The organism is Serratia sp. szju, assembly GCF_044594185.1.
GTDB lineage: Bacteria > Pseudomonadota > Gammaproteobacteria > Enterobacterales > Enterobacteriaceae > Serratia > Serratia bockelmannii.
The window spans coordinates 4,677,322-4,734,992 of the sequence record NZ_CP172576.1 but is presented as its reverse complement, the minus strand read 5'-3'; the positions used below and the strand labels follow the sequence as shown (position 1 = coordinate 4,734,992).

The following is a 57,671-nucleotide window of genomic DNA, read 5'->3' as shown; positions in this document are numbered from 1 at the left end:
GGTGGCCGGACAGGATGTGGCGACGCTGAGCGACGATGCGCTGGCGCAGCTGCGGCGCGAACATTTTGGCTTTATTTTCCAGCGTTATCATCTGCTGCCGCACCTGAGTGCGGCGCATAACGTCGAGGTGCCGGCGGTGTACGCGGGGCTGGGCAAAGCGGCGCGGCGCGAACGGGCGGAGGCGCTGTTGCGGCGCCTGGGGCTGGGGGAGCGCGTTAACTACCGGCCGAGCCAGCTTTCCGGCGGCCAGCAGCAGCGCGTCAGTATCGCCCGCGCGTTGATGAACGGCGGGCAGGTGATCCTGGCGGATGAACCGACCGGCGCGCTCGACAGCCACTCCGGCGAAGAGGTGATGGCGATCCTCAAACAGCTGTGCGCCCAGGGCCACACGGTGATCCTGGTGACCCACGATCCAGCGGTGGCGCGCCAGGCTGAACGGATCATCGAGATCCGCGACGGCGAAATCATTGCCGACTCGCGTCCGGCGCCGCCGGAGGATACCCAGGCCAAGCCGCTGGCGCTGGCCGCCGCGGCGCCTTCCTGGCGGCAGATGGGCGGCCGCTTTCGCGAAGCGCTGGTGATGGCCTGGCGTGCGATGGCGGCCAACAAGATGCGCACCGCGCTGACCATGCTCGGCATCATTATCGGCATCGCCTCGGTGGTATCGATCCTGGTGATCGGCGACGCCGCCAAGCAGATGGTGCTGGCGGACATCAAATCGATCGGCACCAACACCGTCGACATTTACCCCGGCAAGGACTTCGGCGACGACGATCCAACCTACAGGCAATCGCTGAAATACGGCGATCTCGATGCGCTGCGCGAACAGCCGTATATCAGCGCGCTGTCGCCGAGCATCAGCAGCAGCATGCGGCTGCGGCTGGGTAACGTCGACGCGGCGGCCAATGTCAACGGCGTCAGCGAACAGTTCTTCCGCGTGTACGGTATGAGCTTTACCCAGGGCGTCGGCATCGATCCGATGCAGGTGCAGTCACAGGCGCAGACGGTGGTGATCGACGCCAATACCCAACGGCGGCTGTTCCCGCACCAGAAAAACGTGGTGGGCGAGGTGATCCTGGTGGGCAACATGCCGGCGACGGTGGTCGGCGTGGCTAAAGAGAAGCAGTCGATGTTCGGCAGCAGCAAGACGCTGAACGTGTGGGTGCCTTACAGCACCATGGCCAACCGGCTGATGGGCAACAATTATTTCGACTCGATCACCGTGCGCATTCGCGACGGCTACGACAGCAAGGAAGCGGAACAGCAGCTGTCGCGCCTGTTGACGCTGCGCCACGGCAAAAAGGACTTCTTCACCTATAACATGGACAGCCTGGTGCAAACCGCGGAGAAAACCACCCGCACGCTGCAGCTGTTCCTGACGCTGGTGGCGGTGATTTCGCTGGTGGTCGGCGGCATCGGCGTGATGAACATCATGCTGGTGTCGGTGACCGAGCGCACGCGCGAGATTGGCATCCGCATGGCGGTGGGCGCCCGTTCCGGCGACGTGTTGCAGCAGTTCTTGATCGAGGCGGTGTTGGTCTGCCTGGTGGGGGGCGCGCTGGGGATTACGCTGTCGTTCGCCATCGGCCTGGCGGTGCAGCTGGTATTGCCGGGCTGGCAGATCAGCTTCCCGCCGGCGGCGTTGCTGAGCGCGTTCCTCTGTTCCACCGGTATCGGCGTGGTGTTCGGCTATCTGCCGGCGCGCAATGCCGCGCGGCTGAATCCGATCGATGCGCTGGCGCGCGAGTAAGTAAAAGGCATAAAAAATGCCAGTCACACGGCGGCTGGCATTTTTATCGCAGTCAGGGTCAATGCAGCGCGACGCTGCCGGAAGCGTTTAGGACAGCGCCTCGCTTTCCACCGGCACAATAAGACTGGCATGGTTCCCTTTTGGCCCTTGATGCACGTCGAAGCTGACCTGCTGGCCTGCCTTCAACGTTCTGTAACCATCCATCTTGATGGTGGAGTAATGCGCGAAAATATCTTCGCCACCGCCGGCTGGGCAGATGAAGCCAAAGCCTTTGGCGTTGTTAAACCATTTAACAGTACCCGTCTCCATGCTTTTACATCCCTCGCAACGCTATTTTAAGTGAGATGAATAACTGAATTCGCACCCGCCGTAGGCGGGTAGCAGGGTGGACAAGGGGTGGTTAAAAGACCACCAGCCACGAATTTACACTCTAGAGCAAATGATCGGGGCGTCAAGGGATCGGCTTTTGTCGGCGGGGAGCAGTTCACCAAAGTTTGAAGCAGGTAACGCTATTGCCACGATTCAGTCACAATTGGCCCGTTTTTTTGCGCACGTTACAGTGCGGCGGGACGATGCCGAAGATGATAAAATAGTAACTATCCCCACTTTGAATAACCGAAACCTGCCCCCATATCAGAGGGCAGAGCAGAGAAGATGAGCAGCGATGGGCAATAACAACGACTGGCTAAATTTTGAACACTTGGCCGAAGAAAAACAAATCGATGCGGTAAAACCGCCGTCTATGTATAAAGTTATACTTAACAACGACGATTACACACCGATGGAATTTGTGATTGACGTTCTGCAAAAGTTCTTTTCTTATGATATTGAACGCGCAACGCAACTGATGCTCACGGTCCACTATCAAGGCAAGGCGATCTGTGGTGTTTTTACCGCCGAGGTGGCGGAAACCAAAGTCGTCCATGTGAACCGGTACGCAAGGGAGAACGAGCATCCGTTGCTTTGTACGCTGGAAAAAGCCTGAATAAGGCAATCTATTGGGGAGGTGCTTATGCTCAATCAAGAACTGGAACTCAGTCTCAACATGGCTTTCGCCAGGGCGCGTGAGCACAGACACGAGTTTATGACCGTGGAGCACCTGTTGCTGGCGTTGCTGAGCAACCCTGCCGCGCGAGAAGCGCTTGAGGCATGTACGGTGGATCTGGCCGCGTTGCGCCAGGAGCTGGAAGCCTTCATCGAACAAACCACACCGACGCTGCCCGCCGGCGAAGAAGAGCGCGACACTCAGCCGACGCTCAGCTTCCAGCGCGTGTTGCAGCGCGCGGTCTTCCATGTGCAATCTTCCGGCCGCAGCGAAGTGTCCGGCGCCAACGTGTTGGTGGCCATCTTCAGCGAGCAGGAGTCGCAGGCGGCTTATCTGCTGCGCAAGCACGACGTCAGCCGTCTCGACGTGGTGAACTTCATTTCACATGGCACGCGTAAAGACGAGCCGGGCCAAGCGCCGAATGCGGAAAACCCGGTGAACGAAGAGCAGTCCGGAGGGGAAGACCGTATGGAAAACTTCACCACCAACCTCAATCAGTTGGCCCGTGTGGGCGGCATCGATCCGTTGATCGGCCGCGATCGTGAGCTGGAGCGCGCGATTCAGGTGCTGTGCCGTCGTCGTAAAAACAACCCGCTGTTGGTCGGCGAATCCGGCGTGGGCAAGACCGCCATCGCCGAAGGCCTGGCCTGGCGTATCGTGCAGGGCGACGTGCCGGAAGTGATGGCGGACTGCACGCTGTATTCGCTGGATATCGGTTCACTGCTGGCCGGCACCAAATACCGCGGCGACTTCGAGAAACGCTTCAAGGCGCTGCTCAAGCAGCTGGAACAGGATCAGAACAGCATCCTGTTCATCGATGAAATTCACACCATCATCGGTGCCGGTGCGGCTTCCGGCGGGCAAGTGGATGCCGCCAACCTGATCAAACCGCTGCTGTCGAGCGGCAAGATCCGGGTGATCGGCTCGACCACCTACCAGGAGTTCAGCAACATCTTCGAAAAGGATCGCGCTTTGGCGCGCCGTTTCCAGAAGATCGATATCACTGAACCGACGGCGGAAGAGACCGTTCAGATCATCAACGGCCTGAAGACCAAATATGAAGCGCATCACGACGTGCGTTATACCGCCAAGGCGATCCGCGCCGCGGTGGAGCTGTCGGTGAAATACATCAACGATCGTCATCTGCCGGACAAAGCGATCGACGTGATCGACGAGGCGGGCGCCCGCAGCCGACTGATGCCGGCCAGCAAGCGCAAGAAAACCGTCAACGTGGCCGATATCGAATCCGTGGTGGCGCGCATCGCTCGTATCCCGGAGAAAACCGTGTCGGCCAGCGATCGCGACGTGCTGAGAAACCTGGGCGATCGTTTGAAGATGCTGGTATTCGGCCAGGATCAGGCGATCGAAGCGCTGACGGAAGCCATCAAGATGAGCCGCGCCGGTCTGGGCCACGAGCGCAAGCCGGTCGGTTCCTTCCTGTTCGCCGGGCCGACCGGGGTCGGGAAAACCGAGGTCACCGTACAGTTGGCCAAGGCGATGGATATCGAGCTGCTGCGTTTCGACATGTCCGAGTACATGGAGCGGCATACCGTCAGCCGTCTGATCGGCGCGCCTCCGGGCTATGTCGGTTACGATCAGGGCGGGCTGCTGACCGATGCGGTGATCAAGCATCCGCATGCGGTAGTGCTGCTCGATGAGATCGAGAAGGCGCACCCGGACGTGTTCAACCTGCTGCTGCAGGTGATGGACAACGGCACGCTGACCGACAACAACGGCCGCAAGGCGGACTTCCGCAATGTGATCCTGGTGATGACCACCAACGCCGGGGTGCGGGAAACCGAACGCAAATCGATCGGTCTGGTGCAGCAGGACAACAGCACCGACGCGATGGAAGAGATCAAGAAGGTGTTTACGCCAGAGTTCCGCAACCGTCTGGACAACATCATCTGGTTCAACCATCTGTCTACCGAGGTGATCCAGCAGGTGGTCGACAAGTTTATCGTCGAACTGCAGGCGCAGCTGGATGCGAAGGGCGTCTCGCTGGAAGTGAGCGACGAAGCACGCGACTGGCTGTCGGTGAAGGGCTACGACCGTGCGATGGGCGCTCGTCCGATGGCGCGCGTCATGCAGGAAAACCTGAAGAAACCGTTGGCCAACGAGCTGCTGTTCGGTTCGCTGGTGGACGGCGGTTCCGTGAAGGTCGAGCTGGACAAGGACAAGAAACAGCTGACCTACCACTTCCTCAGTGCCGCCAAGCGCAAGGCGGACGAGGGTGCGGTGCATTAAGGCCGCTTCAGGCAAAGAAAAAGCGATGCTTCGGCATCGCTTTTTTTTATGGGTGAGATTCACCGTACAACAGAAACGAGTGAGCCCTCTCAGTTTACCTGCGCACCTGCAACCCGTTGTGTAACGTCGCTGCGGGGGTAAACGGAAAGGGCTCCCGAGGGATTACATCCTCGATGCCGCCAGCATGTGGCGCGCGGTGAGCCGATTAACGGCTACGGAAGACAATGCGGCCTTTGCTCAGGTCGTACGGGGTCAGCTCTACAGTGACTTTGTCGCCCGTCAGGATGCGGATATAGTTTTTACGCATTTTACCGGAGATGTGTGCGGTTACCACGTGCCCGTTTTCCAATTCAACGCGGAACATGGTGTTCGGCAGCGTATCAAGAACGGTGCCCTGCATTTCAATATTGTCTTCTTTGGCCATCGAATCCTCTAGGTCTAACTACCTTAGTTTTTAACCGGCAAGATAATGCCGAAAAACCCCCATTATGTAAAGATGTGTCGGTGAACATTGCACCGTTTCCATCAATTAGTTTACTGGAGAGGGCGGTTCAACCGGCTGTGGGGATATGACTTGCGGCGCCCAGCACGCCGACGCCAAAGGCCGCCGTTGAAGGGTGCTGAGCTGCTGCAAAAATTGACGGCGCGGAATTTCACGCGCGCCAAGGCGGGCAGTGTGAGCGTTCAGCACCTGGCAGTCAATCAATTCCCCGCCATAAGCGGCAAAATGGCGGCAAAAGGCCATCAATGCGCATTTTGAGGCGTTGGTGACGCGGCTGAACATCGATTCGCCGCAGAACAACGCGCCCTGCGCCACGCCGTACATGCCGCCGACCAGTTGATCATCCTGCCATACTTCCACCGAGTGTGCGTAGCCGAGGCGATGCAGATGCTGATAGGCACGCTGTACCTCCGGGCCGATCCAGGTGCCTTCATCCGGCCGGTGGGCGCAGGCGGCGATCACCGCGGCGAAATCGTGATTGAGCGTGATGCGAAACGGATCGTGGCGCAAAAAGCGTTTCAGACTGCGGTTGAGATGAAACTCGGCAGGGAACAGCACCGCACGCGGATCGGGTGACCACCACAGAATCGCTTCTCCCGGCGAGTACCAGGGGAAGATGCCGCGCTCGTAGGCTGCCAACAGTCGCGGCGCCGTGAGGTCGCCGCCGATCGCCAGCAGGCCGTTGGGATCGCGCAGGGCGCCCTCAGGCGAGGGAAACGCCAGCGACTGGGGGGAAAGCTTAACGATGCGCATACAAGGTCTCTGCGTCCTCTACGGGCCGATTACGGCGCCAGGTTGCTGATACGGTTGCGAAAGCGTGCATAGCGGCCCTGCTGGCGCATCAGGGTGGCGTGATCGCCCTGTTCGACAATTTGGCCGTCATCCATTACGCAAATGCGGTCGAGATGTTCCAGGCCGTACAAACGGTGCGTCACCAGGATCAGCGTCTTGCCCTGACAATGCCGGCGCAGCAGCGCCAGGATCTGCTGTTCGGTTTCGGCGTCCAGCCCTTCGGTCGGTTCGTCAAGCAGCAGCAGCGGGGCCGGATGCAGCAGCGCGCGGGCGATACCCAGTCGGCGCTGTTCGCCGCCGGACAGCTGCCGGCCGCCTTCGCCCAACCAGGCGTTCAGCCCGCCGTCGCTGTCCAGCAATTTGCCCAGCCCAACCTGCTGCAGTACGTCACTCAGGCGAGCGTCGTCGGCATTCGGTGCGGCCAACCGCAGGTTTTCCCGCAGCGTATCGCTGAAGATATGCACTCGCTGGCTGACGACCGTGGTCATCCGACGCAGCGTGGTTTCATCATAATCCTCCAGCGGTTCGCCGTTGAGCAGAATTTTGCCGCCGTCGGTGCGCCAGGCGCGGGTCAGCAGCTGCAGCAGGGTGGACTTGCCGCAGCCGGTGCGGCCGAGCAAGGCGATGTGTTCGCCGGCCGCGACCTCGAGCGTGACGTCGCGCAGCACCGGCTGCGGCTGATCGGGATAGGTGAAACTCAGCTGCTGCAGGCTGAGCTGAGCTCGATCGGCCGCGGCCGGGCCGACGGCAGGGAAGGTGACTTCCGGCTGGCGATCGATGATCTGTTTGACCCGCGTGGCGGAGGCAATCACCTGGCCGAGATGCTGGAAGGCGCCGGCGACCGGCATCAGCGCTTCGAACGACGCCAGCGCGGCGAAGACAAACAGCGCGATCAGGGCTCCGGGCTGGGTATCGCCGCCGATGCCGGCGGCGGTCAGCCACAGCAGCAGCGTCACCGTCAGCCCGCTGGCGAGGATCATCAGCGCCTGCGCCTTGCCGCTCAGCGAGGCCTGCTGCCACTGGCGGCGTTGCCACCGCTGTTCGGTGGCGTTCAGCGTCTGGCGGAAGTCGTTGACGGCACCGAACACCACCAGCTCTGCCTGCCCCTGCAGCCAGGCGGTTAGGTCGGTACGGTATTGGCCGCGCAGCGCGGTGAGTTGGCCGCCGATCGGTTTGCCGGCGCGGTAGAACACCGGCGGCACCAGCAGCAACAGCAGCAACAGAATGCCACCCAACGTCAGGGCGAGCGCAGGATCCAGCCAGCTCAGGCCGTAGGTGACCACCAGGATCACCACCGCCGCGCTGATCAGCGGCGAGATCACCCGCAGATAAAGGTGATCCAGCGTGTCCACGTCCGCCACCAGGCGGTTGAGCAGGTCGGCCTGGCGAAAGCGAGCGATGCCGCCCGGCGCCAACGGCAGGATCTTGCTGAAGGTGAACACTCGCAAGTGCGACAGCACGCGGAAGGTGGCGTCGTGACTGACCACGCGCTCGGCGTAGCGCCCGGCGGTGCGGAAGATCGCCGCGCCGCGCACGCCGGCGGCCGGCAGCATGTAGTTGAAGGTCAGCAGGCCCGCCAATCCGGCCAGCGAAGAGGCGGCCAGGAACCAGCCGGAAAGCGCCAGCAGGCCGATGCTGGCCAGCAGGGTGACGATCGCCAAAAGGATGCCCAGGCTAATCAGCAGGCTATGGCGGCGATACAACGCCAAAAACGGCAGCAAAACGCGCATGATTAAAGCTCCCCGCGGCGATGGGCGATCAGAGTGGCGAACAGGCCCGGCTGGGTGCTGAGGGTGGCGTAATCGCCCTGTTGCACGATGCGCCCGTTATCCATCACCCAGATCTGATCGTAGTCTTCGGTGTCTTCCAACTGGTGCGTGACCAGTAGGGTGGTTTGCTGATGCGAAGCGGCATTCAACGCCTGCATCACCCGTTGTTCGCTGTGGGCATCGAGACTGGCGGCCGGTTCATCCAGCAGCAGCAAGCGGCGCGGGCCGATCAGCGCCCGGGCGACCGCCACGCGCTGCGCCTGGCCGACCGACAGGCGGGCGGCGTTGTCGCCCACTTCGGTGTCGAGCCCCTGCGGCAGATACGGCAACAGTTCGCTGACGTAGGCGAGTTCCACCGCCTGCTGCAGCTGCGCTTCGTCGGCCTGCGGGCAGCCCAGCAGGATATTGGCGCGCAAGGTTTGCGCCGGCAGGTGCGGGTTCTGACCGACCCAGCTCAGCTGTTGCCTCCAGTTTTCTGCGGACAGTTCACGCAGCTCGATGCCGTTGACGGTCAACGAGCCGCGGTAGGGCAGGAAGCCGAGCAGCAGATTGAGCAGCGAGCTTTTGCCGGCGCCGCTCAGCCCGACCAGCGCTACGCGCTGCTGCGGTAGCAGGGTGAAACTCAGCGGCCCGGCCAGCAGTACGCCGTTCGGCGACAGGATTTCCAATGCGTTCGCCTGCAGCGTCAGCGGTTGATCGGCGGGCAGTTGCCGCGTGCCGTTGCCCATCTGCTCGCCTTCGGCGCTGAGGAAGGTTTCCAGCGCTTCCGCCGCGCCGACCGCCTGCGCCTTGGCATGGTAGAAGGTGCCGAGATCGCGCAGCGGTTGGAAAAACTCCGGCGCCAGAATCAGCACCAGAAAACCGGAAAACAGCGTTACGCCGAGGCCGTAGCTGCCGAAGTTGAGTTCGCCGAGGTAAGAAAAGCCGAAGTACACCGCCACCACGGCGATGGAAATCGAAGCGAAGAACTCCAGCACGCCGGAAGAGAGGAAGGCCATACGCAGCACTTCCATGGTGCGGCTGCGGAAGTCTTCGGAGGATTTGGCGATCTGCGCCGTTTCGGCCTGCGCGCGGTCGAACAACCGCAGGGTGTCCAGGCCGCGCAGGCGGTCGAGGAAGTTGCCGCTCAATCGCGCCAGCGCCACGAAGTTGCGGCGGTTGGCATCGGCGGCTCCCATGCCGACCAGCGCCATGAACAGCGGGATCAGCGGCGCGGTCGCCAGCAAAATGATGCCTGCGGCCCAATTGATCGGGAAGACGGCGATCAGGATCAGCAGCGGGATGAAGACTGCCAGATACATCTGCGGTAGATAGCGCGAGTAATAGTCCTGCATATCCTCGATCTGCTCGACGATGATGCTGGCCCAACTGCCCGCCGGTTTGCCCTGGATCCAGGCCGGGCCGAGCTGCTGCAGTTTATCCAGCACCTGCTGGCGCATGCGCTGACGGATCACCTGGCCACACAGGAAACCGACCCGTTCCCGCAGCCAGCTCAACAGCGCCCGCAATGCGAACGCGACGGCCAGCCAGATAAACGAAGGGATCAGCTGTTCGCGCGGGGTATGTTCGATGATCAGGGCGTGCAGCAGGCTGGCCAGCAGCCACGCCTGCGCCACGATCAGCAGGCCGCTGAACAGCCCCAACAGCATGGAAAGGCGCAGCCAACGCTGCGCCAACGAACTCTGGGTTTTAAGCCAACGGGTTAACTGTTGCTGTCTGTTTTTTTTCATCAGATATGCGTCTGCGTCGCCGGTGCCCGTTTGTTACAGGCTGGGTTAACGTACTGTTAAATAATAGTGTTTGGCGCAATCGGCGACAAACAAGCGAGGTCCCATGTTACCTCGTCACCCGGCAGACTGAAAATAATAAAGCGGCCAAATGTGGCTATAACAGACGCGTTACCGACTATTTGACTTGCTCACTCGTGGCCTCGGCTTCCAGAGCGGCGCGCACCGACGCTCGCTCTGCGATCCGCGTCACATAATGCTGGAGCGGTGGCCACTCGCTCAGCGAAATCTCGAAGCGCGCCATCCAGCGCAACACGGTAAACAGATAAGCGTCAGCGACGCTGAAATACGTTCCCAATAGGTAAGTTTGTTGTGCCAACGCTTGCGCGAGATAACCCAATCGCCGTCTCAACTTGTCGCGCAGCAACGCCTTGGCATCTTCGGGCAGGGCATCATTGAACAAGGGGGCGGCACCGGCATGGATCTCGCTGGTGATGAAATTAAGCCATTCCTGCAGCCTTACCCGCTCAAAGGCCGTCGGTGGCGGTGCCAGCCGGCTCTCTGGGCGCTGGTCGGCGAGGTATTGAACGATGGCGGGGCCTTCGGTGATCACGTTGCCGTCGTCCAGCTGCAGGGCGGCGACGTAACCTTTTGGGTTGATGCGATAGAAATCCTCACCGTCGGCGCAGCGCTTGCTGCGATTGTTTACCCTGACCAGGGTGAAAGGGATCGCTAATTCCCGCAGGACGATATGTGGGGCCAGCGAGCAGGCATCGGGAGCAAAATACAGCTTCATGCTATTTCCTTGTGGGTCAATGAGAGCGCTTGCCACAGCATGCCGACGCGGATGCCGGCGGGAAAATGGAAATTTCAGAAAGCCGCTATTAGCTCAGCGACTGGCCAGGGTTTGCTCCTGTTTGCGCAGGTAATTCAGCAGGGTTTGGACGGGCGGTAGGACCGCCGCCTCGGATGAGCAGGCCAGGCCGAAACGACGATAAACCGGCGCAACGAGCGGCAGAGCGCAAACTCCGAGCGCATCGGGCGGGATCACCGACGCGGGCATCAGCGCAACGCCCGTGCCTTCTCTGACCAGCGTCAACGCCGTTTGCCAGTCGCTGACGGTGGCGCGGATATCGGCCAGTGCCAGGCCCGACTGCTGCGCCAAACTTTGCGCATTCACATCACATCCGCCGGTCGCCAGGATGAAAGGCAGCCGGAACAGGGCATCCAGCGCCACCGGCCGCCGCGCTCGCGCCAGCGGGTGCGCGCTGGGCACGACCGCTAACCAGGTGTCTTCCCCCAAAGGGAAACACAGCCGCTCCGGTGCCGGATTGAGCACCACGCCGATGTCTGCCGTTGCCGATGTTAACCAGCTCTCCACTTCGTGGTCGGTGCCCTCGAGCGTAATCAGCTCAATGTCGGGATACAGACGGCGAAACTTGCGCAGCAGCGGCGGCAACAGCGTGCTAAATGCCGACGGGAAACTGGCCAGGCGTATTTTGCCCGCGTGCGCATTACCGGCTTGCTGCGCGCATTGTTGAATGGCCCGCAGTCCTTCCAACATCGTGCGGGCATGGGCGACGATCTGCAGGCCGCTTTGGGTCAGGACGACATTGTGTGGCTGGCGCACCAAAAGCCGGGTGCTCAGCATCGTCTCCAGTTGAGCGATGGCCTGGCTGGCGGCAGACTGCGTCATGCCGCAGAGCGCCGCAGCCTGAGTGATGGTGCCGTTGTCGGCGACGGCAACCAGCAAGCGCCAGTGAAGAAGATTATGCATCGGCGTGCATCCTCCTGGGGGCTGAAGACAAAAAAAAGCGGCTCGAGAGCCGCTTTTCGCTGATGAAGAGAACGTCTTAGCAGACTTCTGCGCCGGCGATGCCGTCCAGGTAACGCTCTGCGTCCAGCGCCGCCATACAGCCGGTGCCGGCGGAGGTGATCGCCTGACGGTAGATGTGATCCATCACGTCGCCAGCGGCGAAGACGCCGGGGATGGTGGTTTGGGTCGCATTGCCGTGAATGCCGGACTGCACCTTGATGTAGCCGTTTTCCAGCTCCAGCTGGCCGCCGAAGATGCCGGTGTTCGGGCTGTGGCCGATGGCGATGAACACGCCGGCCAGTTCCAGTTCACGGGTTTCGTTTTCCGCTTTGGTGCTGCGGATACGCACGCCGGTCACGCCCATTTCATCGCCCAGCACTTCGTCCAGCGTATGGTCGGTGTGCAGCACGATGTTGCCGCTTTTCACTTTTTCCATCAGCCGGTCGATCAGGATCTTCTCTGAACGGAAGCTGTCGCGGCGGTGGATCAGGTGAACCTCGGCGGCGATGTTGGACAGGTACAGCGCTTCTTCAACGGCAGTGTTGCCGCCGCCGACCACGGCGACTTTCTGGTTACGGTAGAAGAAACCGTCGCAGGTCGCACAGGCGGAAACGCCTTTGCCCTTGAAGGCGTCTTCGGAAGGGAGGCCAAGGTAGCGGGCGGAGGCACCGGTCGCAATGATCAGCGCGTCGCAGCTGTATTCGCCGCTGTCGCCGAACAGGCGGAACGGGCGCTGCTGCAGATCGACGCTGTTGATATGATCGAAGACGATCTCAGTCTGGAACTTCTCCGCGTGTTCGCGCATGCGCTCCATCAGCGCCGGACCGGTCAGGCCTTCGGCGTCGCCCGGCCAGTTTTCCACTTCGGTGGTGGTGGTCAGCTGGCCGCCTTGCTCCAGACCGGTGATCAGCACCGGGCTCAGGTTGGCGCGCGCCGCGTAGACGGCGGCGGTGTAACCGGCCGGGCCGGAGCCCAGAATCAGTAATTTGCTATGTTTAGCCGTGCCCATGAATAACCTCTTTATTCCACAATGGCGGACAATGAAGCCGATTGTAGGGAAAATGGCGCAGTAAAAAAAGCGCCGGGCGACGTTGTTAACGATTTGTATGATAGTTGTCGCCTATTAATGCGCCCGCTGTCGGCAAATCGTACGCCGAACGCAGAAATTTACCTTATCAAAGCCGCATTCGGCTACCGAATCGCCAACCGCGCAAAAACGGCGCATTCTGCGACTTCAGCCGCTCCCTACCGGGGTTTATCTGCCAGCGATTCATAACCAAAAATGGGATGCAGACTTTTCATGACGGTACGTTGTTCTGATTTTGCTTCTTTTACTTTGACAATCCGCTGCGCATTTGCGAAAACATCATAGGAAGAAGAAATTATCCCCGTAACACCAGCAAATCGTACGTATTTGCGCCGCGAGGCGGCAATGCGCGGTGGATGTGCGGAGCAGGGCGCGCAAGCGTTTGCTGATTTTTTCTCGACCTAAACGTCGTTGCCGGCGTCGCGCGGGGTTGGACAGACAGGCTGCGCGGCGTGGAATGATGGTAGTGAAGAAGCATATGACAGGCATCGGGTCTTCGCTTGGAACGAACCCTTACACATTGACGTTGGCTAGGGTGTGGCAAGTGCACGGAAGAAAATAAGAGAGACAATAATAATGGCAGACAACAAGAAACGCCCGGGTAAAGATCTCGACCGTATCGACCGCAACATCCTGAATGAGCTGCAGAAGGATGGGCGTATTTCGAACGTCGAGCTTTCGAAGCGCGTGGGGTTATCCCCGACACCATGTTTAGAACGCGTGCGCCGTCTCGAGCGCCAGGGTTTCATTCATGGCTATACCGCATTGCTTAACCCGCATTATCTGGATGCGTCCCTGCTGGTTTTCGTGGAGATCACGCTGAACCGTGGCGCGCCGGATGTGTTTGAGCAATTCAACTCGGCAGTGCAGAAGCTTGAAGAGATTCAGGAGTGTCATCTGGTTTCCGGTGATTTCGACTACCTGTTGAAAACCCGCGTACCGGACATGTCGGCGTACCGCAAACTGCTGGGCGAAACCTTGCTGCGTTTGCCGGGGGTTAACGACACCCGTACCTACGTAGTGATGGAAGAAGTGAAACAGAGTAACCGTCTGGTTATCAAAACACGGTAAGGTGCAGGTGCAAAACCTGATTAAATTGGTTACACTCCTGTTTATTCATACAGTTTCGGCGCCGGGGAAGCTTCTCGGCGCTGTTGCTATGTCAGCTAACAGGAACCTGGAGAGCCTTTCTTGAGCCAGGAATATACAGAAGATAAAGAAGTTACCCTGAAAAGACTCAGCAGTGGCCGGCGTTTGCTGGAGGCTGCGCTTATCGTGGTAGCGATTTTTGCCGTTTACCTCATGGCTGCGTTGGTCAGTTTCAATCCGTCTGACCCAAGCTGGTCGCAGACCGCGTGGCATGAGCCGATTCACAATTTGGGCGGCGGTGTTGGGGCCTGGTTGGCCGACACGCTGTTCTTCACCTTCGGGGTGCTCGCCTACGCGATACCGCCGATCATGCTGATCCTGTGCTGGGCAGCCTATCGCCAACGCGGCAACAAAGACTACGTCGACTATTTCGCGCTCTCCCTGCGCCTGATCGGTACCTTGGCGTTAGTGCTTACCTCCTGCGGGTTGGCGGCGCTGAACGTTGACGATCTCTATTACTTCGCTTCCGGCGGCGTGATCGGCAGCCTGCTGAGCAACGCCATGTTGCCGTGGTTCAACGGCATCGGCGCTACGCTGGCGCTGCTGTGCGTGTGGGCGGCGGGGCTGACGCTGTTTACCGGCTGGTCCTGGCTGGTGATCGCCGAGAAGATCGGCGGTGCGGTGTTGGGCGTCGCGACGGTGATGACCAATCGCTCACGCCGCGAAGATCGCTATTTCGAGGATGACGAGCGTTACGTTGACGACGAGCCTGAGCAGGCAGGGAAGGGCGCCGCTGCAGCGGTTGCGGCGACCGCCGCCGGAGCCGCGGCTGCCGATGACGACGTGCTGTTCTCCGCACCCTCGGTCACCGAAAGCGCCAAAGAGGCGGGGGAAGACGCCGCCGATCCGTTGCTCAGCGGCCTGCGAGCCGACGATAGTGAGGTTGAAGCCGACGCCGCGCCAATCGCGCCGGCGGCTTCGCCTGCACCAGCGGTGAAGGCAGAGATCCACGAGCCCGTTGCCGCGCCGATCGCCACACAGGCGCCGTCGGTAACGGTGGCGCCGGCCGCGCCGGCCTCGGTCAATCAGCACCCGGTGAGCACCCCGGCGCAAGACGCCACGCCGCCGCTGTATTCCTTCGAAATCCCGGAAGAAACACCAGCGCCTAAGGCGACGCGCCCTGTCGATCCTTATCAGGATGACGATGAGCCGCGCCTGGGCAATTGGCAAGAGCCGGCCCCGCAGCCGACAGCGCGTTCTCCCTTTGATTTTACCGCCGCGCAGCGCGACAGTGCCGACGTCAGCGGAGCAGGTGGTTTCAGCGCCACCGGCGCCAAGCCACAACTGGATACGGCAGCCGCTGCCGCTGCGGGCGCCGCGGCGGCGACCTTTATGCCGGCCTTCACGGCGACCAGCGACGGCAATTCTCAGGTTAAACAGGGTATCGGCCCTGAGTTGCCGCGGCCGAATCCGGTGCGTATTCCGACCCGTCGTGAGCTGGCTTCCTACGGCATCAAGCTGCCTTCGCAGCGTGCTGCCGAACAGGAACAGCGCCAGGCGGAGCCTCAACAGCCGACGGCGATAAATCCGCAGGAAGAAGAGGCGCTGCAGGAAGCCGCGCTGCGCCAGGCGTTCGCCACGCAGCAAAGCGAGCGCTATGGCGAAAGCTACGAGCCGGAGCAGGATGATGAAAATGCTCAGCAGGAAGCCGAGCTGAGCAAGGCGTTCGCCGAACAACAGAATCAACGTTACGGTGAAGTCCAACAGGACGATGAAGAGGCGCGGCAAGAGGCTGCGCTGCGTCAGGCTTTCGCCGAGCAGCAGCAGGCGCGTTATGGCCAGCAAGAGACTGCCCCGCAGGCGCCGGCCGCCAGCCCGGTCGATACCCGCAATGCTTTCAGCTTCTCGCCGATGGCGGATTTAGTGGACGATGGCCCGAGCGAGCCGATGTTCACGCTGTCCCCACAGCTTGAAGAGCGCATTGAACAGCAAAGCGAGCAAGAGGACGACGTGCCGTTTGGCCAGTTTGAGCCTGCGGCGCCGGCTGCTCAACCTCAGCAACCGCATGTGCAGCCGCAACAATACCAACAGCCGCAGCAGCAACCTTATCAGCAGCCGCAGCAACAACAGCAGTATCAACAGCCGTCGCAGCAGCAATATCAGCAGCCACAGCAACCGGTGCAGCAGCAGCCTCAGCAAGCTCCGGCCGAGCCGCACCCGGCGATGGACAGCTTGATTCACCCGTTCCTGATGCGCAACGATCAGCCGCTGCAGAAGCCGACCACGCCGCTGCCGACGCTGGATCTGCTGACCGAAGCGCCGAAAGAGGTGGAGCCGGTCGACTCCTTCGCGCTGGAACAGAAAGCGCGCTTGGTGGAGGCCAGTTTGGCCGATTACCGCGTAAAAGCCGACGTGGTGGATATCCTGCCGGGGCCGGTCATCACCCGCTTCGAGCTGGATCTGGCGCCGGGCGTTAAAGCGGCGCGCATTTCCAACCTGTCGCGCGATCTGGCGCGCTCGCTGTCGACTTCGGCGGTGCGCGTGGTGGAAGTGATCCCCGGTAAGCCTTATGTCGGTCTGGAGCTGCCGAACGCCAAGCGTCAAACGGTGTACCTGCGCGAAGTGCTGGACTGCCCGGCCTTCCGCGACAACCCGTCGCCGCTGTCCATCGTATTGGGTAAGGACATCTCCGGCGAACCGGTGGTGGCCGATCTGGGCAAAATGCCGCACTTGCTGGTCGCCGGTACCACCGGTTCCGGTAAGTCGGTCGGGGTCAACGCCATGATCCTGAGCATCCTGTATAAGGCCACGCCGAAAGAAGTGCGCTTTATCATGATCGACCCGAAAATGCTGGAACTGTCGGTTTACGAAGGTATTCCGCACCTGTTGACCGATGTGGTCACCGACATGAAAGACGCTGCCAATGCGCTGCGCTGGTGCGTGGGCGAAATGGAACGTCGCTACAAGCTGATGTCTGCCCTGGGCGTGCGTAACCTGGCCGGCTACAACGAGCGTGTCGATCAGGCCGAAGCGATGGGGCGTCCGATCCCGGATCCGTTCTGGAAACCGACCGACAGCATGGACATCACGCCGCCGGTGTTGGAGAAAGAGCCGTACATCGTGGTGATGGTCGACGAATTCGCCGACCTGATCATGACGGTTGGCAAGAAGGTTGAAGAGTTGATCGCTCGCCTGGCGCAAAAAGCGCGTGCGGCGGGCATCCACCTGGTGCTGGCGACCCAGCGTCCTTCGGTGGATGTGATCACCGGCCTGATCAAGGCCAACATTCCGACGCGTATCGCCTTTACCGTGTCGAGCAAGATCGACTCCCGCACCATCCTCGATCAGGGGGGCGCCGAGTCCTTGCTGGGTATGGGTGACATGCTCTATCTGGCGCCGAACTCCTCGATCCCGGTGCGTGTACATGGCGCATTCGTGCGCGATCAGGAAGTGCACGCGGTGGTCAAGGATTGGAAAGCGCGCGAGCGGCCCCAATATAAAGAGGGCATTCTCAGCGGCGGCGAAGATGGCGAGGGCGGTGCCGGTGGCGGGATGGACGGCGACGAAGAGCTGGATCCGTTGTTTGACCAGGCGGTGGATTTCGTGGTGGATAAACGCCGAGCCTCCATCTCCGGCGTACAGCGCCAGTTCCGTATCGGCTATAACCGCGCCGCGCGCATCATCGAACAGATGGAGGCGCAGGGCATCGTCAGCGAGCAGGGGCACAACGGCAACCGCGAGGTGCTGGCGCCGCCGCGGCACGATTGATGGTCGCTTAGCCATTGCAATTCAATAAGAAAGGGCCGCTTAAGCGGCCCTTGTGCAAAGAAGCGTAAACCCGTTTCTTCTCGGAACATTGGCCTACCGGCCGATCGCCGGCTTCAGGTAAAGTAACGGAGTAAAGGGTTGATTGACCCGCACGGCGTCGCCCTGCGGTTAACGCATTTCATAAGGTATCTGGAATAATGAAAAAACTGTTAGTTGCCTGCTGTCTGCTTTCGGGATTCGCTTCTACCTCCGTGCTGGCCGATGCCGCACAGGATCTGCAAAGTCGCCTGGCGAAGGTGAACAGTTTCCACGCCAGCTTCTCGCAAACCGTGACCAGCGCCGAAGGCGCCGCGGTGCAACAGGGTGAAGGCGAGCTGTGGGTGAAGCGGCCGAACCTGTTCAACTGGCACATGACGTCACCCGATGAGAGCGTGCTGGTTTCCGATGGCCAGACCCTGTGGTTCTACAACCCGTTCGTCGAGCAGGTGACGGCGACCTGGCTGAAGAACGCCACCGGCAATACGCCGTTTATGCTGATCACCCGCAATAACGCCAGCGACTGGAAGCAGTACAACGTGAAGCAAAAGGGCGATGATTTCGAATTGACGCCGAAGTCTGCCAGCGGCAACCTGAAGCAATTCGCCATCAGCGTGACCAACAGCGGTACCATCCGCAGCTTTGCCGCGGTGGAGCAGGACGGTCAGCGCAGTTCCTACACGCTGAAAAGCCAGCAGAACGTCGCCGCCGATCCGGCCAAATTCAAATTTACCCCGCCGAAGGGGGTGACGCTGGACGACCAGCGCCAGTGAGGTGCAAGTGAGTAATAATCTGTCGCTCGATTTTTCCCAGAATGAGTTCCAGCCGTTGGCCGCGCGTATGCGGCCGACCACGCTGGCGCAGTATATCGGCCAGCAGCACCTGCTGGCCGCCGGCAAGCCGCTGCCGCGCGCCATCGAGGCCGGGCAGCTGCACTCGATGATTTTATGGGGGCCGCCGGGCACCGGGAAGACGACGCTGGCAGAGCTGATCGGCCGTTACGGTCAGGCGGATGTCGAACGGATCTCCGCCGTGACCTCCGGTATCAAGGAGATCCGCGAGGCGATCGAGCGGGCGCGGCAAAATCGCGACGCCGGCCGCCGCACTATCCTGTTCGTCGACGAAGTGCACCGTTTCAATAAGAGCCAGCAGGACGCTTTCCTGCCGCACATCGAAGACGGCACCATCACCTTTATCGGCGCCACCACCGAAAACCCGTCGTTCGAACTGAACTCGGCGCTGTTGTCCCGCGCCCGCGTTTACCTGTTGAAGGCGCTGACCGCCGAAGATATCGGCCAGGTGCTGGATCAGGCGATGAGCGACAAGGCGCGCGGCTTTGGCAATCAGAACGTCGAGTTGCCGGCGGAAACGCGGCGCCTGCTGTCCGAGCTGGTGGGCGGCGATGCGCGCCGGGCGCTGAACAGCCTGGAAATGATGGCGGACATGGCGGAGATCGATGCCAAAGGCGTGCGGGTGCTGACGCCGGAGCTGCTGAAAGAGGTTTCAGGCGAGCGCAGCGCGCGCTTCGACAACAAGGGCGACCGTTATTACGACCTGATTTCCGCGCTGCATAAATCAGTGCGCGGTTCGGCGCCGGACGCCGCGCTGTACTGGTATGCGCGCATTATTACCGCCGGCGGCGATCCGCTCTATGTGGCGCGCCGTCTGTTGGCGATTGCCTCTGAAGACGTGGGCAACGCCGATCCGCGCGGCATGCAGGTGGCGATCGCCGCCTGGGATTGTTTCACCCGCGTGGGGCCGGCAGAGGGCGAGCGCGCCATCGCGCAGGCGATTGTTTACCTGGCCTGCGCGCCGAAGAGCAACGCGGTTTACACCGCGTTCAAGGCCGCCATGCGCGACGCCAAAGAGCAGGCCGATTATGACGTGCCGGAGCACCTGCGCAACGCGCCGACCAAGCTGATGAAGGAGATGGGGCTGGGGGCGGAGTACCGCTACGCCCACGACGAACCCAACGCCTACGCCGCCGGCGAGAACTATTTCCCGCCCGAAATGGCCAAGACACGCTACTATCAACCGACCTCGCGTGGGCTTGAAGGGAAAATCGGCGAAAAGTTGGCATGGCTGGCTGAGCAGGATCAAAATAGCCCGACAAAACGCTACCGCTAGCGAGGCCGTTGCGGTAAGGTTAGCGGGTATCACTCTTCTTTTATGCGGCTATAAATCAGCCGCATAGAACAACAACACTTCTTTCAATAACAACAAGCACAGGATTAGCATGCTCGATCCCAATCTGCTGCGTAATGAGCTAGACGCAGTCGCCGTCAAACTGGCTCGCCGAGGCTTTAAACTCGATCTGGATCTGCTGCGTTCGCAGGAAGAACGCCGCAAAGTTCTGCAGGTAGAAACTGAAACGCTGCAAGCGGAACGCAACTCCCGATCGAAATCCATCGGCGCGGCCAAAGCGCGTGGGGAAGACATCGAGCCGCTGCGTCGCGAAGTGAACGAGCTGGGTGACAAGCTGGATGCCGCCAAGGCAGAGCTGGACACGCTGCAGAGCGAGATCCGCGATTACGCCTTGACGCTGCCTAACCTGCCGGACGACGCCGTGCCGGATGGTAAAGACGACAGTGAAAACCTGGAAGTCGCCCGCTGGGGCGAACCGCGCCAGTACGACTTCGCGGTGCGCGATCACGTCGATCTGGGCGAAATGGCCGGCGGGCTGGATTTTGCCGCCGCGGTTAAGCTGACCGGTTCGCGCTTCGTGGTCATGAAGGGGCAAATCGCCCGCATGCACCGCGCGCTGTCCCAGTTCATGCTGGATCTGCACACCGAGCAGCACGGCTACCTGGAGGCCTACGTGCCTTACCTGGTCAACCACGCCACGCTGTACGGTACCGGCCAACTGCCGAAGTTCGGCGAAGACCTGTTCCATACCCGTCCGCTGGAAGAAGAAGCCGACAGCAGCAACTACGCGCTGATCCCAACGGCGGAAGTGCCGCTGACCAACCTGGTGCGCGACGAGATCGTCGAAGAGGAAACTCTGCCGCTGAAGATGACCGCGCACACGCCATGCTTCCGTGCGGAAGCCGGTTCTTACGGCCGTGACACCCGCGGTTTGATCCGCATGCACCAGTTCGACAAGGTCGAAATGGTGCAGATCGTCCGTCCGGAAGATTCGATGGATGCCCTGGAAGAGCTGACCGGCCATGCGGAAAAAGTGCTGCAGCTGCTGAACCTGCCTTACCGCAAGGTGCTGCTGTGCACCGGAGACATGGGCTTCGGCGCCTGCAAGACCTACGATCTGGAAGTGTGGCTGCCGGCGCAGAACACCTACCGCGAGATCTCGTCCTGCTCCAACATGTGGGACTTCCAGGCGCGCCGCATGCAGGCTCGCTGCCGCAGCAAGGCCGACAAGAAGCCGCGTCTGGTCCACACGCTGAACGGTTCCGGCCTGGCGGTCGGCCGTACGCTGGTGGCGGTGCTGGAAAACTACCAGCAGGCCGACGGTCGCATTCAGGTGCCTGAAGTGTTGCGTCCTTATATGGGCGGCCTGGAATACATCGGCTAAACGGCAAACCACGAAAAAAGCGCCTGCGGGCGCTTTTTTTATGTCGAGAATTCAGCCCGTCGCCAGCGCATAAGCCTGTTGAATGTAGTCCGCCAGATGCTTGCTTTTCACCTCGTCGGGCGAGTGGAGCTTGATGTGCCGCCGATACTGGCCGCTGCCTTCGAGCTGGTGATAACGATCTTCCAATCGGTAGCCGTGGCCGAACTCCACTGTGACGTGGTGGCGATAGGCGAAAACGCCGCAGAAAAATTGGCTATGCGAGAACATGATGCCGCCGTATTTGACCGATTCGGTGACGCCGTTGCCGCTCGCCGCAGCAATCCGCCGCACCTGCTGCATAATGGCCAGCAGCTCACCGTGCGTGCTGCCGATGTCCGCCAGCAGGGCCTCTACCGCCGCATCATTTTCCTGACTCATCTTGCTTCTCCGTCGTCAAATTCGCTCTGCGCTGAGCATAGCGCTTTTTCAGCCGGTTAGCCGGAAACAAATCGTGCGGTGGAATGATAAGAGGCGATTGACTTTTTTATCGCCAGTGGCATGATGCGCGCACTCTCATTGCGCGTTCGGTCACAATTTCACTATGTCCGCATACTCCCGCCCAGTGCTCCTATTGCTCTGCGGCCTTTTGCTGCTCACGGTATCCATTGCCGTTTTGAATACGTTAGTGCCGCTTTGGTTAACCCATGCTCAGCTGTCAACCTGGCAGGTGGGAATGGTCAGCTCCTCTTATTTCAGCGGTAACCTGTTGGGCACGTTGGTGGCGGGCAAACTGATCCAGCGCGTCGGCTTCACCCGCAGCTATCATCTCTCTTGTTTGCTGTTCGCCGCCGCGACCGCCGGCATGGTGCTGTCGATCGATTTCTGGAGCTGGCTGGGCTGGCGCTTCTTCGCCGGCGTCGGTTGCGCCTGGATCTGGGTGATCGTGGAGAGCGCGCTTTTGCGCAGCGGCAATTTGAGCAACCGCGGCCAGCTGCTGGCGGCCTATATGATTGTCTATTACCTCGGTACGGTGACCGGCCAATTACTGTTGAGCATGACCTCGACCGAATTGCTGCATGTGGTGCCGTGGGTGACCGCGATCGTGATCAGCGCCATGTTGCCGATGTTGTTCGCGCGGGTAAACCGCCATGAAGACGAGCCGCAGCAGGCGGCGGTATGGACAATGTTGAGACGCCGCAGCGCGCGCCTGGGCATCAACGGCTGCATCATCTCCGGCATTGTGCTCGGTTCGCTGTATGGCCTGATGCCGCTGTATCTCTCTCATCAGGGCATGAGCGACGCTAACGTCGGTTACTGGATGGCGCTGTTGGTCAGCTCCGGCATCGTCGGCCAATGGCCGGTCGGGCGCCTGGCCGATCGTTACGGGCGCCTGCTGGTGCTGCGCATTCAGGTGTTCGTGGTGATCCTCGCCAGCGTGGCGATGCTCGGCAACTACGCCATGGCGCCTTCGCTGTTCATCCTCGGCTGCGCCGGCTTTACCCTGTATCCGGTGGCGATGTCCTGGGCCTGCGAGAAGGCGCTGCCGCACGAACTGGTGGCGATGAACCAGGCGCTGTTGATGAGTTACACCATCGGCAGCCTGCTGGGCCCGTCGATGACGGCGCTGCTGATGCAAAACTACTCCGACCGTGTGCTGTTCGTGATGATCGCCGCCGTAGCGCTGGTTTACCTGCTGATGCTGCTGAAAAAGCAGAAGCCGGATCACCACCACACGCCGTTCGCCGCCGCCTGAGCATAAAAAAACCGGCCATGAGCCGGTTTTTTCTTTTGGCGTGCGCCAATCAGTAAATCACTTTGTGACCGTAGCTTTCCAGGATGCCTTTGACGCGATCCATGGTCTCGGCCTTCGGCGGATGCACGCCGTCCAGTTTGTACTCTTCCCCCATCGCTATCCATTTGTGCTTGCCCAGCTCGTGGTAAGGCAGCAGCTCGATTTTCTCGATGTTGGTCATGTCTTTGGTGAACTCGCCCAGCAGGTGTGCCGATTTGTCATCATCTGACCAGCCCGGCACCACCACGTAACGGATCCAGGTGCGTTGGTTACGTTTCGCCAGGTAGCGGGCGAATTCCAACGTGCGGTGGTTGGAGACGCCGACCAGATTCTGGTGGATATCGTCGTTCATCTGTTTCAGATCCAGCATCACCAGATCGGTGGTGTCCAGCAACTCGTCGATCACCGGATCGTAGCGGCGCACGAAGCCATTGGTGTCCAGGCAGGTATTGATGCCTTCGGCATGGCAGGCGCGGAACCAGTCGCGCACGAATTCAGCCTGCAGGATCGCCTCGCCGCCGGACGCGGTCACGCCGCCGCCGGAAGCGTTCATGAAGTGGCGGTAGGCCACCGCGTCTTTCATCAGCTCTTCGACGGTCACTTCTTTACCGCCGTGGGTGTCCCAGGTGTCGCGGTTATGGCAATAGAGGCAGCGCATCAGGCAGCCCTGGAAGAAGACGATAAAGCGGATCCCGGGCCCATCGACGGTGCCGCAGGATTCGAAGGAGTGGATGCGACCAGTTACTGACATTGCGGGGTTTTCTCCAATATTGACTGTCAAACGCAGTCTAAAAATAGGCGCGTGGCCGCCGGCCAGGTATCTGCGATGCAGCAGCGGGTGGAGCCGCCACCGGGGGTAATGATGCCTGTCGGCCGGTCAGTTGCCGGATAACTGTTTTGCCGGCTATCCATTCAGTATAGATGTCCGGCAAAACAGACTCGCACAGAGTCAGGGGAGAGCGGTGGAAGAAAAGGGCCGGCAGAACCGGCCCTGTCGTTGGCACCGGGCGGTTTCCCGCCCGGTTGGCGTATTACATCGTTTGAGTGAAGGTACGAGTAATGACGTCCTGCTGTTGCTCTTTGGTCAGCGAGTTGAAGCGCACGGCGTAACCGGAGACGCGGATGGTCAGCTGAGGGTATTTCTCAGGGTTTTCCATCGCGTCCAGCAGCATTTCACGGTTCATTACGTTGACGTTCAGGTGCTGACCGCCTTCGATGGAGGCTTCATGATGGAAGTAACCATCCATCAGGCCCGCCAGGTTGGCTTTCCGCACGTCGTCGTCTTTACCCAGCGCGTTAGGCACGATAGAGAAGGTGTAGGAGATCCCGTCTTTCGCGTAGGCAAACGGCAGTTTGGCTACCGAGGTCAGGGAGGCTACTGCGCCTTTCTGGTCACGGCCGTGCATCGGGTTGGCGCCTGGGCCGAACGGTGCACCGGCGCGGCGGCCATCCGGGGTGTTACCGGTTTTCTTACCGTATACCACGTTGGAGGTGATGGTCAGTACGGACTGAGTCGGTACCGCGTTGCGGTAGGTGCGCAGTTTCTGAATTTTCTTCATGAAACGTTCCACCAGGTCACAGGCGATGTCATCGACGCGGGCGTCGTTGTTACCGAACTGTGGATACTCGCCTTCCACTTTAAAGTCGATAGCCAGGCCGTCTTCGTCGCGAATGGTGGTGACTTTCGCGTACTTGATGGCGGACAGGGAGTCGGCCGCAACGGACAGACCGGCGATGCCGCAAGCCATGGTGCGATAAACGTCACGGTCATGCAGCGCCATCAGCGCAGCTTCGTAGCTGTACTTGTCGTGCATGTAGTGAATGATGTTCAGCGCGGTCACGTACTGCTTGGCCAGCCAATCCATAAAGTGGTCCATGCGGGCCATGACTTTGTCATAGTCCAGCACTTCGTCCATCATCGGCGCTTCTTTCGGGCCGACCTGCATTTTCAGTTTCTCGTCAACGCCGCCGTTGATGGCGTAAAGCATGGTTTTCGCCAGGTTGGCGCGGGCGCCGAAGAACTGCATTTGCTTACCGACGATCATCGGGCTGACGCAACAGGCGATGGCGTAGTCATCGTTGTTGAAGTCAGGACGCATCAGGTCGTCGTTTTCGTACTGTACGGAAGAGGTGTCGATGGACACTTTCGCCGCGAATTTCTTGAAGTTCAGCGGCAGCTTCTCAGACCACAGGATGGTCATGTTCGGCTCCGGAGACGGCCCCATGGTGTACAGGGTGTTCAGGAAGCGGAAGCTGTTTTTGGTGACCAGGGTACGGCCGTCGACGCCCATACCGGCCAGGGATTCGGTCGCCCAGATTGGGTCGCCGGAGAACAGTTCATCGTACTCAGGGGTACGCAGGAAGCGCACCATACGCAGTTTCATCACCAGGTGGTCGATCAGTTCCTGCGCTTGCTCTTCGGTCAGTTTGCCCGCCTTGATGTCGCGCTCGATGAACACGTCGAGGAAGGTGGACACGCGGCCGAAGGACATGGCGGCGCCGTTCTGGGATTTCACCGCGGCTAGGTAGCCGAAGTAGGTCCACTGTACCGCTTCTTGCGCATTAGTGGCCGGGCCGGAAATGTCGTAACCGTATTTGGCGGCCATCTCTTTGATCTGAGCCAGAGCGCGGTGCTGTTCAGCGATCTCTTCGCGCAGCTGGATGGTCATTTCCAGATCTTCGCCGTTTTCCAGTTTTTCCTGCAGCGATTTGAACTGGTTCAGTTTGTCGGCCATCAGGAAGTCGATACCGTACAGCGCAACGCGGCGGTAGTCGCCGATGATGCGGCCGCGGCCGTAGGCATCTGGCAGACCGGTCAGCACACCGGATTTACGGCAATTCAGGATGTCTTTGGTGTAAACGTCGAATACGCCCTGGTTGTGGGTTTTACGGTATTCGGTGAACACTTTTTTCAGCTGCGGATCCAGTTCGCGGCCGTACACTTTGCACGAACCTTCGACCATTTTGATGCCGCCGAACGGGATCAGCGCGCGTTTCAGAGGCGCGTCGGTCTGCAGACCTACGATGGTTTCCAGCTCTTTGGCGATGTAACCCGCGTCGTGAGAAGTGATGGTTGCAGCAACGTTGGTGTCGAAATCAACCGGCGCGTGAGTGCGGTTTTCCAGTTTGATCCCTTCCATAACCTTGTCCCACAAGGTGGTGGTGGCTTGAGTTGCGCCAGCCAGGAAGGATTCGTCACCTTCATAAGGCGTGTAGTTTTTCTGGATGAAGTCACGAACGTTGACTTCATTCTGCCAGTCACCCTTGCTGAAACCTTCCCAAGCGTTGGCTAATTTCTCGTTAAGTTCGGTCATTGTACACCTACCTTTGATTGTGGATTTCTAACTCTGCACGCGGTAACTCACAGCTTAGTGCTGTTCGCGACCCCCGCGCAGATAAATTACCCAGTAAGTCAACCCAACCAGCAGACCGCCGCCGATGATGTTACCAATGGTGACCGGAATCAGGTTGTCGATGATGAAGTTGCTTACTGTCAGATGAGCGAATTGCTCAGGTACCGCCCCTACGGCTTGCCAGAATTCCGGCGTGGCGAAGTGTTTGACCACGATGCCCATAGGGATCATAAACATGTTGGCGATGCTGTGTTCGAAGCCGCTGGCGACAAACATACCGACCGGCAGCACCATGGCGAGCATCTTGTCGGTCAGGGTACGGCCGGAGTAGCTCATCCAGACCGCCAGGCAGACCATCAGGTTAGCCAGAATGCCGAGGCAGACGGCTTCGATAAAGGTGTGATGCAGCTTGTGGTCTGCGGTTTGCAGAACATTCAGGCCCCACTGGCCGTTGGCGACCATATACTCGCCGGAGAACCAGATCAGCGCCACGAATAACAGCGCGCCGACCAGGTTGCCGAGATAAACGTTCAGCCAGTTGGCGCCCAGTTGGCCCCAGCTGATGCGGCCGCTGGCCTTGGCGATGACGATAAGCACGGTAGAGGTGAACAGGTCGGCGCCCGATACCACCACCAGCATTAACCCGAGAGAGAAGCAGATGCCGCCGACCAGTTTCGCCAGCCCGAAAGGCACGCCGGCGGTGCCGGTGGTCGCCGTGATGTAGAAAACGAAGGCGATGGAAATGAAGACACCGGCGGTGATCGCTAAATAAAACGTTTTCAGCGGATGTTTGGTGGCTTTATACACGCCGGCATCTTCAGCGATTTTCGCCGTTGCCGCAGGTAAAATCAGATCGAATGGGCTGTCAGTTTTCAAACTAACTCTCGCTCTTAAGGGTTAAAACAACGCAATGAGATACTAGCAAAGCAGTATAGGGGAAAATTTGATTTGGATCATAAGGCGGGGAAGTAGAGCGCCCAAATGACGTGTTTTTTGTGTGGTTTTTATGGTTAATTTATTGATTTTTAAATGAAAACATTTTTTTAATGTTTGCAATTTTTTTTGAATTCACCGGGTGGGCGGCGTGGAGTAAAGTTAAATTTTTAGGCGTTTTGTCGCCGTGCAGCGCTGAAAGTTTAATTGTCGGTTAATTATTATTTCACCGTCCGGTAACAATTGGCGGTTTATTTATTTTTATGGTCGTTTAACCGCCTACTTCCCGGCGAAAAAATAAAACCGAATGCGTTGAAATAAACCGCAAAAATGAAAACGCCGCAACGGAGTGCGGCGTTTGGTAACTGGGGTACTCTCAAAGTGGCAGTATCCCCTGATGATGCTTAGGCCTTGGCCCAGTGGCGGCGTTTGGCCGCCTGCAGCTTCTCGTAGGCCGCCAGCAGCGCCTGATGGGCCGGCAGCGCCTTCAGATCGGCATCGACGGCGAACAGCCCGTTGAAGCGCTCTTCACCGCTGATGGCGGCCGAGGCCGCGTCCACCGCTTCCTGGCCGTACATTTTCACGAACGCGGTGTAGTATTGCGCCGCTTCGCGCTCAGGCTCCTGCGCCAGCAGCAGCAGCGTTTGCAGGCAACGGTAGTAGTTGCTGCGCGCCGGGCTCAGCACCGAGGCGTTGAAGTCCTGCGTCCATTCGGTCCAAATCAGCGCCTGATCCAGATCGCCGCCCGCCAGCGCCAGCATCGACTTCAGCTCGCCCACGCGCAGGGTATGCCAGGCGTTGTCTTTGCCGCTGGCAATACCCAGCAGTTCGCGTACGCGAGTGAAATCGTCCAGCCCTTCGTCGTCCAACTGCTCGATCAGCGCCAGGTATTCTTCCGGCTCCCACTCGCTGCCCGGCAGCGCCAGCAGCGTATCGCGCAGGTGCGCGCCCATGCTGTTGTTGGCCAGCAGCAGGTCTTCTGCCGGGTAGATATCGGACATGCCCGGCACGATGATGCGGCAAGCGTAGACGCCCAGGTGCTCGTAGTCGGCGATGTACACTTCCGCGTCTTCTTTGTCGAAGATGCTCATCAGGGTGGCGAACTCTTCCTGCGTGCTGCCGCTGAAGCTCCAGTCAACGAACGGATAGTCCGCATCCTGCTTGAACAGATCCCAGGAGATCAGGCCGCTGGAGTCGATGAAGTGCGTTTCCAGGTTGGTGTGTTCCGCCACTTCTTCGTCATCGAAGGTCGGTGCGGTGAACACGTCGAGATCTTTCAGGCTGCGGCCCTGCAGCAGCTCGGTTACCGTGCGCTCCAGCGCCACGCCGAAGTCCGGGTGCGCGCCGAACGAGGCGAAGCAGGTGCCGTTGGTCGGGTTGAACAGCACCACGCAGATCACCGGGTAGTTGCCGCCCAGCGAGGCGTCGTAGGAGAGGATCGGGAAACCTTCCTCTTCCAGCTTGGCGATGGCTTCCACCACGCCCGGGTAGCGGTTCAGCACTTCGTCCGGGATCGCCGGCAGGCTGATGGATTCGGCGATGATGCGGTTTTTCACATAGCGCTCGAACACTTCCGACAGGCCCTGCACCCGCGCTTCGTTGGCGGTGTTGCCGGCGGACATGCCGTTGGAAACATACAGGTTGCCGATGATATTCATCGGAATGTACACGGTTTGCTGGTCGGACTGACGGGTAAACGGCAGCGCACACACGCCGCGATCGGCATTACCGGACTGCAGATCGACAAGATCGCTGGCGCTCAGCTCTTGCTGCGGATCGTAGAAGGCGTGCAGACGCTCGTCGAGGATGCCGGCCGGCAGCGTATCGTCCGCCGGGATCGGGAACCATTTCTCATTCGGGTAGTGCACGAAGTCGCCTTCGGCGATCTGCCGGCCCAGATAGAAATCGGCGAAGAAGTAGTTGGTGGACAGGCGCTCGAAATATTCACCCAGCGCGGAGGCCAGCGCGGCTTTTTTGCTGGCGCCTTTGCCGTTGGTGAAGCACAGCGGGCAATCGCGATCGCGAATGTGCACCGACCACACGTGCGGCACTGGATTCAGCCAGGAGGCTTCTTCGATGTTGAAACCGAGGTCGCTCAGTTTCTGCTGGAAACGGGCGATGGAGTCTTCCAGAGCGGCGTCTTTACCGGGGATAAAAGTTTGCGTCATTGTCTTCACTTTTTGCGCGTACTAAAAACGCGCAATGATACGGGGTTTTACGCTGGAGCTCCACGTATTCCTAAATCGGTGGCAAAGTCACAGTTTTTTTAAGGATAAAGGCCATAATTCAGCGAGTTATCTGTCACGGAGAAATCTAATGAAATCAGTGAAACTCAGCGTGTTAACCCTCTTGTTGACCGGCGTCAGCGCCTCGGCGCTGGCGCTGCCCAACATCACCCTGCTGGCGACAGGCGGCACCATCGCCGGTGGCGGCGATTCGGCGACGAAATCCAACTATACCGCGGGCAAGCTGGGCGTCGAGGCGCTGGTCGATGCGGTGCCGGCGCTGAAAGATATCGCCAACGTGCAGGGGGAGCAGGTGGTGAACATCGGCTCGCAGGACATGAACGATCAGGTCTGGCTGACGCTGGTGAAGAAAATTGACGCCGACTGCGGCAAAACCGACGGCTTCGTCATCACCCACGGTACCGATACGCTGGAAGAGACAGCCTATTTCCTCGATCTGACGGTGAAGTGCGACAAGCCGGTGGTGCTTGTCGGGGCGATGCGGCCGGCGACGGCGATGAGCGCCGATGGCCCGTTCAACCTGTATAATGCGGTGGTGACGGCGGCGGATCCGCAATCGGCCAACCGCGGGGTGCTGGTGGCGATGAACGACACCGTGCTGGACGCGCGCGACGTCACCAAGACCAATACCACCGCCGTGCAGACCTTCCAGTCGCCGAACTTCGGCCCGCTCGGGTATATCCACAACGGCAAGGTCGATTACCAGCGCTCACCGCAGCGCAAGCATACCCGTGATACGCCGTTCGACGTCAGCAAGCTGAACGAACTGCCGAAGGTCGGCATCGTCTACAACTACGCCAACGCCTCCGATGCGCCGGTCAAGGCGCTGATCGCCGAAGGGTACCAGGGCATCGTCAGCGCCGGGGTCGGCAACGGCAACCTGTATAAAACGGTGTTCGACACACTGGCGACGGCGGCACACAACGGCGTGGCGGTGGTGCGTTCTTCGCGCGTACCGACCGGCGCCACTACCGAAGATGCGGAAGTGGACGACGCCAAGTACGGCTTCGTGGCCGCCGGCACGCTGAATCCGCAAAAAGCGCGCATTTTGCTGCAGCTCGCGCTGACGCAAGCCAAAGACGCGAAGCAAATCCAGCAGATGTTCAATCAGTACTGATCGTTTTCTCTCCTGCGGGGGCCGACCGGGTTCCCGCAGCCATCTCGGCTGAATACAGCATAAAGCACCGCGTTAACCCGCTGAATTTCCCCATGTCGCAGGGTTTTATCGTCCAAACAATCGCGATGGCCGCAGAGCCTGTCATCACCCGGCGCGACCGTTTGCCGCCGGCGGGCGAATAAGCGTTGCAGCCATGGGGCGTGAGTGATAAAACCGATGGGTTGGTTAACGCGAGCGTTAACTTCGGGCATCTTTTCGACAGGTCGCTTTTCTGCGGCGAACAGTGAATGTGGTGAGGGGAAATGACTCAGGTTTATAATTTTAGCTCTGGCCCGGCGATGCTGCCGGTGGAAGTGTTGCGTCGTGCGGAACAGGAACTGTGCAACTGGCACGGCCTGGGCACGTCAGTGATGGAGATCAGTCACCGCAGCAAAGAATTCATCGCCGTTGCCGAGCAGGCGGAACAGGATCTGCGCGATCTGCTGAAAGTCCCCTCCAACTATAAGGTGCTGTTTTGCCACGGCGGCGCCCGCGCACAATTCGCCGCGCTGCCGCTGAACCTGCTGGGCGACAAGGTCACCGCTGACTATATCGACGGCGGCTATTGGGCGCACAGCGCCATCAAGGAAGCAGAAAAGTATTGCGCTCCGAACGTCATCGACGTGAAAACCCGCATCGACGGCCTGAGCGGCATCAAGCCGATGAAAGAGTGGCAACTCAGCGCCGACGCGGCTTATGTGCACTATTGCCCGAATGAGACCATCGACGGCGTGGCCATCGATGAAACGCCGGACTTCGGCGATAAAGTGGTGATCGGCGATTACTCCTCGACCATCCTGTCCCGCCCGCTCGACGTCAGCCGCTTCGGCGTGATTTACGCCGGCGCGCAGAAAAATATCGGCCCGGCCGGCCTGACGCTGGTGATCGTGCGTGACGATCTGCTGGGCAAGGCGCGCAAAGAAGTGCCGTCGATCCTCGACTACACCGTGCTGGCCGAGAACGATTCGATGTTCAACACCCCGCCGACCTTCGCCTGGTACCTGTCCGGGCTGGTGTTCAAATGGCTGAAAGAGCAGGGCGGCCTGGTGGAGATGCAAAAACGCAATCAGGCCAAGGCCGAGCTGCTGTACGCGACCATCGATAAATCCGACTTCTACCGCAGCCAGGTGGCGATCGCCAACCGCTCGTGGATGAACGTGCCGTTCCAACTGGCCGATGCGGCGCTGGACAAAGTGTTTCTCAGCGAAGCCGAGGCCATCGGCCTGCAGGCGCTGAAAGGCCACCGGGTAGTTGGCGGCATGCGCGCTTCTATTTACAATGCGATGCCGCTGGCCGGCGTGCAGGCGCTGACCGACTTCATGGCCGACTTCGAACGTCGTCACGGTTGATTCCGTCAGCCCGCCAGGCGCGGGCTGCCTCAGGCTGTTGTCCTTTTGCATTAAAGCGGCTCCGGCATTATTCCGGAGCCGTTTCGTTTATCAGAATTGGAGAGTTTTGTTCACATGGTGGATTCCCTGACGTTACAACCGGTCGCCCTGGTCAATGGCACCGTCAACTTACCCGGCTCGAAGAGCGTTTCTAACCGCGCTCTGCTGCTGGCGGCGCTGGCGAAAGGCACGACCCGGCTGACTAACCTGCTGGACAGCGACGACGTGCGTCATATGCTGAACGCGTTGCAGGCGTTGGGTGTGAACTATCAACTTTCCGCCGATCGTACCGTGTGCGAAGTGACCGGCGTGGCCGGGCCGCTGGTGGCCGGCCAGCCGCTGGAACTGTTCCTCGGCAACGCCGGTACGGCGATGCGCCCATTGGCGGCGGCGCTGTGCCTCGGCGAAGGCGACGTGGTGTTGACCGGTGAACCGCGCATGAAAGAGCGCCCGATCGGCCATCTGGTGGACGCGTTGCGCCAGGGCGGGGCGCAGATTGATTATCTCGAGCAGACCGATTACCCGCCGATTCGCCTGCGCGGCGGCTTCCTGGGCGGCGACGTCACCGTTGACGGCAGCGTCTCCAGCCAGTTCCTGACCGCGTTGCTGATGACCGCGCCGCTGGCGCCGCAGGATACGCAGATCCACATCAAGGGCGAGTTGGTTTCCAAGCCGTACATCGACATCACGCTGCATCTGATGCGTACCTTCGGCGTATCGGTGAGCCACGACAACTACCGGGTGTTCCATATCCAAGGGCGCCAGACGTATATCGCGCCGGGCGATTATCTGGTTGAGGGCGACGCTTCTTCCGCCTCCTACTTCCTGGCGGCGGCGGCGATCAAAGGCGGCACCGTACGCGTGACCGGCATCGGCCGCAAAAGCGTGCAGGGCGATACCAAGTTCGCCGATGTGCTGGAGAAAATGGGCGCGCGCATCACCTGGGGCGACGATTTCATCGAGTGCAGCCGCGGTGAACTGCACGGCATCGACATGGACATGAACCACATTCCGGACGCGGCGATGACTATCGCCACCGCGGCGTTGTTCGCCGAGGGGCCGACCACCATCCGCAATATCTACAACTGGCGGGTGAAGGAGACCGACCGTCTGGCGGCGATGGCCACCGAACTGCGTAAAGTGGGGGCGGAAGTGGACGAGGGCGCAGACTACATTCACGTCGTGCCGCCGGCCAAACTGCAGTTTGCCGAGATCGGTACCTACAACGATCACCGCATGGCGATGTGCTTCTCGCTGGTGGCGCTGTCGGATACCCCGGTCACCATTCTCGATCCGAAATGCACCGCGAAAACCTTCCCGGATTATTTCGAGCAGTTGGCGCGCATCAGCCAGCCGGCGTAGTAACCCGTCAAATCGTTTATTTTAAGGCCCCTTTGTGGGCCTTTATCGTTTTTAACCTTCGGCGACCGGCGTTTCTTCTATACTTTTTCGCGGTTGTGCGCTTATTTTCAACAACCGGACAGTTCCAGGGTAACAGATTGCCGTAGGGCAGCGTATAATACGCCACCGTATTTGCCCCTGATTGGGCAGGTGGCAGAGCGCACGGGCTTCGAGTCGAAGCGCGCCGTGTCTCTGTGAGGTTTTCTACCTGAAGGAGAGAGAAATGACGGCTACAGCCCCGGTGATAACCGTTGATGGACCAAGTGGCGCAGGCAAAGGCACGCTGTGTAAAGCGTTGGCCGAGTCCCTTGGTTGGCGTTTGCTGGATTCCGGCGCGATTTATCGCGTGCTGGCGCTGGCGGCGTTGCATCATCAGGTGGATATCACTTCTGAGGAAGCGCTGGTTCCGCTGGCCGCACATCTCGACGTTCGCTTCGTTGCCCAGGACGGCAAGCTGCAGGTGATTTTGGAAGGTGAGGACGTCAGCAATGAGATCCGCACCGAAACCGTCGGCAACACCGCGTCGCAAGCGGCGGCGTTTCCGCGCGTGCGCGAGGCGTTGCTGCGCCGCCAGCGCGCATTCCGCGAAGCGCCCGGCCTGATTGCCGACGGTCGCGATATGGGCACGGTGGTGTTCCCGGACGCACCGGTCAAGATTTTCCTCGACGCCAGCTCGGAGGAGCGCGCACACCGCCGCATGCTGCAGTTGCAGGAAAAGGGCTTTAATGTTAACTTTGAACGTCTTTTAGCCGAGATAAAGGAACGGGACGACCGTGACCGTAATCGGCCTATCGCGCCTCTGGTGCCTGCTTCTGACGCCCTCGTGCTGGATTCTACCAGCATGTCGATCGAAGAAGTGATCCAGCAGGCGTTGACGTATGCACAGAAAGTGTTGGCGTTGCCGCAGCAATAAGCGCGGCGGCGCTATTGGCTTTTTGTCATATTTGTCATAGCGGTATCGCAATATATCGGGTAAAATTTTACCCCTGTAACCTTAAACCCTGTCGGCATGGAGCCAATGGCGGGGTATGTGAAACAACCCCATTCGGCGGGACGCTAAATGGACGTTAAACTAAAGAACCCTGAAGATTAACAACATGACTGAATCTTTCGCTCAACTCTTTGAAGAATCCTTAAAAGAAATCGAAACCCGCCCGGGTTCCATCGTTCGTGGCGTCGTTGTTGCTATCGACAAAGATATCGTACTGGTTGACGCCGGTCTGAAATCTGAGTCTGCCATCCCGGCTGAGCAATTCAAAAACGCCCAGGGCGAGCTGGAAATCCAGGTTGGTGACGAAGTTGACGTTGCTCTGGATGCTGTTGAAGACGGCTTCGGTGAAACCCTGCTGTCCCGTGAGAAAGCTAAGCGTCACGAAGCTTGGATCACGCTGGAAAAAGCCTACGAAGAAGCTGAGACTGTAACCGGTGTTATCAACGGCAAAGTGAAGGGTGGCTTCACCGTCGAGCTGAACGGCATCCGCGCGTTCCTGCCAGGTTCCCTGGTTGACGTGCGTCCGGTACGTGACACTCTGCACCTGGAAGGCAAAGAGCTTGAGTTCAAAGTCATCAAGCTGGATCAGAAGCGCAACAACGTTGTCGTTTCTCGCCGTGCGGTTATCGAATCCGAGAACAGCGCTGAGCGCGATCAACTGCTGGAAAACCTGCAGGAAGGCATGGAAGTCAAAGGTATCGTTAAGAACCTCACTGACTACGGTGCATTCGTTGATCTGGGCGGCGTAGACGGCCTGCTGCACATCACTGACATGGCTTGGAAACGCGTTAAGCACCCAAGCGAAATCGTCAACGTTGGCGATGAAATCACTGTTAAAGTGCTGAAGTTCGACCGCGAGCGTACTCGTGTCTCCCTGGGCCTGAAACAGCTGGGCGAAGATCCATGGGTTGCTATCGCGAAACGTTACCCAGAAGGCACCAAGCTGACTGGTCGTGTAACCAACCTGACTGATTACGGCTGCTTCGTAGAAATCGAAGAAGGCGTTGAAGGTCTGGTACACGTTTCTGAAATGGATTGGACCAACAAAAACATCCATCCGTCCAAAGTTGTTAACGTGGGCGACGTAGTGGAAGTGATGGTTCTGGACATCGATGAAGAACGTCGTCGTATCTCCCTGGGCCTGAAGCAGTGCAAATCCAACCCATGGCAGCAGTTCGCAGAGACCCACAACAAGGGCGACCGCGTTGAAGGTAAAATCAAGTCTATCACTGACTTCGGTATCTTCATCGGCCTGGACGGCGGCATCGACGGCCTGGTTCACCTGTCTGATATCTCCTGGAACGTTGCAGGCGAAGAAGCAGTACGTGAATACAAGAAAGGCGACGAAATCGCTGCGGTTGTTCTGCAAGTTGACGCAGAGCGCGAGCGTATCTCCCTGGGCGTGAAGCAGCTGGCTGAAGACCCATTCAATAACTACCTGTCTATGAACAAGAAAGGTGCTATTGTTACTGGTAAAGTCACTGCAGTTGACGCCAAAGGTGCTACAGTTGAATTGGCAGGCGGCGTAGAAGGTTACCTGCGTGCATCTGAAGCCTCTCGCGACCGCATTGAAGATGCAACTCTGGTTCTGAACGTAGGTGACGAAGTTGAAGCTAAATTCACCGGCGTTGACCGTAAGAACCGCGTTGTAAGCCTGTCCGTACGTGCTAAGGACGAAGCTGACGAGAAAGACGCCATCGCAACTGTTAACAACAAACAGGAAGAAGGCAACTTCTCTAACGCAATGGCTGAAGCTTTCAAAGCGGCTAAAGGCGAGTAATGACGGGGGGCGGTTTCTGACCGCCCCGATACGGTAGTTTAGCTGCAAAGCTTGGAGGTACTATGACCAAGTCTGAACTTATTGAAAGACTTGCTGGCCAGCAATCTCATATTCCGGCGAAGGCCGTTGAGGATGCAGTGAAAGAGATGCTTGAGCACATGGCCGCTACGCTGGCCGAGGGCGAACGCATTGAGATCCGCGGATTCGGCAGTTTTTCTCTTCACTACCGTGCCCCGCGTGTAGGTCGCAACCCGAAGACCGGTGACAAAGTTGAGCTGGACGGCAAGTACGTTCCTCACTTCAAACCAGGCAAAGAGTTGCGTGACCGCGCCAATATCTATGGCTAGTCGCTGACTGCTCATAGCGTTGTTGCTTGAAAAGAATATAAAACGGTGCCTTTAAGGCGCCGTTTTTTTTCGCCTGCGGTTCTCCCTGCTCCGCTTAGGAATTGCGCACCGCGCCGCATTTACGATGTGGATCCTGCATAGATCTCTCTTATCCTGCCATGTTCACCGCATCTTCATTAAAGCCCGCTGGCGGTGACATGTCGGCTGAATGATCCTGCTTGCTTGCCATGACGCGCTTTTGCTCATGGCGGAGCCGATGGGAGAAGAGCGATCAAAATTTCGCTGGATCTGGCGATATTCGCCGTTATCTGCGGCATCCTGCCGCTGCTGGTTTTACCGCAGTTGCCTGAGCAATGGCAGCTGTGGCCGATGCTGCTTGTTGCCGGTTTACTGCTGCGCATCCGTTGGCCGTTTTGCCGTTATTTGGCCTGCCTGGGATTGGGGTTCGCGTGGGCGGTTTTCAACGCCGGAAGCCTGATTGGGCAAGTGGAGCGCTTAAGTCGCGGGCCGGATGTGACGGCGGTGGTGCAGGTTAGCAGCATCGCGCTGAAGCCCGCCGCCAGTAAACAGGCGCTGATGCGCATCGAGCGGATAGATGGTCATTGGTTGGTACCTGCATTGACGTTTACCACGCTATGGGCCCCTGAGCAGCAGCGCCTGTGCGCCGGGCAGCGTTGGCAATTGAAACTGCGTTTGCGGCCGGTGCATGGCAAACTCAATGAAGGCGGCTTCGACAGCCAACGTTGGGCGATCGCGCAGCGCCAGCCGTTAACTGGCCAAGTTAGGCTGGCTCGTTTGCTGGATGGCGATTGCGGCCTACGCCAGCGCATAATCAGCCATGCGGAAACCAATATCGGCGAGCTGCGTTACAAGGCAGTATTGCTGGCGTTGGCATTTGGGGAGCGAACCGCTCTGGAGCAGGCTTTACGCATGCTGATGTTGAAAACCGGCATCGCGCACTTGATGGCAATCTCAGGGTTGCATGTGGCGATGGTCGCCATCTTGTTCTGGGTTACATTGCGTGCGCTGCAGCTTTTTCTTCCTTCTCATCTAATTGGCTATCGCTTTCCGCTGGTCGCGGGCTGGCTGGCGACGCTGATCTATGTCTGGTTGGTAGGCGCCCAGCCGCCGGCGGTGCGCACCGCGTTGGCGATGACGCTGTGGATGCTGCTACGCTTGCGCGGCGTCCATTGTTCTGCTTGGCAAGTGTGGCTGTGGTGTGTCGGGCTTATTTTACTGTGCGATCCGCTGGCGGTCTTGTCAGACAGTTTCTGGCTGTCGGTACTGGCGGTGGGGTGCCTGATTTTTTGGTTCGAATGGGCACCGCTCGGCGAGCGATTCCGATCGGCCTGGTATTGGGCACCGGTGCGTTGGCTGCATATTCAGCTCGGTATGACGTTGCTGCTGGTGCCGATGCAGGCCGCGCTGTTTCTGGGCCTGACGCTGACCTCGCTGCCGGCCAATTTGTGGGCGGTACCGATTGTCTCATTGGTGACGGTGCCGCTGATTTTGCTGGCGGTGATGTTCGGTTTCTTCCCTTCGTTAAGCTACGGACTATGGTGGCTGGCGGACTTCACGCTGCAGTGGGTATTTGTACCTCTGAATTACCTGCAACGTGGTTGGGTGGATTTGGGGGCGGCTTCGCTGTTGGCCAGCGCGGCGGGATGGCTCATCGTCGTCTGTTGGCGCTTTCATTGGTGGTGGCGTTATGCGTCGGGACTGGCGACGATAGCGATATGCTGCGTGCTGTGGCGGGAAAAAGAACCGACTTACCGCTGGCGAGTCGATATGCTTGATGTCGGGCACGGTTTGGCGGTGGTCATTGAACAAAACGGTAAGGGAGTACTGTATGATACCGGCGATCGTTGGCCGGGTGGCAGTGCCGCCGAGCGGCATATTTTGCCAATGCTGAACTGGCGGGGTATTGAACTGGAACAGATCATTATCAGCCATGACCACCTCGATCATACCGGTGGGGCACCTGCTGTGCGGCGGATGTTTCCACAGGCTACGGTGCGCAGCCCGATGCGCGGGGAGGGGCACTTGCCCTGCGTCGCCGGTGAGCGCTGGCGCTGGCAGGCGTTGCAATTCGAGGTGCTGTGGCCGCCGAAAACGCGTAAAAAGCCGGGCAATGACGACTCTTGCGTGATCCGTATTGACGACGGGAAATACAGTCTGTTGCTCACCGGCGATGCGGAAAAAAAAGCGGAGGCGCAGCTGCTCCGGTTACGGCGCGATCGCTTGGCGGCTACGGTGTTGCAGGTGGGGCACCATGGCAGCAGAACCTCCTCCACGCCGCCGTTTCTGCGCGCGATCAATCCTCAGGCGGCATTGGCGTCAGCATCTCGTTACAACAAATGGCGTTTGCCGGCGCGCAAAGTGGTCGCCAGATACCGGGCAAATGGCATTATATGGCGCGATACGACGCGCTCCGGCCAGTTATCGGTACTTTTTTTCGACAATGATTGGCAAATTAAAGGCTTTCGCGAACAATTAATGCCCCGTTGGTACCATCAGCGGTTTGGCGTAGAGGGTGATAATGAGTAAAATAGGCCGCTATTTCTTCCGATGCTGGTATTTGCATGATGAATGATAAAGATCTCTCGACCTGGCAGACATTCCGTCGACTCTGGCCGATGATCACTCCTTTTAAGACCGGGCTGATTGTGGCCGCCATTGCGTTGATTATGAACGCAGCGGGGGACACGCTGATGCTGTCTCTGCTTAAACCGCTATTGGACGATGGGTTTGGAAAAACCGACAGCAGCGTGCTGGTGTGGATGCCGTTGGCCGTCATCGCGCTGATGTTGATGCGCGGCGTAACCAGCTTTGTTTCAAGCTACTGCATTTCCTGGGTTTCCGGCATGGTGGTGATGCAGATGCGTCGCCGCCTGTTTGGTCACATGATGAGGATGCCGGTGGCCTTCTTCGATCAGCAGTCCACCGGGACTTTGCTGTCGCGCATTACCTATGATTCCGAGCAGGTAGCTTCCTCCTCGTCCAGCGCGCTGGTGACCGTGGTGCGTGAAGGGGCTTCGATCATTGGCCTGTTCATCATGATGTTCTACTACAGCTGGCAGCTGTCGGTGATCCTGATCGTGCTGGCGCCGATCGTCTCCATCGCTATTCGCCTGGTCTCCAAGCGTTTCCGCAACATCAGCAAGAACATGCAGAACACGATGGGGCAGGTGACCACCAGCGCCGAACAGATGCTGAAAGGCCATAAAGAAGTGCTGATCTTCGGTGGCCAGCAGGTGGAAACCGAGCGCTTTAACTCGGTCAGCAACCGCATGCGTCAACAGGGCATGAAACTGGTTTCCGCGTCTTCGATTTCCGATCCGATCATTCAGCTGATCGCTTCGCTGGCGCTGGCGTTCGTGCTGTTTGCCGCCAGCTTCCCAAGCGTGATGGCAACCCTGACCGCCGGTACCATTACCGTGGTGTTCTCATCGATGATCGCGCTGATGCGCCCGCTGAAGTCGCTGACCAACGTCAATGCCCAGTTCCAACGCGGGATGGCGGCATGCCAGACGCTGTTCTCCATTTTGGATATGGAACAGGAAAAAGACACCGGCACCCGCGAAGTGAAGCGTGCGAAAGGCGATATCGAATTCCGCAACGTCACTTTCTACTACCCATCCAAGGAAACGCCGGCGCTGCGTGATATCAACCTGAAAATCGCCGAAGGCAAGACCGTCGCCTTGGTGGGCCGTTCCGGTTCGGGTAAATCCACCATCGCCAACCTGTTGACGCGTTTCTACGATATCCAAGAAGGCGAAATCCTGATGGATGGCCACGATTTGCGCGAATATACCCTGGCCTCGCTGCGCAATCAGGTAGCGCTGGTCTCGCAAAACGTGCACCTGTTCAACGACACCATCGCCAACAACATTGCCTATGCACGCGAGAGTGAATACAGCCGCGAGCAGATTGAGAAAGCGGCCGAAATGGCGTACGCAATGGACTTCATCAACAAGATGGAGAACGGCCTGGATACGGTGATCGGTGAGAACGGCGTAATGCTGTCCGGCGGCCAACGTCAGCGTATCGCCATCGCGCGTGCGTTGCTGCGCGACTGCCCGATCCTGATCCTGGATGAGGCGACCTCTGCGCTGGATACCGAGTCCGAGCGGGCCATTCAGGCTGCGCTGGACGAGTTGCAGAAAGACCGTACTTCATTAGTGATCGCGCACCGCCTGTCGACGATTGAGAAGGCGGACGAGATCCTGGTGGTGGAAGATGGTCGCATTGTTGAACGCGGCGAACACACCGAGTTGCTTGAACGGCAGGGCGCCTATGCGCAACTGCACCGCATGCAGTTTGGTCAATAATGATTGAGCGCATCTGGTCCGGCGGTTCGTTGCTTTATCTGGCGCTGCTGCCGCTCTCCTGGCTGTATGGCCTGTTCAGCTGGCTGATCCGCCTCAGTTACCGCTGCGGCCTGCGTAAAAGTTGGCGTTCGCCGGTGCCGGTGGTGGTGGTGGGTAATCTCACCGCCGGCGGCAACGGCAAAACGCCGATGGTGATCTGGCTGGTGGAACACCTGCAGCAGCGGGGCTACCGCGTTGGGGTGGTGTCGCGCGGCTACGGCGGCAAGTCGGCGGTCTATCCTCTGGTGCTGGGTCAGAATACATCGACCCGCGAGGCGGGGGATGAGCCGGTGCTGATTTATCAGCGTACCGGGGCGCCCGTGGCGATCGCGCCCAAGCGCGCCGAGGCGGTGCAGGCTCTGCTGCAACAACAGCCGCTGGATGTGATCATCACCGACGACGGCTTGCAGCACTATGCTTTACAGCGTGACTTCGAGCTGGTGGTCATCGACGGTGTGCGTCGGTTCGGTAACGGCTGGTGGTTACCAGCCGGACCGATGCGTGAGCGTGCTGCGCGGCTTGGCAGCGTCGATGCGCGTGTCGCCAATGGCGGCGTGGCGCAGGCCGGAGAAATTGCTATGCGTCTGCAGGCGCGTGACGCAGTGAACCTGCTGAGCGGTGAACGTCGTCCGGCGGCCGAGCTGCCGCGCGTGGTGGCGATGGCGGGTATCGGCCATCCGCCGCGTTTCTTCGCGACGTTGGAAAAGCTGAACGTCGAGGTGGTGCAGGAAGTGGCGTTTGCCGATCATCAGGAATATCAGCAGGCACAGCTGGCGGCGTTGGTTACCGCAGAGCAAACGCTGCTGATGACGGAGAAGGACGCGGTAAAATGCCGCGCCTTTGCCCAGCCTAATTGGTGGTATTTACCGGTTGATGCGGTGCTACCTTCCGCTCAGGCTGAGCAACTGCTGCAGGATATCGAATCTCTACTGGCTAAGTAACCTCAGGACGCCAGCGTGACAAGCCCCAGGGCTTGCGCGCAGGCTTCCAGCGAACGCTGCTGGGTTTGTTGATACAGCGCCAGCTCGTCGATCACCTCACTGCCCAACGCGTGTTCAAACGCTGCCCGGCTGGAAGCGGCGTTGTACTGCGCGTGGCGGCTGTCCCCCAGATTCGACTGGAAAATCCCCGCCGCGCTGACCGGCAGAAAATCTTCATACACCAGTGGCTGGAAGCGAACGTGTTCTTTCTCGATCAGTTGCTCCAGGGTGCTGTGCTTATCCAGCGATTCTTTGGCCGCCAGGCCGCATTCGGTCGGGAAATAGCGGAACCAGGCCAGCTGTTGCTCGCGCAGCGTGGCGTAATCATCCGGAAACGCCCGGAAGTTTTCTTCCAGCAGCTGATAATAGCGTTCGGCATTTTTCTCGCTCGGCGGCGCCTGCAGCGCATCGTTGGTGGCCTGCAGAAGACGATCGTAAAGTTCGCGTCCTTTCGTCGTCAGCGCCACACCACGCTGTTCGATCTCGCCGAAGCGTGCGGTATGGTGACCGGCGATGGCGTGGCCGTCGCGCTCAACGAAATCGACGCGTTCTTCTAACGCCTTGAAGCTGGTCTGGCGCAGCAGGATCGCGCGACGGCGGCGCGGCGGGCCCTCGATGACCGCTTTGGGCGTAATACCGCGGGCGGGCATCGCCTGTTGAACGCGATCGATATCCAGCGTGCGCGGTGTCAGATGATTGATATGCGGCCCTTTAAACGCCACCACGTCGGCGATCAGTCGATGCTGATCGTGTAGCTGCCGGTATTCTTCTGCGCTGACCGTCGCCTGGTTGTGCCAGCGGAAGGTTTCCAGCGCTTGTTCGACAAATTCTTGCGCCTGCACCTCATTCAGCCCGCCTTGCGCTTCCTGCAGCGCGATCAGTTCCAACGCGCGATCGGTAAAGATACGGCGGCGCGCCAGCAAGCGCTCAGCCAGCTCACGCAGCGCGGGGTCTTCTATCAGCTCCAGGCGAAGCAAGGAGGTAAATACGCGGAACGGACTGACCTGCAGCGCGTCTTCGTGTACGGCGCGAAAGGCGGTCGAGTGCACGGGAACGCCCGCCACAGACAGATCATAGTAACCGACCGGCGCCATGCCCATCACCCGGAACAGACGGCGCAGGGTGGCCAGTTCGCCAGCAGTGCCGACCCGGATCGCGCCGTGGCGCTCCATCGCGAGGCGTTCGATCTCGCCGGTGATTTGCAGTTGATGAGCCAGTGCGGCATCTTCGCGCAGAACCTGTCGGTTGGTTTCCGCCACCAGCTCCAGCAGATCGCCGTACAGCGGTACCTCCTTTTGGTACATGTCCGACATCGCGTGAGAGAATCTGGCGCGGATTTCATTAGGTGAAACGAACTGCTGGGCGGTCATGCGCATAGCTCCTTGATTCAGCATAATCTGAAAAATCGTGTTTTTAGCGGCAAAAGTGCTGGCGAAAAAGCCGTCTGCCTTGTTTTCCCCTCAAGTTTAGCCATCTGATTTGGGATTTGTTATAGACGTGGCAAGCATATTAGAGTTTTATGCGTTAGCTCTCATTTGTAGCGCACGGACGGGCAAACGATGCCCCGGTGAGGAGAAGAACGCGGTGGATCGGCCGCGGCGAGCGTTAAATTAAGTCATGTATATTCATGGGGATAAAAATAAATTCGGCGTATTTATGAATTAAAGGCAATAAACCTCTTGTGCATTCATCATTTTTATGAGTAAATGCAAGTCGGCCTGTAATCCAGACCTATTTATGTTCGAGTTTAGAGTTAAGCAGTTCCTCCAAAAACGTTATCATCCGATTCCGCTTCAAAGACGAACCTTCTAAGTACCTCCCATAAGTAATGTTTCTGACATGGCCACAATTGCCTCTTATGGCAGGTTTTGTAAATATATTTAAAGGTAAAAGTAATGTCTAAGAAGACGGGTCAAGTTAAGTGGTTCAACGAAAGCAAAGGTTTTGGTTTCATTGAGCAGCACGACGGCGGCAAAGATGTATTCGTACACTTCTCCGCTATTATGACCGACGGTTTCAAGACCCTGGCTGAAGGCCAGCGCGTCGAGTACACCATCCAGGACAGCCCGCGCGGGCCGGCTGCCGCTAACGTAGTTGCTCTGTAAGAAGACAGGGAACGCGTATAAGAGATCTTAATACAACCATGGTGATGCCTCAGCGCTGAATCATGCGGAAGATATTAAGTTCAACAAGCCCGCCTTCGTGCGGGTTTTTTAATTTTTTGCTCACGAGAGGTTTGTTACGAAAAACTTTAGGATGGGCTGGTAGCGTCCAGACAATATAAAAAATGACGTTGTCAAGGATGCTCAAGTAAAAGGATATAAGTTATGTTTAAAAATACTGTGTTAAAAATGGGCCGTGTGAAATGGTTTAATCAGGCCGAAGGCTATGGTTTTATTTCACCGGTAGATGGCAGCGACGAAATCTATGTCAATCGCAACGCTATCGCCAACACCAAAAATAAGTCGTTGAACGAAGGTCAGAACGTTGAGTTCTCGATCTATCGCAGCTCGCATGGGCTGTCCGCGGCAGACGTTATCGCGTTCTGATCGCACCCACCTTCCTCGCCAGTGCCGGTGTCGCCACCCGCAAGCACTGGCGAAGATAAATCCCGCGATATCCACTATTATCAGGCCATTGCCTACTCGCCACGGATATCAGGATGACCATCCCGACCCTTTCCCTTACCGCCGCTCGCGCGCTGCACCTTGCCGCCCAGGGGCTGCTTTCTCCGCTTAAACGCCAGGCTCGGCCCGATGACGTCTTGAGTGCGATCCAGCGCATGGGGCTATTACAAATCGATACCATTAGCGTCGTTGCTCGCAGCCCGTATCTGGTGCTGTTCAGCCGTTTGGGAGCCTATCAGCCGGAGTGGCTTGAGCAGGCGCTTGCCGGCCGCAAGCTGTTCGAGTATTGGGCGCATGAGGCCTGTTTCCTGCCGATCGAAGATTTTGGCCTGCTGCGCCACCGCATGCTGGCGCCGCATGATATGGGCTGGAAATACTCCGCCGCCTGGGTGCAGCAGCACCAGGCCGCGATGGACAACCTGCTGCGGCACATCGAACAACAGGGGCCGGTGCGCTCCGCCGATTTCAGCGCCGAGAAGAAGGGCAACAGCGGGTGGTGGGACTGGAAACCGGAGAAACGTCATCTGGAAATCCTGTTTACCGCCGGCAAGCTGATGGTGGCCGAACGTCGCAACTTCCACCGGGTTTACGATCTGACCGAAAGGCTGCTGCCGGCCTGGGACGATGCGCGCCATACGCTGCCTGTGGAGCAGGCGCGCCGGCAGATGCTGTGCCGCACCTGCCGCTATCTGGGCATTTTCCGCGCCGAGTGGTTGGCTGACTACTATCGGCTGAAGCGCGTGGCGCCAAAAGCCTTGCTGGCAGCGCTGCAGGAACAGGGCGAGATTACGCCGGTGCAGGTAGAGGGGCTGGAAGGACAATTCTATGTGCATGAATCACTGGCGGAATTGCTGCCGCTGGCGGAGCAGGGCAAACTCAAATCGACGGTCACCAGCCTGCTTTCGCCTTTTGATCCGGTGGTGTGGGATCGCCGTCGGGCGCTCGAGCTGTTCAACTTTGACTATCGGCTAGAGTGTTACACGCCGAAAGAAAAACGTCGCTATGGCTACTTCACCTTGCCGGTGCTGCATCGTGGCGAGCTGGTGGGGCGGATTGACGCCAAGGCGCACCGTCGCCAGGGCATCTTCGAGATCATCAGTTTCCATGCGGAGCCGCAGGTGCGCTTCGGCAAACAGCGAACGCAAGATATCCGACAGGCCATCGCGCGCACGGCCAAATGGCACGGTGCACAACGCGTCGCGCTGGGCGACATTCCGGCGGTGTTGGCCGCTGAATGGGGTGCCGGCTGGGAAGTGGGATAACGAGCGACGCCGTCGGTGGGGTAAAACGAAGTTAAGCGTCGCTCGTTACAAAGGGGCTCAGTGGCTGAAGTTAGCGAACAGAGCGATGATTTTATGCAGACGTTTGATCACGTATTACTACCTTTTTGTGATTTGTATCACAAAATTCTACGCCGGGATGCGCCGCAGTTCAAGCTGTTGCGCCGGCGCGGTGAGGAAATATCGGCGGGTTGGTGCCGCCGATGATTAACCTGAGGCCGGGCGTTATGCTATCCTCACTGCCTTTCCCAGATGACCAATCCCCTTGCGGAGGATGCATGGACCACCGTTTACTCGAAATCGTTGCCTGCCCGGTATGCAACGGCAAACTCTATTTCAATAAAGAAAACCAGGAGCTGGTGTGCAAAGCGGACGGGTTGGCTTACCCGCTGCGCGACGGCATCCCGGTGCTGTTGGAAAATGAAGCGCGTGCGCTGTCGCTGGACGAGAAGCACGCATGAGTTTTATCGCTATTATTCCCGCCCGCTACGCCTCAACCCGTTTGCCGGGCAAACCGCTGGCCGATATTCACGGTAAGCCGATGGTGGTGCACGTGATGGAGCGTGCCCGTGAGTCCGGCGCCAGCCGCGTCATCGTGGCGACCGATCACCTTGAGGTCGCCAAAGCGGTGGAAGCCGCCGGCGGCGAAGTGTGCATGACCAGCCCGGATCACCATTCCGGCACCGAGCGTCTGGCGGAAGTGATCGCGCACTACGGCTTTGCCGACGACCAGATCATCGTTAACGTGCAGGGCGACGAACCGCTGATCCCACCGGTGATCGTGCGTCAGGTCGCAGAGAATCTGGCGGGCAGCCAGGCCGGCATGGCGACGTTGGCAGTGCCGATCGAGAGCGCGGAAGAGGCTTTCAACCCCAACGCGGTGAAGGTCGTAATGGACGCACAGGGCTACGCACTCTATTTCTCACGCGCCACCATTCCGTGGGATCGCGAACGTTTCGCTGCGTCGAAAGAGAGCATCGGCGACAGCCTGCTGCGTCACATCGGCATCTATGCGTACCGTGCCGGTTTCGTGCGCCGCTACGTCAGCTGGGCGCCGAGCCAACTGGAACAGATCGAGCTGTTGGAACAGCTGCGCGTGCTGTGGTACGGTGAAAAAATCCACGTGGCGGTCGCGAAAGCGATCCCGAGCGTGGGGGTCGATACGCCGGAAGATCTCCAGCGCGTGCGCGACAGCATTCAACCCTGAGCCTGATTTCGTCGGCGCGGCGCGCAACGCGCCGACGATGTAATACCTCCCATATTGATCCCCGTTTTGTTGATCTGCGTTGAAGAATTTTTCCGCTCACCGTTCGATGATGTTACGCATCCCCCCATATTAGCCTGAGGTGAATGCCTTATGGAGCAGTTACGCGCAGAACTGAGCATTGTGCTGGGTGAGTCCATCAGCCGGCTGGAGCGGGTGAGCGAGCAGCCTTATGCGCATATGTATTCGCTGTACGATCGGCAGGGCAACGCCATCCCGCTGATGGCGAAAAGTTTTATCTGTCAGGGTATTGCCCAACAGGAGGCGTATAAGTTGTCGATGTTGGCGCGCGACGGGGATATTCGCCTGCCGACGGTGTACGGCGTAGTGTGCACCCACCAGGCGCCGTATACGGAAATCCTGCTGATCGAACGCCTGCGCGGCGTGTCGGCCGAAGCGCCAACGCGTTCGCCGGATCGCTGGAACATGTTGATGGAGCAGATCGTCGACGGGGTATTGGCCTGGCACCGCATCGACAGTCACGGCAGCGTCGGCAGCGTTGACAGCACGCAGGAGAACGACTGGTTTTGTTGGTATCAACAGCGGGTTGAAGTGCTGTGGGCGACGGTGGTCAATCTCACTACCCCGCAGCTGACCATGGCGGATCGGCGTTTGCTGTATCGCACGCGCGAAGCGCTGACTCATTTCTTCGTCGGCTTCGACGATCCCTGCGTCCTGGTGCACGGCAACCTGTCGCTGCGCAGTATGCTGAAAGATCCCAAAAGCGATCAACTGCTGGCGATGCTCAATCCCGGTGTGGTGCTGTGGGCGCCGCGCGAATACGATCTTTTCCGCCTTTGCGAGCCGGGCATGCCCAGCCAACTGCTGTTCAGCTATCTGCAGCGGGCGCCGGTCGCCGACGCTTTCCTTGCGCGGCGCTGGCTATACGTGGTGTGGGAAGCGGTAGGGCGTTTGATCCATACCGGCAAGCTGGAGCGGCGGCCGTTCGACTATGCGTCGCAACAGCTGCTGCCCTGGCTGGCCGGTTGAACGGGTTTTACTCGGCGCCGGCGCTATCCGCGCCTTTCAGCCACTGCCACAGGCTGCCCAGCGTTTCATACCAGGCACGTTCGGTATGGCCGAGGAACATCGACGACGGTGTGGCGCGATCCCAGATATTCAGCGGCGAGTCGATCGCCAACTGGTTGGCCGGTGCTGGGATCGGGTGCAGGCCTTTAGCCTTGAAAAAACGCATGGCACGCGGCAGATGGTTGGCGGAGGTCACCAGAATGAACGGTTGCTCGCCGACCAACTTGGCGACCTGAGCGGCTTCTTCTTCGGTATCGCGCGGTTCCCTCAAAATCACCATATCGCTGCGCGGCACGCCCAGGCTTTCGGCTACCAGCGCCGCCGTGGCGGCGTTGCTTTGCATGCGTCCGGCGGACGCGCCGGTAAACACCATCCTGGCGCCGGGATGCGCAAGGTAGAGCCGCACGCCTTCCGTCACGCGCGGCAGACTGTTGCCGAGCAGGTTCGAGCTAGGTGCCCAGTCGGGGTTGTAGGTATAGCCCCCGCCCAACACCACGATGTAGCTGACCGGATCGTTGCCGTGATAAGTCTGGTATTCGGCTTCGATCGGCCGCAGCAGTCGGTCGGCCACCGGTTGCAGGCTGAAAAGCAGTAAAAACAACCAGCTCAGCGTGAAAATCGTCTTACCGCTTTTTTGCCAACGGGTGAACCACAGCAGTAACAGCGCCAGCCCCATCAGCAGCATCAACAGCGGTAGCGGCATCAGCAGGGCGCCAAAGAACTTTTTCAGGTTGAACAGCATCGAAAATCAGATCCTTTTGGGTGAAAAAGCGGCATCCAGGCATAAACAGGCCGCAAGAAGATACATTCTAAGCCAGTCTGTGCCAAAATAGCAGGTTTGAATGGGCGTGCGCTTTGCCGCCGCAAGAATGAGATCAGCGGAGCCGTTGTCCATGCAGGATCGCAATTTTGACGATATTGCTGAAAAATTTGCGCGTAATATTTACGGCACCACGAAAGGAAAAATCCGCCAGGCGGTGGTTTGGCAGGATCTGACCGGGCTGCTGGCGCAGTTGCCGCAGCGGCCGCTGCGCATCCTTGACGCCGGGGGCGGGGAAGGCCATATGGCCTGCCAACTGGCAGAATTAGGACATCAGGTGTTGTTGTGCGATCTTTCTGGTGAGATGATCCAGCGCGCCGCGCAGCTGGCGGAGCAGAAAGGTGTGAGCCAGAACATGCAATTCGTACAAAGTTCTGCGCAGGATATCGCTCAACATTTGGAACAGCCGGTTGATCTGATATTGTTTCATGCAGTGCTTGAATGGATCGCAGAACCCGAAGCGGCACTGCAGGCATTGTACGACTGTCTGACGCCGGGTGGCGCGCTGTCGCTGATGTTCTTCAACGCTAACGGCCTCTTGATGCGTAACGTGGTGTTGGGTAACTTCCAACTGGTGGATCCCGAAGTCAGACGGCGCCGCAAGCGTTCGCTGTCGCCACAATATCCGCACGATCCGCTATTGGTCTATGGCTGGCTGGAACAGCTGGGCATGCGCATCAGCGGCAAAACCGGCGTGCGGGTGTTTCACGACTACCTGCAGAGCAGACAGCTGCAAACACAAAAATTTGAAGAGTTACTGGCGCTTGAACAGCACTATTGCCGGCAGGAGCCGTACGTGAGTTTGGGGCGCTATATTCACGTCATGGCGCATAAACCAAACCTGAAGGACGAACTATGAGTGAATTTTCCCAGACAGTACCCGAACTGGTCGCCTGGGCACGGAAAAATGATTTCTCTATTTCGCTCCCTACGGAGCGTCTCGCATTTCTGCTCGCCATCGCCACCCTGAATGGCGAACGGCTGGACGGCGAGATGAGCGAAGGTGAGCTGGTTGATGCATTTCGCCATGTCAGCAAGGGTTTTGAACAGACGCATGAAACGGTGGCGATGCGCGCCAACAATGCGATCAACGACATGGTGCGCCAGCGCCTGTTGAACCGCTTTACCAGCGAATTGGCGGACGGCAACGCGATTTACCGCCTGACGCCGCTGGGTATCGGCATTACCGATTACTATATTCGCCAACGCGAATTCTCCACGCTGCGTCTGTCGATGCAGCTGTCGATCGTGGCGCAGGAACTCAAACGCGCCGCCGATGCCGCCGACGAGGGCGGCGACGATTTCCATTGGCATCGCAACGTGTTCGCGCCGTTGAAATATTCGGTGGCGGAAATCTTCGACAGCATCGACATGACGCAACGTGTGATGGACGAGCAGCAGCAGAGCGTGAAAAACGACATCGCGGCGCTGCTGAGCAAAGACTGGCGGGCGGCGATCTCCAGCTGCGAAATGCTGCTGTCGGAAACCTCGGGCACCCTGCGCGAACTGCAGGATACGCTGGATGCGGCGGGCGACAAGCTGCAGGCCAATCTGCTGCGCATCCAGGACGCAACCCTCGGCAACGTGGAGCTCGGCTTCGTCGACAAGCTGGTGTTCGATCTGCAGAGCAAGCTGGATCGCATCATCAGTTGGGGTCAGCAGGCGATCGACCTGTGGATCGGCTACGATCGCCACGTACATAAATTTATCCGTACCGCTATCGATATGGATAAAAACCGCGTGTTCGCCCAACGCTTGCGCCAGTCGGTGCAAACCTATTTCGACCACCCTTGGGCGCTGACCCATGCCAATGCCGATCGTCTGCTGGACATGCGCGACGAAGAACTGGCGCTGCGCAGCGAGGAAGTGACCGGGGAACTGCCGCCGGATCTGGAGTTCGAAGAGTTCAGCGAAATTCGCGAACAGCTGGCGGCGATGATCGAAGAGGCGCTGAAGGTGTACCAGGAACAGCAGATGCCGCTCAATCTTGCAGCGGTGATGCGCGATTACCTGGCGCAATATCCGCGTGCGCGTCATTTCGACGTGGCACGTTTAGTGGTCGACCAGGCAGTGCGCCTCGGTGTGGCTGAAGCAGATTTCTCAGGGTTGCCGGCGGAATGGCAGGCAATCAATGATTACGGAGCCAAGGTCCAGGCCCATGTCATCGACAAATATTGAACAAGTAATGCCAGTCAAGCTGGCCAAGGCGCTGTCCAACTCGCTGTTCCCGGCGCTGGATAGCCAACTGCGTGCGGGTCGTCACATCGGTATCGATGAACTGGACAACCACGCCTTTTTAATGGATTTCCAGGATGAGCTGGAAGAATTTTACAACCGTTACAGCGTCGAGCTGATTCGGGCGCCGGAAGGTTTCTTCTATTTGCGCCCGCGCTCCACCACGCTGATCCCGCGTTCGGTGCTGTCCGAGCTGGATATGATGGTCGGCAAGATCTTGTGCTACCTGTATCTCAGCCCCGAGCGCCTGGCGCACGAAGGCATTTTCAGCCATCAGGAGCTGTACGACGAGCTGCTGAGCCTGGCGGATGAGAACAAGCTGCTGAAGTTCGTCAACCAGCGCTCCACCGGTTCGGATCTCGATCGGCAGAAGCTGCACGAGAAGGTGCGCACCTCGCTGAACCGCCTGCGCCGCCTCGGCATGGTCTATTTCATGGGCAATGACAGCAGCAAGTTCCGCATTACCGAGGCGGTGTTCCGCTTCGGCGCCGACGTGCGCAGCGGCGACGATCCGCGTGAAGCGCAGCTGCGCATGATTCGCGACGGCGAGGCGATGCCGGTTGAAACCAGCCTGTCGCTGAACGATGAGAATGACGCTGAGGATCAGCAGGTTGATAACGCTCCTGACGGTGCAGAGGATGAACAGGAATGATTGAACGCGGTAAATTTCGCTCGCTGACGCTGGTTAACTGGAACGGTTTCTTCGCCCGTACCTTTGATCTGGATGAGCTGGTGACCACGCTGTCCGGCGGTAACGGGGCGGGGAAGTCCACCACCATGGCGGCCTTCGTCACCGCACTGATCCCCGACCTGACGCTGCTGCACTTCCGTAACACCACCGAAGCGGGCGCCACCAGCGGTTCGCGCGACAAAGGCTTGCACGGCAAGCTGCGTGCCGGCGTGTGTTACTCCACCCTCGACGTCGTCAACTCGCGCCACCAGCGCGTGGTGGTCGGTGTGCGCCTGCAGCAGGTGGCAGGGCGCGATCGTAAGGTCGACATCAAACCTTTCACCATCCAGGGCCTGCCGACCGCGGTACAGCCGACCGAACTGCTGACCCAGACCGTGGGCGATCGCCAGGCGCGCGTGCTGTCGCTGCAAGAGCTGAAAGAGCGTGTGGAAGAGATGGAGGGCGTGCAGTTCAAGCAGTTCAACTCCATCACCGATTATCACTCGCTGATGTTCGATCTGGGCGTGATCCCGAAACGTCTGCGTTCGTCCGCCGATCGCAGCAAGTTCTACCGTCTGATTGAAGCGTCGCTGTACGGCGGTATCTCCAGCGCCATCACCCGCTCGCTGCGCGATTACCTGCTGCCGGAAAACAGCGGCGTGCGCAAGGCGTTCCAGGACATGGAAGCGGCGCTGCGCGAAAACCGCATGACGCTGGAAGCAATCCGCGTCACCCAGTCGGATCGCGACCTGTTCAAGCATTTGATCTCCGAGGCCACCTCCTATGTGGCGGCGGACTATATGCGCCACGCCAACGAACGCCGCATCCATCTGGACGGCGCGCTGGCGCTGCGCAGCGAGCTGTTGGGCAGCCGCAAGCAGCTGGCCGCCGAACAGTATCGCCATGTGGAAATGGCGCGCGAGCTGAGCGAACAGAGCGGCGCCGAATCCGATCTGGAAACCGATTACCAGGCCGCCAGCGACCACCTGAATCTGGTGCAGACGGCGATGCGTCAGCAGGAGAAGATCGAACGCTATGAAGCCGATCTGGAAGAGCTGACCTACCGTCTGGAAGAGCAGAACGAAGTGGTGGCCGAGGCGAGCGAGCAGCAGGCCGAAAACGAGGCGCGCGCCGAAGCGGCCGAGCTGGAAGTGGACGAACTGAAGAGCCAGTTGGCCGACTACCAGCAGGCGCTCGACGTGCAGCAGACCCGCGCCATTCAGTACCAACAGGCGCTGCAGGCATTGGAGCGCGCGCGCGCGCTGTGCCAACTGCCGGATCTGACCGCCGACAACGCCGAACAGTGGCTAGACACCTTCCAGGCCCGCGAGCAGGAAGCGACCGAAGCGTTGCTGATGCTGGAACAGAAGCTGAGCGTGGCCGACGCCGCACACGGCCAGTTCGAACAGGCCTATCAGCTGGTGGGTAAAATCGCCGGCCAGGTCAGCCGCAGCGAAGCCTGGCAGTGCGCGCGCGAATTGCTGCGCGACTGGCCTTCGCAGCAACACCTCGCCGAGCGCGTTCAGCCGCTGCGTTTGCGCCTGAGCGAACTGGAACAGCGCCTGCGCTCGCAGCAGGACGCCGAACGCCTGCTGAACGAATTTTGCAAACGCCATGGCCAAGAGTACCAGCCGGACGATCTCGACATGCTGCAACAGGAGCTGGAAGAGCGCCTGGAAGCGCTGTCGCAGAATGTCAGCGAAGCCGGTGAACGCCGTATGGAGATGCGCCAGGAACTGGAGCAGATCCAGCAGCGCATCCGTGAGCTGACGGCGCGTGCCCCGGTGTGGCTGGCGGCGCAGGACGCCCTGGGCCAGCTCAGCGATCAGAGCGGAGAGCCGCTGGAAAACAGCCAGCAGGTGACCGAATACATGCAGCAGCTGCTGGAGCGCGAGCGTGAAACCACCGTCGAGCGCGACGAAGTGGCGGCCCGCAAACGTGAAGTGGAAGCGCAGATCGAACGTCTCAGCCAGCCGGGCGGCGCGGAAGATCAACGCCTGGTCACGCTGGCCGAACGTTTCGGCGGCGTGCTGCTGTCGGAAATTTACGATGATGTCACCATCGACGACGCGCCTTACTTCTCGGCGCTGTACGGCCCTTCGCGCCACGCCATCGTGGTGCCGGATCTGTCGCTGGTGCGCGAAATGCTGGAAGGGCTGGAAGATTGCCCGGAAGATCTTTACCTGATCGAAGGGGATCCGCAGTCGTTCGATGACAGCGTGTTCGCCGTCGAAGAGCAGGACAAAGCGGTGGTGGTGAAGATCGCCGATCGCCAGTGGCGTTATTCTCGTTATCCGGAAGTGCCGTTGTTCGGCCGCGCGGCGCGCGAAAACCGTCTGGAAGTGCTGCATGCCGAGCGTGAAACGCTGGCGGAGCGTTACGCCACGCTGTCGTTCGACGTGCAGAAAACCCAGCGTTCACACCAGGCCTTCAGCCGCTTTATCGGCACCCATCTGGCGGTGGCGTTCGACGCTGATCCGGAAGCGGAGATCCGCGGTTTGAGCGCCCGCCGTGGCGAAATCGAACGCGCGCTGAACAATCACGAAGCGCAGAACCAGCAGCAGCGTCAGCAGTACGATCAGGCCAAAGAGGGCATTTCCGCGCTCAACCGCCTGATGCCGCTGGTATCGTTGCTGAACGATGAAACGCTGCAGGATCGTGTCGACGAGATCCGCGAAGAGCTGGAAGAGGCGCAGGACGCCGCGCGTCATATTCAGCAGCACGGCGTGTCGCTGACCAAGCTGGAGCCGCTGCTGTCGGTGCTGCAGAGCGATCCGCAGCAGCATGAACAGCTGCAGCAGGACTACGCGCAGGCGCAAAGCGTGCAGCGCCAGGCCAAACAGCAGGCGTTCGCGCTGACGGAAGTGGTGCAGCGCCGCGCGCATTTCAGCTATACCGACTCCGCCGGCATGCAGAATGCCAACAACGATCTCAACGACAAGCTGCGTCAGCGCCTGGAGCAGGCGGAAGCCGAACGCGCCCGTGCCCGTGAACAGCTGCGTCAGTATCAAACCCAGTTCACCCAGTACAGCCAGGTGCTGGCCTCGCTGAAAAGTTCGTATGACGCCAAGCGCGACATGCTGAAAGAGCTGAGCCAGGAGCTGGTAGATATCGGCGTGCAGGCCGACGCCAACGCCGAAGCGCGTGCGCGCCAGCGCCGCGACGAGCTGCATACGGCGTTGAGCAACAACCGTGCTCGTCGCAATCAGTTGGAGAAACAGCTGACCTTCTGCGAAGCCGAAATGGATGGCCTGCAGAAGAAACTGCGCAAGCTGGAACGCGACTATCATCAGCTGCGCGAGCAGGTGGTGACCGCCAAGGCGGGCTGGTGCGCGGTGATGCGTCTGGTGAAAGACAATGGCGTGGAACGCCGCCTGCATCGCCGCGAGCTGGCGTATATGGATGGCGACGAGCTGCGTTCGATGTCGGATAAGGCGCTCGGTGCGCTGCGTCTGGCCGTGGCGGACAACGAACACCTGCGAGACGTGTTGCGCCTGTCGGAAGATCCGAAGCGGCCGGAGCGCAAGATTCAGTTCTATATCGCGGTGTACCAACACCTGCGCGAGCGTATCCGCCAGGACATCATTCGCACCGACGATCCGGTCGAGGCCATCGAGCAGATGGAGATCGAGCTGGGCCGTCTAACCGAAGAGCTGACCGCGCGCGAGCAGAAGCTGGCGATCAGTTCGAAAAGCGTGGCCAACATCATTCGCAAAACCATTCAGCGCGAACAGAACCGTATTCGCATGCTGAACCAGGGGCTGCAGGCCGTTTCCTTCGGCCAGGTGAAGAGCGTGCGCCTGAACGTCAATGTGCGAGAAGCGCACGCCACCCTGTTGGACGTGCTCTCTGAGCAACAGGAACAACATCAGGATCTGTTTAACAGTAACCGCCTGACCTTCTCCGAAGCGTTGGCCAAGCTTTACCAGCGCCTGAATCCGCAGATCGACATGGGGCAGCGCACGCCACAGACCATCGGCGAAGAGTTGCTGGACTACCGCAACTATCTGGAGATGGAAGTAGAAGTGTACCGTGGCTCCGACGGCTGGCTGCGTGCGGAAAGCGGCGCGTTGTCGACCGGTGAAGCCATCGGTACCGGGATGTCAATTCTGGTGATGGTGGTACAGAGCTGGGAAGAAGAGTCCCGCCGTCTGCGCGGCAAAGACATCTCGCCGTGTCGCCTGCTGTTCCTCGATGAAGCGGCGCGTCTGGATGCCAAGTCGATCGCCACGCTGTTCGAACTGTGCGACCGTTTGGAGATGCAGCTCATCATCGCGGCGCCGGAAAACATCAGTCCAGAGAAGGGCACCACCTATAAACTGGTGCGTAAGGTGTTCCAGAACCACGAGCATGTGCACGTGGTGGGGTTGCGCGGTTTTGCCGGCGAGCCGCCGGCGCTGGGCACTGCGTCGGTTGAAACGCAGTAAGGTAGAAAAACGCCCTAAAAATCCGAAAATAGCCGCCGTAGGGTGGCTATTTTTTTGTACGCGTGGATGATAGTCCTGCTTTTTTATCCGTTGAAAAGCGGTTAGTTTAATCAGATAAACAGTAATTCGACGCCCGCAGGGCGAAACGGCCTTTCTGTTTGTATACTGAAACTATATGCAGTTTTTGACGTTTTTTTTGTGAGCATACAGGGGGCAAGGGATGTTGCTTAAAAAGGGAAACTCTCTACGACGTTTGGCGCTGAGTGGCGCTATCGCCTGTAGTCTTGTGTCGTCGTTTTCCGCATCGGCCACCGTAGCGGCGTTACCAGTGGCATCAGCAGGCATGTCCGTTGCGCAGAGCCGTTCTGAACTGCTGGCCGCGTTGCCGCGCGGCATGGATTTGCACTACCTGTCCACGCTGGCGCCGCTGTATGCGGCGAACCATATGCAGCCGATGTGGCAGGATCGCGAAGCCGTTCAGCAGTTTCAGCAGCAGCTGGCCGAGCTGGCGATGTCCGGCGTGCAGCCGCAGTTCACCCAGTGGGTGAAGATGTTGACCGATCCGGCGCTCAATGAAGTGGGCCGCGATGTGGTGTTGTCCGATGCGATGCTGGGCTATTTGCAGTTCGTGTCCGCGATCGGCGCCAACGGCAACAACTGGCTGTACAGCAATATTCCCTACAAGCTTGGCTTGCCGCCCACCGCAGTGATTAATCAGTGGCAGCTGGCGGTGCGCCAGGCGCGTACCCTGAGCTACGTGAATTCGCTCGCGCCGCAACATCCGCAATACGCCAAGATGCATCAGGCGCTGCGCGACTTGCTGGCGGACAATCGCCCTTGGCCCCAGGTGGGCAGTGGCCCGAGCCTGCGCCCAGGCCAAATGAGCAATGATATCCCGGCGCTGCGTGAGATCCTGACGCGCACCGGTATGCTGGCCACCTCGGCGCCGGAAGCGGAAGCGGAACCGGCGGTGGTCTCGGCGAAGAGCAATGAGCCCGACGACGGCGGGCTGACGGTAGACGAAGAGAAAAGCCGCGTGACGGTCAGCCCATCGGCGGCGCCGGTGACGGAGCTGACCGCGGAACAGACGCCGCCGCAGATCGGCAGCGTGGTGAGCGACAACCTCTATACCGACGAGCTGGCGGAGGGCGTCAAGCGCTTCCAGAAATGGCAGGGGCTGACGGCGGACGGCGTGATCGGCGTGCGCACTCGCGAGTGGCTCAACGTGTCACCGAAAACCCGTGCCGCGCTGTTGGCGTTGAATATCCAACGTCTGCGAATTTTACCGGGGCATGTCGGCACCGGCATTATGGTGAACATTCCCAATTACTCGCTGACCTACTATCAGAACGGCAACGAAGTGTTGTCCTCCCGCGTTATCGTCGGGCGGCCGAGCCGCAAGACGCCGCTGATGAGCAGCGCGTTGAACAACGTGGTGGTCAACCC

Annotated in this window: 44 protein-coding genes (2 of these 44 only partly in view); 29 read left to right on the top strand and 15 right to left on the bottom strand. The window is 59.3% G+C overall.

The window, feature by feature from the left end; all coding sequences use genetic code 11:
* On the top strand, window positions 1–1,750 hold the 3' portion of the coding sequence (macB, locus tag RE418_RS22420) for a macrolide ABC transporter ATP-binding protein/permease MacB (RefSeq protein WP_049204241.1). It extends 197 nt beyond the left edge of the window; only the last 1,750 of its 1,947 coding nucleotides appear in the window; its start codon lies off the left edge, out of view; the stop codon is at window positions 1,748–1,750.
* An 87-nt stretch (window positions 1,751–1,837) separates the two neighbouring features.
* Here the strand turns inward: macB and cspD are convergent, their stop codons facing one another.
* On the bottom strand, window positions 1,838–2,059 hold the full coding sequence (gene cspD / locus RE418_RS22415) for a cold shock-like protein CspD (RefSeq protein ID WP_004928349.1): 222 nt from the start codon (window positions 2,057–2,059) through the stop codon (window positions 1,838–1,840).
* A gap of 355 nt (window positions 2,060–2,414) precedes the next feature.
* Here cspD and clpS point away from each other — a divergent pair, with 355 nt between their 5' ends.
* A complete protein-coding gene (gene clpS, locus RE418_RS22410) occupies window positions 2,415–2,735 on the top strand; it encodes an ATP-dependent Clp protease adapter ClpS (RefSeq protein WP_004928347.1) in 321 nt (106 codons plus the stop codon).
* Between the two features lie 27 nt (window positions 2,736–2,762).
* Window positions 2,763–5,042, top strand: coding sequence for an ATP-dependent Clp protease ATP-binding subunit ClpA (gene clpA / locus RE418_RS22405; RefSeq protein WP_025302261.1), 2,280 nt, complete (start codon window positions 2,763–2,765; stop codon window positions 5,040–5,042).
* A gap of 205 nt (window positions 5,043–5,247) precedes the next feature.
* Here the strand turns inward: clpA and infA are convergent, their stop codons facing one another.
* The 7 genes from infA to trxB all read right to left on the bottom strand — a co-directional run bounded on the left by infA (window position 5,248) and on the right by trxB (window position 12,657).
* On the bottom strand, window positions 5,248–5,466 hold the full coding sequence (infA, locus tag RE418_RS22400) for a translation initiation factor IF-1 (RefSeq protein ID WP_002211347.1): 219 nt from the start codon (window positions 5,464–5,466) through the stop codon (window positions 5,248–5,250).
* A 105-nt stretch (window positions 5,467–5,571) separates the two neighbouring features.
* Window positions 5,572–6,297, bottom strand: coding sequence for a leucyl/phenylalanyl-tRNA--protein transferase (aat, locus tag RE418_RS22395; RefSeq protein ID WP_043137718.1), 726 nt, complete (start codon window positions 6,295–6,297; stop codon window positions 5,572–5,574).
* A gap of 29 nt (window positions 6,298–6,326) precedes the next feature.
* Complete coding sequence (gene cydC, locus RE418_RS22390; protein WP_043137717.1) at window positions 6,327–8,066, bottom strand: cysteine/glutathione ABC transporter ATP-binding protein/permease CydC; 1,740 nt, start codon at window positions 8,064–8,066, stop codon at window positions 6,327–6,329.
* 2 nt (window positions 8,067–8,068) lie between these two features.
* Window positions 8,069–9,835, bottom strand: a complete 1,767-nt coding sequence (cydD, locus tag RE418_RS22385; RefSeq protein ID WP_142590581.1) for a cysteine/glutathione ABC transporter permease/ATP-binding protein CydD — start codon at window positions 9,833–9,835, stop codon at window positions 8,069–8,071.
* A gap of 175 nt (window positions 9,836–10,010) precedes the next feature.
* Entirely contained in the window at window positions 10,011–10,628 is a 618-nt protein-coding gene (gene gstA, locus RE418_RS22380) for a glutathione transferase GstA (protein ID WP_049204244.1), read from the bottom strand.
* Between the two features lie 93 nt (window positions 10,629–10,721).
* Entirely contained in the window at window positions 10,722–11,609 is an 888-nt protein-coding gene (locus tag RE418_RS22375) for a LysR family transcriptional regulator (protein WP_089180735.1), read from the bottom strand.
* 76 nt (window positions 11,610–11,685) lie between these two features.
* Window positions 11,686–12,657 (bottom strand): thioredoxin-disulfide reductase, encoded by a 972-nt coding sequence (trxB, locus tag RE418_RS22370; RefSeq protein ID WP_049204246.1) that lies wholly within the window; start codon window positions 12,655–12,657, stop codon window positions 11,686–11,688.
* A gap of 654 nt (window positions 12,658–13,311) precedes the next feature.
* Between trxB and lrp the strand changes: the two genes are divergently transcribed.
* From lrp to serS, 5 genes are all read left to right on the top strand, one after another.
* The gene (gene lrp / locus RE418_RS22365; protein WP_004928318.1) at window positions 13,312–13,806 is read left to right on the top strand and encodes a leucine-responsive transcriptional regulator Lrp; all 495 of its coding nucleotides are present in this window, start codon (window positions 13,312–13,314) and stop codon (window positions 13,804–13,806) included.
* Window positions 13,807–13,926: 120 nt separating this feature from the next.
* Window positions 13,927–17,592: a DNA translocase FtsK 4TM domain-containing protein gene (locus RE418_RS22360; RefSeq protein WP_089180736.1), complete on the top strand. Its 3,666-nt coding sequence runs from the start codon at window positions 13,927–13,929 to the stop codon at window positions 17,590–17,592.
* Between the two features lie 197 nt (window positions 17,593–17,789).
* Complete coding sequence (gene lolA, locus RE418_RS22355) at window positions 17,790–18,401, top strand: outer membrane lipoprotein chaperone LolA (protein ID WP_004928303.1); 612 nt, start codon at window positions 17,790–17,792, stop codon at window positions 18,399–18,401.
* Between the two features lie 67 nt (window positions 18,402–18,468).
* Window positions 18,469–19,755: a replication-associated recombination protein A gene (locus RE418_RS22350; RefSeq protein ID WP_049208098.1), complete on the top strand. Its 1,287-nt coding sequence runs from the start codon at window positions 18,469–18,471 to the stop codon at window positions 19,753–19,755.
* 109 nt (window positions 19,756–19,864) lie between these two features.
* Window positions 19,865–21,157 (top strand): serine--tRNA ligase, encoded by a 1,293-nt coding sequence (serS, locus tag RE418_RS22345; protein WP_089180737.1) that lies wholly within the window; start codon window positions 19,865–19,867, stop codon window positions 21,155–21,157.
* A gap of 51 nt (window positions 21,158–21,208) precedes the next feature.
* Here the strand turns inward: serS and RE418_RS22340 are convergent, their stop codons facing one another.
* On the bottom strand, window positions 21,209–21,574 hold the full coding sequence (locus RE418_RS22340; RefSeq protein WP_049208013.1) for a DUF1801 domain-containing protein: 366 nt from the start codon (window positions 21,572–21,574) through the stop codon (window positions 21,209–21,211).
* A 163-nt stretch (window positions 21,575–21,737) separates the two neighbouring features.
* On the opposite strand from RE418_RS22340, the gene RE418_RS22335 reads away from it, so the two are divergent.
* Complete coding sequence (locus RE418_RS22335; RefSeq protein ID WP_004928291.1) at window positions 21,738–22,889, top strand: MFS transporter; 1,152 nt, start codon at window positions 21,738–21,740, stop codon at window positions 22,887–22,889.
* Between the two features lie 49 nt (window positions 22,890–22,938).
* On the opposite strand, the gene pflA is transcribed toward RE418_RS22335, so the two are convergent.
* The 4 genes from pflA to ycaO form a co-directional block, all read right to left on the bottom strand.
* The gene (pflA, locus tag RE418_RS22330; protein WP_016928325.1) at window positions 22,939–23,679 is read right to left on the bottom strand and encodes a pyruvate formate lyase 1-activating protein; all 741 of its coding nucleotides are present in this window, start codon (window positions 23,677–23,679) and stop codon (window positions 22,939–22,941) included.
* A 280-nt stretch (window positions 23,680–23,959) separates the two neighbouring features.
* Window positions 23,960–26,242, bottom strand: coding sequence for a formate C-acetyltransferase (gene pflB, locus RE418_RS22325; RefSeq protein WP_049208015.1), 2,283 nt, complete (start codon window positions 26,240–26,242; stop codon window positions 23,960–23,962).
* A gap of 54 nt (window positions 26,243–26,296) precedes the next feature.
* Window positions 26,297–27,157 (bottom strand): formate transporter FocA, encoded by an 861-nt coding sequence (focA, locus tag RE418_RS22320; RefSeq protein ID WP_399675574.1) that lies wholly within the window; start codon window positions 27,155–27,157, stop codon window positions 26,297–26,299.
* A 461-nt stretch (window positions 27,158–27,618) separates the two neighbouring features.
* Complete coding sequence (gene ycaO, locus RE418_RS22315; RefSeq protein ID WP_025302273.1) at window positions 27,619–29,382, bottom strand: 30S ribosomal protein S12 methylthiotransferase accessory factor YcaO; 1,764 nt, start codon at window positions 29,380–29,382, stop codon at window positions 27,619–27,621.
* A gap of 148 nt (window positions 29,383–29,530) precedes the next feature.
* On the opposite strand from ycaO, the gene ansB reads away from it, so the two are divergent.
* From ansB to lpxK, 9 genes are all read left to right on the top strand, one after another.
* Window positions 29,531–30,577: an L-asparaginase 2 gene (gene ansB / locus RE418_RS22310; protein ID WP_043137688.1), complete on the top strand. Its 1,047-nt coding sequence runs from the start codon at window positions 29,531–29,533 to the stop codon at window positions 30,575–30,577.
* A 302-nt stretch (window positions 30,578–30,879) separates the two neighbouring features.
* A complete protein-coding gene (gene serC / locus RE418_RS22305) occupies window positions 30,880–31,965 on the top strand; it encodes a 3-phosphoserine/phosphohydroxythreonine transaminase (RefSeq protein ID WP_049295335.1) in 1,086 nt (361 codons plus the stop codon).
* A 114-nt stretch (window positions 31,966–32,079) separates the two neighbouring features.
* The gene (gene aroA, locus RE418_RS22300; RefSeq protein WP_089180738.1) at window positions 32,080–33,366 is read left to right on the top strand and encodes a 3-phosphoshikimate 1-carboxyvinyltransferase; all 1,287 of its coding nucleotides are present in this window, start codon (window positions 32,080–32,082) and stop codon (window positions 33,364–33,366) included.
* Between the two features lie 262 nt (window positions 33,367–33,628).
* Window positions 33,629–34,318 (top strand): (d)CMP kinase, encoded by a 690-nt coding sequence (gene cmk / locus RE418_RS22295; protein WP_028127992.1) that lies wholly within the window; start codon window positions 33,629–33,631, stop codon window positions 34,316–34,318.
* Window positions 34,319–34,502: 184 nt separating this feature from the next.
* Window positions 34,503–36,176: a 30S ribosomal protein S1 gene (rpsA, locus tag RE418_RS22290; RefSeq protein ID WP_004928267.1), complete on the top strand. Its 1,674-nt coding sequence runs from the start codon at window positions 34,503–34,505 to the stop codon at window positions 36,174–36,176.
* A 62-nt stretch (window positions 36,177–36,238) separates the two neighbouring features.
* Window positions 36,239–36,523: an integration host factor subunit beta gene (ihfB, locus tag RE418_RS22285; protein ID WP_004928264.1), complete on the top strand. Its 285-nt coding sequence runs from the start codon at window positions 36,239–36,241 to the stop codon at window positions 36,521–36,523.
* Window positions 36,524–36,838: 315 nt separating this feature from the next.
* Window positions 36,839–39,070, top strand: coding sequence for a ComEC family protein (locus tag RE418_RS22280; protein WP_233494399.1), 2,232 nt, complete (start codon window positions 36,839–36,841; stop codon window positions 39,068–39,070).
* Window positions 39,071–39,105: 35 nt separating this feature from the next.
* Entirely contained in the window at window positions 39,106–40,854 is a 1,749-nt protein-coding gene (gene msbA / locus RE418_RS22275) for a lipid A ABC transporter ATP-binding protein/permease MsbA (protein ID WP_025302279.1), read from the top strand.
* Complete coding sequence (lpxK, locus tag RE418_RS22270) at window positions 40,854–41,834, top strand: tetraacyldisaccharide 4'-kinase (protein WP_089180740.1); 981 nt, start codon at window positions 40,854–40,856, stop codon at window positions 41,832–41,834. The genes msbA and lpxK overlap by 1 nt, the downstream gene beginning before the upstream one ends.
* Before the next feature lie 2 nt (window positions 41,835–41,836).
* On the opposite strand, the gene RE418_RS22265 is transcribed toward lpxK, so the two are convergent.
* Window positions 41,837–43,243 (bottom strand): VOC family protein, encoded by a 1,407-nt coding sequence (locus RE418_RS22265; protein ID WP_089180741.1) that lies wholly within the window; start codon window positions 43,241–43,243, stop codon window positions 41,837–41,839.
* Window positions 43,244–43,768: 525 nt separating this feature from the next.
* On the opposite strand from RE418_RS22265, the gene RE418_RS22260 reads away from it, so the two are divergent.
* From RE418_RS22260 to RE418_RS22235, 6 genes are all read left to right on the top strand, one after another.
* Window positions 43,769–43,978: a cold shock domain-containing protein gene (locus RE418_RS22260; RefSeq protein WP_004928244.1), complete on the top strand. Its 210-nt coding sequence runs from the start codon at window positions 43,769–43,771 to the stop codon at window positions 43,976–43,978.
* Between the two features lie 222 nt (window positions 43,979–44,200).
* Window positions 44,201–44,422, top strand: coding sequence for a cold-shock protein (locus RE418_RS22255; protein ID WP_004928241.1), 222 nt, complete (start codon window positions 44,201–44,203; stop codon window positions 44,420–44,422).
* A gap of 113 nt (window positions 44,423–44,535) precedes the next feature.
* Window positions 44,536–45,762 (top strand): winged helix-turn-helix domain-containing protein, encoded by a 1,227-nt coding sequence (locus RE418_RS22250; RefSeq protein ID WP_049204253.1) that lies wholly within the window; start codon window positions 44,536–44,538, stop codon window positions 45,760–45,762.
* Between the two features lie 296 nt (window positions 45,763–46,058).
* Entirely contained in the window at window positions 46,059–46,241 is a 183-nt protein-coding gene (locus tag RE418_RS22245; protein WP_004928237.1) for a Trm112 family protein, read from the top strand.
* On the top strand, window positions 46,238–46,987 hold the full coding sequence (gene kdsB / locus RE418_RS22240) for a 3-deoxy-manno-octulosonate cytidylyltransferase (protein WP_025302283.1): 750 nt from the start codon (window positions 46,238–46,240) through the stop codon (window positions 46,985–46,987). The genes RE418_RS22245 and kdsB overlap by 4 nt, the downstream gene beginning before the upstream one ends.
* A gap of 150 nt (window positions 46,988–47,137) precedes the next feature.
* A complete protein-coding gene (locus RE418_RS22235; protein WP_025302284.1) occupies window positions 47,138–48,034 on the top strand; it encodes a YcbJ family phosphotransferase in 897 nt (298 codons plus the stop codon).
* 7 nt (window positions 48,035–48,041) lie between these two features.
* Here the strand turns inward: RE418_RS22235 and elyC are convergent, their stop codons facing one another.
* Window positions 48,042–48,815 carry an envelope biogenesis factor ElyC gene (gene elyC / locus RE418_RS22230; RefSeq protein WP_089180742.1) on the bottom strand — a complete coding sequence of 258 codons (774 nt, stop codon included), beginning with the start codon at window positions 48,813–48,815 and terminating at the stop codon, window positions 48,042–48,044.
* A gap of 151 nt (window positions 48,816–48,966) precedes the next feature.
* On the opposite strand from elyC, the gene cmoM reads away from it, so the two are divergent.
* From cmoM to ldtD, 5 genes are all read left to right on the top strand, one after another.
* Entirely contained in the window at window positions 48,967–49,752 is a 786-nt protein-coding gene (gene cmoM, locus RE418_RS22225) for a tRNA uridine 5-oxyacetic acid(34) methyltransferase CmoM (RefSeq protein WP_047568321.1), read from the top strand.
* Window positions 49,749–51,071 carry a chromosome partition protein MukF gene (gene mukF / locus RE418_RS22220; protein ID WP_004928228.1) on the top strand — a complete coding sequence of 441 codons (1,323 nt, stop codon included), beginning with the start codon at window positions 49,749–49,751 and terminating at the stop codon, window positions 51,069–51,071. Before cmoM ends, mukF begins: the two co-directional genes overlap by 4 nt.
* Complete coding sequence (gene mukE, locus RE418_RS22215; protein ID WP_004928226.1) at window positions 51,052–51,780, top strand: chromosome partition protein MukE; 729 nt, start codon at window positions 51,052–51,054, stop codon at window positions 51,778–51,780. Before mukF ends, mukE begins: the two co-directional genes overlap by 20 nt.
* Window positions 51,777–56,225, top strand: a complete 4,449-nt coding sequence (gene mukB / locus RE418_RS22210) for a chromosome partition protein MukB (protein WP_049208026.1) — start codon at window positions 51,777–51,779, stop codon at window positions 56,223–56,225. The genes mukE and mukB overlap by 4 nt, the downstream gene beginning before the upstream one ends.
* A 220-nt stretch (window positions 56,226–56,445) precedes the next feature.
* A protein-coding gene (ldtD, locus tag RE418_RS22205; protein WP_025302288.1) for a L,D-transpeptidase crosses the window boundary here: on the top strand, window positions 56,446–57,671 show its 5' portion. 583 nt of this gene lie beyond the right edge of the window; the window shows 1,226 of its 1,809 coding nt (coding positions 1–1,226); it begins with the start codon at window positions 56,446–56,448; its stop codon lies off the right edge, out of view.

Excerpts from the sequence above, each read along its gene's own strand:
- cspD (WP_004928349.1), bottom strand. The coding sequence starts at position 2,059 with ATGGAGACGGGTACTGTTAAATGGTTTAACAACGCCAAAGGCTTTGGC.
- clpS (WP_004928347.1), top strand. The coding sequence starts at position 2,415 with ATGGGCAATAACAACGACTGGCTAAATTTTGAACACTTGGCCGAAGAA.
- clpA (WP_025302261.1), top strand. The coding sequence starts at position 2,763 with ATGCTCAATCAAGAACTGGAACTCAGTCTCAACATGGCTTTCGCCAGG.
- infA (WP_002211347.1), bottom strand. The coding sequence starts at position 5,466 with ATGGCCAAAGAAGACAATATTGAAATGCAGGGCACCGTTCTTGATACG.
- aat (WP_043137718.1), bottom strand. The coding sequence starts at position 6,297 with ATGCGCATCGTTAAGCTTTCCCCCCAGTCGCTGGCGTTTCCCTCGCCT.
- cydC (WP_043137717.1), bottom strand. The coding sequence starts at position 8,066 with ATGCGCGTTTTGCTGCCGTTTTTGGCGTTGTATCGCCGCCATAGCCTG.
- cydD (WP_142590581.1), bottom strand. The coding sequence starts at position 9,835 with ATGAAAAAAAACAGACAGCAACAGTTAACCCGTTGGCTTAAAACCCAG.
- gstA (WP_049204244.1), bottom strand. The coding sequence starts at position 10,628 with ATGAAGCTGTATTTTGCTCCCGATGCCTGCTCGCTGGCCCCACATATC.
- RE418_RS22375 (WP_089180735.1), bottom strand. The coding sequence starts at position 11,609 with ATGCATAATCTTCTTCACTGGCGCTTGCTGGTTGCCGTCGCCGACAAC.
- trxB (WP_049204246.1), bottom strand. The coding sequence starts at position 12,657 with ATGGGCACGGCTAAACATAGCAAATTACTGATTCTGGGCTCCGGCCCG.
- lrp (WP_004928318.1), top strand. The coding sequence starts at position 13,312 with ATGGCAGACAACAAGAAACGCCCGGGTAAAGATCTCGACCGTATCGAC.
- lolA (WP_004928303.1), top strand. The coding sequence starts at position 17,790 with ATGAAAAAACTGTTAGTTGCCTGCTGTCTGCTTTCGGGATTCGCTTCT.
- RE418_RS22350 (WP_049208098.1), top strand. The coding sequence starts at position 18,469 with ATGCGGCCGACCACGCTGGCGCAGTATATCGGCCAGCAGCACCTGCTG.
- serS (WP_089180737.1), top strand. The coding sequence starts at position 19,865 with ATGCTCGATCCCAATCTGCTGCGTAATGAGCTAGACGCAGTCGCCGTC.
- RE418_RS22340 (WP_049208013.1), bottom strand. The coding sequence starts at position 21,574 with ATGAGTCAGGAAAATGATGCGGCGGTAGAGGCCCTGCTGGCGGACATC.
- RE418_RS22335 (WP_004928291.1), top strand. The coding sequence starts at position 21,738 with ATGTCCGCATACTCCCGCCCAGTGCTCCTATTGCTCTGCGGCCTTTTG.
- pflA (WP_016928325.1), bottom strand. The coding sequence starts at position 23,679 with ATGTCAGTAACTGGTCGCATCCACTCCTTCGAATCCTGCGGCACCGTC.
- pflB (WP_049208015.1), bottom strand. The coding sequence starts at position 26,242 with ATGACCGAACTTAACGAGAAATTAGCCAACGCTTGGGAAGGTTTCAGC.
- ycaO (WP_025302273.1), bottom strand. The coding sequence starts at position 29,382 with ATGACGCAAACTTTTATCCCCGGTAAAGACGCCGCTCTGGAAGACTCC.
- ansB (WP_043137688.1), top strand. The coding sequence starts at position 29,531 with ATGAAATCAGTGAAACTCAGCGTGTTAACCCTCTTGTTGACCGGCGTC.
- serC (WP_049295335.1), top strand. The coding sequence starts at position 30,880 with ATGACTCAGGTTTATAATTTTAGCTCTGGCCCGGCGATGCTGCCGGTG.
- aroA (WP_089180738.1), top strand. The coding sequence starts at position 32,080 with ATGGTGGATTCCCTGACGTTACAACCGGTCGCCCTGGTCAATGGCACC.
- cmk (WP_028127992.1), top strand. The coding sequence starts at position 33,629 with ATGACGGCTACAGCCCCGGTGATAACCGTTGATGGACCAAGTGGCGCA.
- rpsA (WP_004928267.1), top strand. The coding sequence starts at position 34,503 with ATGACTGAATCTTTCGCTCAACTCTTTGAAGAATCCTTAAAAGAAATC.
- ihfB (WP_004928264.1), top strand. The coding sequence starts at position 36,239 with ATGACCAAGTCTGAACTTATTGAAAGACTTGCTGGCCAGCAATCTCAT.
- msbA (WP_025302279.1), top strand. The coding sequence starts at position 39,106 with ATGATGAATGATAAAGATCTCTCGACCTGGCAGACATTCCGTCGACTC.
- lpxK (WP_089180740.1), top strand. The coding sequence starts at position 40,854 with ATGATTGAGCGCATCTGGTCCGGCGGTTCGTTGCTTTATCTGGCGCTG.
- RE418_RS22265 (WP_089180741.1), bottom strand. The coding sequence starts at position 43,243 with ATGACCGCCCAGCAGTTCGTTTCACCTAATGAAATCCGCGCCAGATTC.
- RE418_RS22260 (WP_004928244.1), top strand. The coding sequence starts at position 43,769 with ATGTCTAAGAAGACGGGTCAAGTTAAGTGGTTCAACGAAAGCAAAGGT.
- RE418_RS22255 (WP_004928241.1), top strand. The coding sequence starts at position 44,201 with ATGTTTAAAAATACTGTGTTAAAAATGGGCCGTGTGAAATGGTTTAAT.
- RE418_RS22250 (WP_049204253.1), top strand. The coding sequence starts at position 44,536 with ATGACCATCCCGACCCTTTCCCTTACCGCCGCTCGCGCGCTGCACCTT.
- RE418_RS22245 (WP_004928237.1), top strand. The coding sequence starts at position 46,059 with ATGGACCACCGTTTACTCGAAATCGTTGCCTGCCCGGTATGCAACGGC.
- kdsB (WP_025302283.1), top strand. The coding sequence starts at position 46,238 with ATGAGTTTTATCGCTATTATTCCCGCCCGCTACGCCTCAACCCGTTTG.
- RE418_RS22235 (WP_025302284.1), top strand. The coding sequence starts at position 47,138 with ATGGAGCAGTTACGCGCAGAACTGAGCATTGTGCTGGGTGAGTCCATC.
- elyC (WP_089180742.1), bottom strand. The coding sequence starts at position 48,815 with ATGCTGTTCAACCTGAAAAAGTTCTTTGGCGCCCTGCTGATGCCGCTA.
- cmoM (WP_047568321.1), top strand. The coding sequence starts at position 48,967 with ATGCAGGATCGCAATTTTGACGATATTGCTGAAAAATTTGCGCGTAAT.
- mukF (WP_004928228.1), top strand. The coding sequence starts at position 49,749 with ATGAGTGAATTTTCCCAGACAGTACCCGAACTGGTCGCCTGGGCACGG.
- mukE (WP_004928226.1), top strand. The coding sequence starts at position 51,052 with ATGTCATCGACAAATATTGAACAAGTAATGCCAGTCAAGCTGGCCAAG.
- mukB (WP_049208026.1), top strand. The coding sequence starts at position 51,777 with ATGATTGAACGCGGTAAATTTCGCTCGCTGACGCTGGTTAACTGGAAC.